The organism is Camelimonas sp. FR25 (genome assembly GCF_059740505.1).
This window is the reverse complement of the sequence record NZ_JCAWFG010000101.1, coordinates 56,764-108,108: the sequence shown is the minus strand read 5'-3', so window position 1 is coordinate 108,108 and position 51,345 is coordinate 56,764. Positions and strand designations below refer to the sequence as shown.

Genomic DNA, 51,345 nt, shown 5'->3' with positions numbered 1-51,345 from the left:
ACGTCAGGAGGCGGCCGGTCGTCGCCTGCAGCGGCTGTGTAAGTGATAGCAATTTGACTGTAGCCGTTTGTCGCCAGAATAATCGGTTTTGCTGATGCTGTGCCCATGATCGGCCCTGACAATGTGGGTTGAATGAACTGAATGGGACGTATTGCTGGTGTCGTTCCCATATTGAGATTGATTGCCATCGGTCGCGCGATATGGTGGTGAGCGCCTGCTCATTGCGTTGTCGACGATGCCCAGCGGAGGCTGATGCCCGGACCCGATGAGTATGACTCATCGGGTTTTGGTCAGGCCCGTGCGGCGACCGAGCATTTCAGGTCGCGGATGGGGCAGCGTCTTCGCGGCCTGGTTTGAGGGGCGTCGTCAGCTCTGATCGGACTCCGACGTCGCAGTAATCTCAGGCAGGTGCGGCGCGACAGTATCTATCCGATAAGAGCGCGGCAGGCTGTAGGGTGCGTCCGCAGCGTTCGGTTGCACAAAATACTGTACCTGCAGCGTTCCTGGCGCGCCGTATCTGTCAGAATCGTATCCCTGCAGCAATCTTGTATCAAATGTTGGGTTCACATCCGTGTCCGGGGCCTGCCCCGCGAAATCGAACGGAATGTTAAGCACCTCATTGACTGGCGCATTATTCTGCGTCGCTGAAATATACATTGTCGTCGTCACGCCAGTGGCGTTGGGGGTGAGTGCGCGAAGGCTGGCGATTGTCTGTCCTGTGATCACCGGGCTCGTGTCGCCGACATTCGCCAGATTGATCGTGCCTTGCAGTCCGTTCAGGGTGGGCGCTGGCAAGGTGCCGCCGTCAGTTGGTTGTATCGGACGCGAGGAGTCAAAGCTGACGACAACAAGGCTTGGGAAAGATAGCGCGATGTTGCCACGTAAATCAATGAGAAGGCTATAGACGTTAATTGAGTATTTTTGGTGCGTTTTGGTAAAATCGATAGGCAGCAGGGAAGTGCGCACTGCAATGGTTTGTTTCTTGGAGACGTCGTCGACCTGCCCGGCGTAGGTGTACATCGGCAGTTCGTCAATCACAGGCGATGACGTTCTGGGTTTTTCGAGTAATATCAGCGACGTGGCCGTGTCCTTCAACAGGGCCGGGGCAATGGTGACCGGGAGCGATGCTGCTGGCAACACAAGGGACGACGGGATGATCGGGGATGTAACGGCAGCATCTGATTTGTTGGAGTTGATAAGGAGAATTGTTCCTGGCGACGTCCTTGTTGTGAAGGTGTCTTCATAGAACAGCTGAATGGTTCCGACGCGCGTGCCTTTCGGTGAATTTTTTAAATCGCTTGACGCCGCTGCTGGTAGCGTAATGTAAAGGTGGACTGCATTGCCTCCGGAATCTAAAGGTTCGGCCATCGCATGGGCAATGGCTCCAGCGCCGTCCTCCACGTTCAGGTTGATCAGGAATGTTGACGGTTGCTCTCCATAAATATGAAGGATGCCGCCTCCCTGATTGCTGGTATGGTTGACGGAGAACATCACGCCTTGCGACGGATTCATTGAGTCAAGCACCAGTACATCACCCGAATCCGGCGGGGGTTCGAACGTTCCAGGTAAGGATTGCGGCACATTATTGGTCACGGCGCCTGTAAGATCTTCGTATCTCGTGTAGAGCTCGCTATTGCTGAAGATCAGCGTCAAGTTCGGTTCTCCTGCGTATTTACAGAAGATGGTGAATGTAACGGCTGTCGCAGACTGGCCGGTCGAGCTGAACGACACTTGGGATCGGGCGCCGCCGATGTTGGCTGCGGACAAGGCGATGGTATCGGGTAACTTAATGTCGGGGTCTGTCAATGTATACGTGACGTCGAGTTGGCTGTATCCAGCCGTAAAATGCGTAACAACGGTTGCAGTAAATGTGCCCATGGCATAAAATCCTTGTAGTGTTCGGCAAAATGGATTGACGCGTGCTGCACGGGGTCACGTGACGCGCGTGGCGATACCCGAACCGGCTTCGGATATTTTATGATAATGTCGATGACGGGTAGCGTTGGCCCGTCAAACGCGTACTACGGCAATGTCTTTTTGTGATTGACACCGGTTATGCGCCACAATTTTCTGCGCTGATGTGATGGCGGAATCGGGGGCGATCTGGCGCATCGTGTTCTTGGGCTGCAGAGTGCGCCGTACCATGATGCGCCATTTAGCTTGGATGCGCCATTTAGCTTGCGCTGAACGACCTCGCTGGAGATCATCGCGCAGTATGTGTGCAGCAAATTACTTTTGCCCAGCAGCCCGGGTGCGCCCAGTAAACCAGGTGAGCCTGACCAACTGGCGATACGCAGCAAGCCGTTTACTTGCGCCGTCTGCGCAGCCCACCCGTGGGATATGGCCCGTGATCGATGCGCAACCGGCCTTGAGACCATATTGACGTCATCGCGAGGACGGAGGCAGCAATGACGGCAGGTGCGCCGGTTGGCATCCTGCCGAGGTGTGCGTTCGCCCCTTGACTGCGTGAGAGCGCTTGCCGGGGCGATCAACCTCAGACACGCGCTGACATGGCCTCTGATCAGTTCTTTTCAGGAACATTGCTGTACAGCGTCACAACTGCTCTGGCGTCGTGCAGGAGCGCAACCTGGTGCGGTCAGGCGCGCGGCATTCTGCCCGTGGCGCCCTATGGCGCGGAACAATATGACGGCGCAGCGCAGTCCTGCCGTCGTGCGTGCTGCTTTATGCCTGGTCGTGGCGACCGACGCCAGGTCGCGAAGGTCGCCAGAATCCGATGAGCATGACACATCGGGTTCTGGTCAAGCCCGTGCGGCGACTGGGCATTTTCGGTCGCGGATCCGTTAGCATCTGCGCGGCCTGGTAATACTGACCCAACCGCGCCCTGCGAAGCACATGCGTCGCTCGGGCTTGACCAGCACCCGCTGCGTGTTGCGCGTCGGGTGCTGGTCTGACATGGGCCGATGTGGTGCGTGCAGGCCGCACTGGGCGATGCACGGGCTTCGTGCCGTCCCGCACGGGTGACGCGTGGGCGGTGGCGTGCTAAGCGCGTGAGGAGCGGTGGCGCAGCCGGTTTTCCCATTCTGCACCCGACTTGTGCGGGTGGGGCGGTGGCCACGGTGATTGCGGCGTAATTTGTGAGGCGGCGACCATTGGACAGCGAGCAGGCGATCGGCATCTTGCCAGCCCAGACCATCCGGGAGTTGTCCGAAATCGGCGTGCTGCAGGCCGACAGGCCGCTCGCCGAGGGGCAGATCCAGCCGGCCAGCCTTGATTTACGGCTGGGCGCCACGGTTTGGCGGGTGCGCGCCAGTTTTCTGCCAGGCCGGCGGCCGGTGCGTGAGCGGCTTGAGCAACTGGCGCTACACCGGTTCTCGCTGGAGCAGGGGGCGGTGCTCGAGACCGGTTGCGTCTATATCGCCGAGATACAGGAAAGCCTGGCGTTGCCGCCTTCCATGTCGGCGTCAGCCAATCCCAAGAGCTCGACCGGCCGCCTTGATGTCTTCACCCGGCTGATCACCGACCAGGGCGAGGAATTTGACATCATTCCCGCCGGTTACACCGGTCCGCTCTATGCGGAGATTTCGCCGCGCACCTTTCCCATTCTGGCGCGGCAGGGCTCGCGCCTGAGTCAGATCCGCTTCCGCGTCGGCGCCACCCGCCTCGGCGACGCCGAGCTGGCTGCGCTGCATGTGCGCGAGCCGGTGGTCAGCGGCGGCGTCACCTCGTTCCAGGGCGGCGTCGCCGTCAGCGTCGATCTCTCAGGCTTTGGCGCAGAGCGGCTGTTGGGCTATCGCGCCAAACGCTTCACTGGTCTCGTCGATATCGACCGTGTGGGCGGTTGCCCGCTCGCGGATTACTGGGAGCCGCTGCATGCCGATGGCTCCGGGGCGCTGATCCTCGATCCGGGGCAGTTTTACATCCTCGCCTCGCGTGAGGCGGTGACGGTGCCGCCGGATTACGCCGCCGAAATGGTGCCGTTTGATCCGCTGGTCGGCGAGTTCCGCGTGCATTACGCCGGTTTCTTCGATCCAGGCTTTGGCCATTCGATCGCTGGCGGGGCCGGGGCCCGCGCGGTGCTTGAGGTGCGCTCGCACGATGTGCCGTTCATTATCGAAGATGGGCAGATCGTCGGACGCCTGGTCTATGAACACATGCAACAGCGCCCTGCGATGCTGTATGGCCAGAATGGCTCGAACTACCAGGGCCAGGGCCTCAAGCTCTCCAAGCATTTTTTCTGAGCGACGACAGACCCGGCGGGCCGATGCTGAGGGCAGGGCTGCAACGCAGGCTCTGCGCCAGTAGCGGCCCGGCGCCCAGGCGCGCGTCACTGGCCGGATCGGCCAGGGATCAATGGCGCCTAACGGATGCGGCCAGGGCCAGCCGGGCGCCGGCCTGGGGCGGGGGAGCTTTCGGCCGCGCGGGATTTGCGCGGCGGCGCGGCGCGGGCGGCGCGCGGGCCGACCCATTGCACGTGGCGGGCGAGAATGGCGGCGGCCAGTTCGACATGATCGGCGCGCAGGGCGGCGAGGATGGCGCGATGGTCGCGATCGGTCGGCGCCTCCCATTCGGCGCGCCAGCCTGAGAACAGGAAGCGGGCGCTGGCCAGATGCAGATCATTGATCGCCGTCAGCAGGCGCGGCATGCGGCACGGCGTCAGGATCAGCGTGTGAAACCGCCGGTTGGCCTCTTCCCAGGCGTGCATATCCGGCGCCCGGTCGCCAGCGCTGGTCGCCTCCTCGGCGGCGTCGAGAATGGCGGGCGTGAGATGCGGCGCGGCGTGGCGCAGCGCCAGCACCTCCAGCGCCGCGCGCATTTCGGCGACCTCACGCACCTCTTCCATGGTGAAGCCGGCGACGCGCACGCCGCGCCGCGGCTCGCTGACCGCCAGCCCCTGGGCCTCAAGCCGGCGGAAGGCCTCGCGCACCGGCACATGGCTGGCGCTGAATTCGGCGGCCACATGGTCCTGGCGCAGGCGCACCCCAGGCGCAAGCTCGCCCGAAATAATGCGGTCGGCCAGCGCCTTGCAGATGCGCGCCGCTATGGTGTCGCGTGGCCCGTCCGTCATCACCCCATCCCCCTGCCGTGCTGAGCCGCGTCTGGCCCATGCGCCGGGCCTGCCTGCAGGGATAACCCGGCGTCACGCGCCCCACAATTGCTACACGCGTGAGGCCAGAGCACGAGGGGGGCGCCGGGCTGCGGCCTGATCTCGTTCAACTGTGGGGAAATTGTAGCAGCGCGACGCCAGGCGACAGGGCGTGGCGCTGCGGGCGGCGCGCTGACGTTCCGGCAAATGTCCCGGCAAACGTCCTGGCGCGCCATTTCGCGAGGGGGGCAGCCAGGGGGAGAAGGGTTTTTTATGGTGTTTTGAGCGGAGGTTGCGCGGCATGCTGCATCGGTCGCGCCTGGTGGCGCGGAAATTGTCGCGGACAGGCGAGCGCTGCGCGACGGGTCAAGGTTCTGGCCTGGTGATGCGAATACAGCTCGTTGGAATCATTCGAATTATTCTTTGGAATGGCTGTAAAACATAGCGTTTGCCAGTCGTTGCGCCTTTGGATACCTGCGCTGTGACAGGCGCATCTGGCGTCATGTCTGCGCGCGGCCGCCCGGCCTGCGTCGCCCGTCGCCAGATGTGTGGATCATCGCCCAGGGAGCCAGCATGTCCGCCGACCGTTTTGAGAGCGCCAGTCCATTTCCCGCCGGCGGCTGCCGGGCGCAATTGCGCTTTGCGGCGCAAGATGCGGCGGCGATGCTGGAGGCGCTCAAGGCGATTTATCGCGGGCGCGGCGTGACGCTGAGCGACGTGGCAGATGGTTTTGACGCCGCGCCTTTCTTCGGCCAGGCGCGGTTCCGCCGCGATGGCGATGAGATCAGCGTCGTCGCCTGGGCGGCTGACGCCGGCTATCTCTCCACCCTCAAGGCCCAGGTGGCGGAGCGGGTGCTGATGCTGTCGGCGCCGCAGCGGCCGGCGCTGGCGTGGACCGGAGAGGGGGCAGGGGCCGGCGCCTTCCCGAATTTCCGTGAGATGACGGTGCATGCGGTGCGCGACGTCACCCCGCGCATGCGGCGGGTGACGCTGGCCGGCGCCGATCTCATGCCTTTCGCCGTGGGCGGCCTGCATGTGCATGTGCTGTTTCCGCCCGAGGGCCTGGCGCGGCCGGAATGGCCCGTGCCGGGACCCGATGGCCTGGCGGTGTGGCCGCCAGCGGAGCGGCGCCCGGTGCAGCGCACCTATACGGTGCGCCATGTCGACGTTGAGGGCGGCCTGCTCGACATTGATTTTGTCATGCATGGGATCTGCGGCCACGACGCCGCAGGGACCGGGGGCGCTGAAGCGCTGACGCAGGACGGCGCGGCTGAAGAGCGGGCGGCGCATGAGCAGCCAGGCGTCGGCGCCGCCTGGGCGGCGCGCGCGCGCCCTGGCGACATCGTCGGCCTGCGCGGGCCGCTTGGTCGCGTCTCCCAGGTCGCGGACTGGATGCTGCTGGCCGGCGATGAATCGGCGCTGCCAGCCCTGTCGCGCATGATTGAGCGGCTGCCGGCTGCGACGCGCGGCCTGGCGCTGCTCGAGGTCGAAGGGCCTGAGGACGAGCAGCCCATCGCCAATAACACCTGCATCGATATTCGCTGGCTGCACCGTAATGGCGGGCCAGGCCTGCTGGCGGCGGCGGTGCGCGCCGTGGTGATCCCCGACGACGCAGGCTCCACCTATGTGATGGCGGCAGGCGAGCATGAGGCGGCGCGCGATATTCGTCAGCACTGGCGCGACGACCTGCGTCGCGAGCGCAAGCAGACGCTGTCGGTGGCCTATTGGCGCGCTGGCCAGAGCGATGAGGCGCGGCGCGCGGCAGGTGATTGAGCCGCGACGCTGGCTGAAACGCCGCCAGTTGCAGCGAGGGGCATGGGACAGAGCGTCCGGCGCCCCTTTTCACGGCCAATTGGCCTGTGCTAGTTTCCAACCTATCTGACACAGACACGGGGACGTTCGGTTTCATGCCTGACGAAGGCGACAGTACAGGCGACAGTCGATACCGAACATGGCTGGCTCATGCAGTAGCCGGCATTTTCATCTGTGATTCCGCTCATTCAGCCCTGGCAGGCGCGCGCCCTGGATCCCATGATCCGGGGATTTTTGCGTTGTCCGATAACCACCTAAGGTAATTTCCATGGAGTTCCTCGCAGATCCAAATATCTGGATCGGCCTCGCAACCCTTATCGTTCTCGAGATTGTGCTCGGCATCGATAACCTGGTGTTTATCGCCATTCTCGCCGACAAGCTGCCGCCGCATCAGCGCAACCGCGCCCGCGTCACCGGCCTGTCGCTGGCGCTGCTCATGCGGCTTGCGCTGCTGTTTTCGATTTCGTGGATCGTCACGCTGACGCAGCCGCTGTTCTCGCTCGGCGGGCTCAGTTTCTCCGGGCGTGACATTATTCTGATCCTCGGCGGCGTGTTCCTGATCGCCAAGGGCACCATGGAATTGCACGAGCGGCTCGAGGGCGACCAGAAGCCCAAGGGCGGCAAGGTTATCCATGCCGTGTTCTGGCAGGTGATCGTGCAGATCATCGTGCTCGACGCCGTGTTCTCGCTCGACAGCGTGATCACCGCTGTCGGCATGGTGGACCAGCTGTGGGTGATGGTCACGGCCATGATCGTCGCCATGGCGGTGATGATCGTCGCCTCGAAGCCGCTGATGGCCTTCGTCTCCAAGCACCCGACCGTGGTGATCCTCTGCCTCGGCTTCCTGCTGATGATCGGCTTCAGCCTGGTTGTTGAGGGCTTTGGCTTCCATATTCCGAAGGGCTATCTCTACGCCGCCATCGGCTTCTCGGTGCTGATCGAGGCCGCCAACCAGCTTGGCCGCCACAATCGCGAGAAGCTGATCTCCACCGGCGACATGCGCGAGCGCACCTCCGAGGCTGTGCTGCGCTTGCTCGGCGGCAAGGTCGGCGAGCAGCCGCTGGGTGAGACTGTGGATGTCATCGCCGAGCAGGCGGCCAATGGGGCCCTGTTCCGCGACGAGGAGAAGGACATGATCCGTGGCGTGCTCGACCTTGGCGAGCGGCCGGTGAGCTCGATCATGACGCCTGGCAATGAGGTGGAGTGGCTCGACCTGAACGAGAGCCCCGAACAGTTGCGGGCGGCGATCGCCGAATTGCGCCACAGCCGTGTGGTGCTGGCGCGCGATAGCGTCGACGATTTCCTTGGCGTGGCCATTACCCGCGAACTGCTCAATCTGCTGGTCGCCGGCAAGCAGATCGACTGGACGCGGGTGGCGCGCCAGCCCGTGGTGGTGCCGGAAACCACGGACGTGCTCAAGGTGATGGAGCAGATGCGCCGCTCGCAGGTGCAGATGGTGATGGTGGTGGATGAATATGGCTCGCTGGAGGGCATCGCCACGCCCACCGACGTGCTTGAGGCCATTGCCGGCGAGTTCCCGGATATGGATGAGGAGGCGGCGGGCCTCGAACGTCAGGAAGACGGTTCGCTGGTGTGCGACGGCTTCATGGATATCCGTCAGCTGAGCGCCACATTGGGGCGTGACCTGGTGGACGACGCCAACCGTTATTCCACGCTGGCCGGCTATATCCTGACCCAGCTCGGCCATCTGCCACGTCCCGGCGAAGCCGTGGAAGTGGACGGGCTGCGGCTTGAAGTGATGAATCTTGAGAAGCGCAGCATCGGCAAGGTGCGGATTACGCTGCTCGACCCGCCGCTGCTCTGACGCCATCGCCAGGATGTGGGCGAGCCGGAGTTCGTCACGCCCTCTCTAGCAGGCTGCGAAGATGCTGCCGCATCCGCGACCTGAGATGCTCAGTCGCCGCACGGGCCTAACCGGCGCCCGGGCGACATCCTGGCACGGGAAAGCTTGGGCGACATGACCTTGAACGGCAGTCGCCTGAACGGCCCGCCTCTGGGCTACATAGGGGGACATGTCCTGGAGGAACCCATCCCGCGAGAGGGCGCCGCGCGCTCGTCGCGTGCGGACATGACCCCGGGAGCCATCTGGGTCTGCGCCTGGGATAATAGGTGCGACGGGCCCTGTCCGTGAGCATCGATGCATTTGGGACGCGGTTAGCCTGCAGAGGCGAGATGTATGTAACGGCGCTTCCGTGGCGCAATCAGCCTATGGGAGTTGGCTATGGCGTCGGGCTCAGGCGCGGGGGCGCAGGACGGGGTATCGCTTGCGACGGCGCGCGGCCCTTCCGGGCTGCGGCTCTATGCGATCGGCGACGTGCACGGCTGCGCCGGGCTGCTGGCGCAATTACATGAGCTCATCGCCGCCGATCTGGCGGCTGATCCGCCCGACGACTGGCGCATCATCTATCTCGGTGATTTTGTCGACCGCGGCCCGGATACCCGGGGCGTGCTTGCGCAACTGGTGGCGCGCCAGGGTGACCCACGGCACATCTTTCTGCGCGGCAACCATGATGAGGCGCTGTTGCGGCTGCTGCGCCACGGCGAACTGGACCATGTGTTCGTCTTGCACGGCGGCGCGCAGACCGCCAACTCCTATGGCGTGGCGGCAGATGTGCTGCTGGCGATGCAGGATGCTGACGCACGCCGGGCGCTGCAGGCTGATTTGCTGGCGGCGATGCCCGAAACGCATGTAACGCTGCTCGACCAGTTGCAACTCACAACGCAATTCGGCGACTATTTCTTCTGCCATGCTGGCGTGCGACCGCAGACGCCTCTCGACCGCCAGGATCCGCACGATCTGATCTGGATTCGCGAGCCGTTTCTCTCCTGGCAGAACCTGCTGGAAAAAGTGGTGGTGCATGGCCACACCCCACGTCGCGAACCCGTGCTACTCCCCCACCGCATCGGCGTCGACACCGCCGCCACCAACACCGGTCGCCTGACGGCGCTGGTGATTGATGGGCCAGGACGGAGGTTCCTGTTCGCAACGGAGTGAGCCGCCTTGGGGTGGCGCTCCTGGCGCTATCCGGAAGGCGGCGATTTCGCCCAGTAATCGGCAAAGAACTCTGTCAATCCGCCAAGGTTGGCGCGCGCCGCCTGCAAGCCGACGATGCCCTGGCGTCCTCCACGTTAGTGAAGCCGGCTGGCGACAGCCTCAAACCGCCACGTCCACGCTGACAAAGCGCCCGCAACGCGCCTAACGCTCGAAGACCTTTGCGCCACGGCCCGACCACGCAACAGGGATGCGAGCAACATTGGCGCGGTGGATACCGCGCGCCACAGGGATTGCTGGCCTGCGGCGAAGCGGATAACAATGCTCACGCGAGCCTTGGCGTCTCATACGGTGAGATCAGACCAGCGGCTGTTCGCGCGGAGCAACACATCCGCCGCGACGATGCGGGCGTAGTTCAGTGGTAGACTGCGCATATCATTAGATATCAAAGGGTTACAGTCAGGTGGGGCGCGCTGCGAGCGCACTGACTTGCAAGGCTTTTTTCCCAAATTGTCCCACGCACTTTCGCTGCTAGCGCGACACGGCAACAGTCATTGATGATGGTCGCGTCTGGCGCGGCAGGGATGCACTCGGACACATGGTCTGACAGCGCGACATAGCCAGGCCTCCGAACCTCGATCAGCATGCCGCCGCGCTGTCGTATGGCCGCTGCCTCATCAGGAAACCGCACGCTCTCTTGGATGACACGGCCGCCTATCGCGAGGATCGCGTCAGCCCGTGCAAGCCACAACGACAGCCACAAATCCCCGCGCACGGCGGTGCGTCCCCAGTCACCGATTGTCTGCTGCGCTTCCAAGCATGGCCTTGATCGGCGTGGCAAGGTGAGGGGCATCGAAGCCAAATTCGTCGCAGAAGATGCTCGCCACCGTGCTCTTGCCTACGCCTGCATAGCCCATAAGGCCAATCAGCATATGGTTTAAACCTCTGGGTGTTGTGAAGGGTCGGGCGGGTCGTTGCTTTGCCTTGGTAACCCGCAGCACCGAATGGACGGAGCGCAAGAAAAAACCCGCCACGCTGGGGGAGCATGGCGGGCAGGTTCACATTCAGCCCACATTACGAGGGTGGCCCTGATGGTATCGGGAGCTTGGCTATTTGGCCAGCGTTCTCACGCGCCCCGGCCATCAAGCCGCCACATCCTCCGGAGTAGCGACCATGTCCTCGGCATCACGGGCCAGTTGCAGGACGTCGTGCCCCGAGCCTATCTCACGGCTGTTCAGGTAGAGGACAGCAGAGCCGTCAGGGGCGACGTGGATCTCAAACATGTCCGGATAGCGTTCAGCCCAGACAATGCGAACGGGTCGACCGTGGCGGTCGTGGCGAACGAAGCTATTCCACCATAAGCGCATTTTGGCCTCCATAGTCCACGCAACTGTGACGTTGGAGTTGAAAATTTGCGCAACGAAGCCCGATCGATCAAGACGGCTCGCATTTTTTTGACGATGGGCAAGGCCGCGGCAAAAGTGCTCGCGTCAGGCGCCAGCACGGTCGCTGCGCCAGCGCGCCCTTTGTTCTACGCGTCTTTCAATCTCTTCCTCCGTCATCCATTCCTGCGCCATTTCGCGCAGGGCCTTGTGCTCGCGGTGTACGGCTTCCTGCGCGGTCGCAAGCCGCTCAGTTGCGGCGACGAGTTTCCGGACCTCATCGACCATTTGTCGGACAGGGTTCATGTCGGCGATCTGGACGAATGGAACCGCGATGTCATCTGATGGCGGCGGGGCGGGCGGCCGCGCCTTGCGCGCTTGATTGATGTAGGCCCAAAGCCCGCCGATGAGCGTCACCGCGAAGATAGCGGCGTTGATCGCCCACTGGATGGCCGTTGGCATTGTCGTCATCCAGGCTTGATCAGGTCCCCCCATTTCGGCGCATCCTGTCCATACCGGCCGCGTCACGACTGGCGCTCAGCACGTTGAAAAAATCTAGCGCGAGCAGCAGGGGATAGATTGCCAGGCCGGTCGAGGTGACGCCGCCGAGGAATAAGCCCATGCTGATCTGGAGCCAGACAAAGCACGAAAGGCCGGCCATCACCGCCCGTACATGGGGCGAGAGGCGCCCGTACCATGTGGTCCAGAACGTTCCATTCATGACTAGGGCGATCAGGCGCACAGACCCAATACCCAAGGCGAAAAGCCCCCATGTGTGCTCAGCCATGAACAGTTGCATCACCGCCCATGCGGGCGTGCTGAAGGTGTCGCCGGGGGCGTAGACGATGGCGCCCCAGATGACGAGCATCACCGACAGGGCCCATTCCGGGGCGCGCGCACGGAAGTGCTCCGTCACGCCCCGGACAATCCGCAGATACATCATGGCCCGCCCTCACGGGCTATTGCTGGCGGCGCTGCCTTGGGCAGCGGCCTGAGCAAGTCTGGGGTCTGAGGCGAGCACCTCAACCACGCCTGGGAGCGCGGCGACCTGGGCGACCTTCGCTGCAGCCCGGCTCACCCACCATTGCCAGACGACACCGCCAGCGGTGGACAGGATGCCGAGCACGACCGCGATCTGGTTCGCCAGCGGCAACCATGCCGCTTCATCCATCCAGCCCAGCGCCGCAATGAGAGGCCCGAGGCCAATCAGAGCCTGTCTGATGGGCAGGGTCAGGTTGGTGTTCATGCGCCGCCTCCCTTCGCTGCTTCAATCGCTGCATAAGCTGCCGCGAGGCTGGTGATGGCCGTGGACACCGACGACGGCGGCGCGGCGCAGAAGGTCTGGACGGTGATGCGGGCGTGCTCCGCCGCCGTCTGGGCTTTGGCCGGAGCAAAAAGGGAGACGCCCAGCGCCGCCGTCTGCACCTCCGCGCAATAGCGCGCCAGCTTGGAGCTCACGCGCTCGATGTCCGGGTCGATGCTCGTCTTGCCGACGATCTGGCCCACGCCGGCGGCGATCTGCCCCCAGGCGGTCGGGTTGTTCAGGGTGGGGCTGACGCTCTGGCAGGCGGCAAGCGTCATCGCTCCGATGGCGAGCGCCATCAGCTTAAAGGCCTTCATGGTGTACTCCGGGAGGTTAGAGGGCTGCGCTGGCCCGTGCCCGCATATCGTCCCCGACAGCGGTAGCGCCGACCTTTTTCAGGTCAAAAGGCAGGCGGGCGATGTCCCACTTGCCCCGTTGAGTGATGCCAAGCGTGCCTTGCACCTCGGCATGGGTGAGAACGGTGCTGCGGCTGATCGAGATGCCGTATTGGCGGCAAAGCGCAGCAATGACGCGAGGTAGCGCGTCCCACTGAGCACTGGTCAGCGGGTATTTCCCAGCCGAGAACGGAGCTTCGACAGCGCCGGCCATCCCACATAGGGAAACACCGATGGAGCCGCTGTTGCAGTTGAGCGTGTGCGCGGCGTAGCCAGCCTTGACCCCGCCGCGACCATTTTTGTCGATCGTTGGGATGCCTCGCACCAGTTTGCCGTTACCCTCAATCAGCAGGTGATAGTGCGCCCGATCCGTGTCGGACGCCCTGTGCGTGCCGGCAGTCCAGTGAACGATGATCCGGTCAATGACAGCGGATGGCATCCAGTCAGCTGGCACGATGGGCGGGGGTGTCGAGGCTGGTGTCGACACGTCAGCGGCGAAAAGCGCCGCGAGCGTTTCGGGGCCGGGCCAGATGCCGTCTGTCAGGCTATTTGCGCGCTGGAACGCCTTGATGGCCTTCAGGGTGTCGGCGCCGAAGTCCCCGTCAGCCCCGAATTTGCCCACGTCAAAGCCGTGCGCCAGCAAGGCACGCTGCAGGTCTTCTGTTTTCATGGATCACCCATAAAAATACCCGCCAGAGGCGGGTGCGGGACGGTCAGAATTAAAGGGGCGTCAGGCGAGCAGTTCGCCCGCCCGGTCAGGCCCAAATGCGGCTATCAGTGCAGCCTCAATGGTCGTGAAAAGCTCATCATCTGACTGAAGATGCACCGCATCCGACCACATGCGGCGCAGGCGAACGGACTGGTTGTTGAGCATAGTGTCCATGATCACCGCCTCAGCTTCGCTCGATCGACGCCAGATATCGGCTTTGTAAACGACGCGCGGAGGAGCGGGGATCTCGGGCGGGGGTGGCTCAAACGGCAGATCGTCCCCTAACAGGGCTGCGGCCTCAACCGCGTCGCTCCAATAGACCTCATCCGTCGGTATGACGTGATACGGCAGGCCGTCGAAGTTAGCTACAAATGTTCCGTCAGGTCGCCGGTAAGTCAATGTGATCATGTGATATTCCAGCAGAAGCCGTACCAAACACACCCTGCTACGCCAGAAGTAACGCTTGTGCCACCAGCGGCGACGCCTGCGACAACACCGTTGCGCAAGTAGCCCGTCGCGTTTTCAACCCCGAAGACAAAATATGCGTAAGTGCCCCCAGAGGGTAGGGTAGCCGGTTGTCCGACGCCGATTGTGAAAGCTGACCAGATACCCCGACCGACTGCAACTTGAGGGCGTGGCGCAGCAAGAATGGCGGCAAGTGCTGCATCCTGGTTTGCCGCAGCGAGCAGTGGACGCGCAAAAGGAGCCAGGTCCGTAAGCGCGGCTGCTCCCGCTCCAGTGAAGTAGGCCAGTTTATTGGCTGCGCTAGTCAGACCTGCGATCGCCGTGAGATCCGGGTCAAGCGGTTGGTATAGAAGATCGTTGTCCCCCTTGCTCCTCAACTCCACTACGCCGGCACCCTTGCGGACAAACAAACGACCGTCAGCGGTGTTGACGCCGATCTCACCCGGAGAGAGGTTGGCCGCTGTGGGAGCGACCCCGGCGGAGGTTGAAACCTTGTGCTTGAGGGTCACTGCCATCAGAACGTACCGCCGTCCAGAACCACGCCGTCAATCGTTCCGCCTGTGATGGCGACGCTATTGGCGGCCTGCGTTGCCATAGAGCCGAGACCCAAGTTGGTGCGTGCCGTCGCGGCATTTGTCAGGTCAGACAGGTTGCTCGCCTTCGCCAACTTTCCGGCAATCGAAGCGGTGACGGTCGCCGCGAAATTTGGGTCGTTTCCGAGCGCGTCCGCCAACTCCTTCAGGGTGTCGAAGGACGTGCCTACGCCATTGAGCAGGCCGTCAATCACGGCCTTAACGAACGCCGTCGTCGCGATCTGCGTGTTGTTGGTCGCTGTCGCGGCGGTCGGCGCGGTCGGCGTGCCTGTAAGCGCAGGGCTGGCGAGCGGGGCTTTCGCGTTGAGCGCCGTTTGCGTGGCGCTGCTGATAGGCTTGTTGGCGTCGGACGTGTTGTCCGCGTTACCAAGGCCAACGTCTGATTTTGTGACCACGCCCCACGCTGGCGCAGCGCCGGCGCTGGACCCGGATTTCAGGTACTTGTTGACATCGCCCGCCGCCGTCGCCGGAACGTGCCGGTCCCCGTCCGTCGTCGGGTGAACGTAATTGTTCGCGCCCCCGGCAATGCCATCCAGCTTCGTCTTGTCGGCGGCAGACATAAAGCCGGCGGCGGCGGTGGTCGCGTTGTCGTGGCCGTGCGGGGATGGCGGGAAGGTCGAAGGCTTGCCCTGAACTCCGCTCCACGGAACCTGATCGGCAGCGTTCGCCGCGTCCACCTTTCCGTCGTTGTTCGTGTCGTAGACTGACTTCATCATGTCGCCGCCACCAGCACTGCCGACAGCGCTGTCGACATAGGTCTTGGTGGCGAACGTGCCGCTGCCTCCAATCGGGATGGCAGACGTTGCGTTCCCGTCCCCGTCGTCGCCAAAGCCGATGTAGAGAGTGCTGTCGGCCTCGTTGAAAGCGGGCTCACCGCTCAGCAGCGAGGACGGCGCACCTACTGCGCCGCCAGACGCCCGCCTGCGAACCTTGATCGCGCCAGTAACCTGAACCGACATCAGAAAAACCCTCCATTGATTACAATCGGGATTTCAGGCGACAGTGCGCCATCCCTGCCAGCTGGCCCCTGCGGCCCTGCGCTCACGAGCTCGATGACTTGTGTGGTTTGTTGGATGATCTCCGGCGGGCCAGCGCTAGGGGATACGTCCAGGATCTCCAGCAGCCCAGTGACGATCTCAACCTCAGTCGCCATTGGGATAGTCCTTGCCGATCAGCGTCCCGGTCATGATGGGATATTGCGCCCCATCTGGTTCACGGCGCTCAATGCTATATGGCGTGAGGCGACCGGCGCGGACGCGGCGGCTGTCGGTCAAGGACGGGGCCCAGACGATGAGGCCGGTGTCGTCCATCGCCAAACCGCCATCTGAGAGCCTGGCCGATAGAACGCCGTCCACGACGGTGGCCGTCAGGATCAGATCGTGACCGGTGAGATCCTGCATCGTCCCGTCAGGGTTCTTCAGGCGCATCTGGATCACCGGGGCGTTGCTGCCCCGGTAAACGGCAAAATCCCGCTTGGCGGGGGATGCTGGGCGCATGGGTGGCTCCAACAAAAATCCCGCCGAAGGGGCGGGTGGAAACGGTCAGGGTTGTTGGCGGTCACGCTGGCCAAGGCCAGTCATCGATCTCTTGCACCGTCGTGACATCGCCCTCGGCAATCATGCTGGCGATCTCCGCCTCGGCCGCAAAACAGGCGTCGACATGAGCCAGCACCGCATCGCTGATGGCGATGATCTGTGCTGCCCCGAGAGACACGAATGATCCATCGGCGCCCTTCCAGCCGACCGAATACTCAGGGTCAGCGTCTGCCTTGATCCGGGCCCCCATGATCATTGTCTTGGAGCGGTCATCGGTCGCTACCGGCACGCCGGCAACAATGATGCCACCGGTTTCAACATTCCAACGCTTGTTGGCCGCGTAGGCGTAAAGGTCCGGCTCATCGGTTGGCATATCACCAGCCGGTGACCATTCATCACCGTCCACCGTCCAGCCCACGCCGGCGTTTCCGGGTCCGAATGCAAACACCGCCCCATCAGGGGCGTCCAGGGCATCGCCGTCCCAGACAATGCGACGCCCATCATGGGCAAGCGACGCGCCGTCCGGGACGACAATCGCGTTGATGGCCTTGCCATCTGACACCACAAGGATCGTATCGGTCATGCGCCGTACTCCAGAATTATCAGGACGCCAGACGTAGCCGCACCGCCAACAGCTGGCCCACCGCCAGCAGCGATGGCCACGCCGCCGCCGCCGCCGCCATATCCAACAGCAGCCGAGCCGTTGTTATTGGCCGACGTTCCTCGGCCAGTGCCATAGGGGGTCGATCCGCCGGGTCCGCAGTAGATGCCGGCGACCGTGACGCTGAGTGCGGTTGCATAGCCGGGGGTGATGCCTTGCAGCTGTGAGATATTAGCGCCCGTTGCTGGCAATGAGACCGATCCATTGCCGTTTGTTGCCGGGGCCGTGGTTCCATTGAACATCAGCCCGCCTTCGCCACCCGGCAGAACGAGCAGCGTCCCGAGCGACGTGGTCCCTCCTGTGCCGCCTGATGCTCCAGCCGCGACGGCCCCCGCTGCCCCGATGGTCACGGGTTTGCTGGCTCCAATATCCGCAGCGGTGAAGCGGGCGCGCCCCGACGTGGCCCCGCCTCCGGGAGATCCCAACGAAACCGTGCCAGCAGCCGGGTTATTGGAGCCAGCGCCCCCTCCGCCGCCCCCGCAGCCCTCAACCAGACAAAAGGTCATGCCGGGGGTCGGGGTATAAGTTCCGGATGCGGTGAAAACCTGAATGTTGATCAGACGCCCGGCGGAACTCGGAGCGACTCCAGCCAACTGCCAAGCCGTACCAGTACAGACAAGTTCAACAATGCGGCCAGCTGGCAGGTCGCCTCCCAATAGTGTTGACCCGTTCTGGCGCACTACCGGCAGGGCAGCGAGGCCGCTCACCGCGAGTGTCGCTGCACCGGTGTTCGATGCCCCCACAAGCAGCCTGAGAGGCATCCCCGCCAAGGTTGCATTGCTGGCCGGTACGGGATCGAGCGTAACCGTAAGGGCGTTAGCGCTGCCGCCGGCTGCACGGTAGTTGAGAGCCTGGGAGCGGACGGCCTGGCTGACCTGCGTGAGGTCGGCATCGCTTGGCGTCAGCCCAGATTTCGCGATCAGCGCGTGCATCTCGCGCAACGGCTGTTCGAATGCCGCGGCGCTAGGGATTGAGCCCTGGGTCCCGGTTGTTGGATTGCCGTTGACCCATGACGCATTTGCGTCGCCGCCGTTGTTGAACGGAGGTTGATATTTCATGCGATTTGTCCGTGAGGTTGCGCGGCCTCAGAGAGGGGCGGCGTCGCTATAGTCGAATACGACTTCAGTGTGGGCCGGCTTATAGCGGCGCAGCACACAATCCAGATCGGTGGCCAGCGCGATGCGGACCATCGGGTCGATGCCAGCCTGACCGCCACCGTTACCAGTGCGGAACCACGTCACGCGAAGGGCGGTGATCCGCACCCGCCAGACGAAGCGGATTTCAGGTGGGCCGACTTCCCACCGCCAGTCGCCGAATGCGTCGCGCGTGTCGCCACAGGCGCTCACGCCCGCCATAAAGGGGGCATGTTCGGTGATGCGGATTTGGTAGCCCAGGGAGGCGGCCAGATCGAGGAAGAACGGGCGCGACTGGCCGCCTTCAGTCGTCATCTTCGACACAAGGGCCCGCTGCCGATCGGCGATGGTAAGTGGCTCGGCAACGCACGGGTCAGGCAAGCCCCACGCGCGCTCCCAATCGGCGAGGATTTCCAACGCTGCGCGCGGGTCGCTCTCGCGCTCCAACAGGTCCGCCGCTCGGCTGTCGAGGATGCCCCACGTCTCCGCCAGCCCGCGAAGAAGCTGCATCAGAACGGTGCCGGGGTCGCGGGGCCAGGCCCGACCGCGCGGCAGGAGTGCCGCAAACGCCTCAGCGTAGTCAGCGCCGCCGCGCCTTACATGCCGGTCTACGTCCATGTGATGGTCCCCATGGTCGCCATGTGGCCGGGTGTCGGCATCGGATGATCGGACATCGTCAGATCAAAACTCACGACGCCGGGTGTCTCCAGGATCGCGGCGCTCACCCATTCCCGGTGGATTGTTCGAGCTGGCTGGCTGACGCCGTTCTCTGCATAAGCCGGCGCCGCACGCTCACGGATCATCGCCGCAACGTTCGCAGTGACCGCTGCCCGTGTGGCCGCATCGTTCGGGACCATGTCCGCGACTGCGAAATCAATCGGCTCCAGTATCGGGGCGAGGACGAACAGGTCTTTAACTGCCATCGGGCGAACCGTGTCCAGGTAGGCTTGAACATCGGCAATATCTCCAGTCAGCGGCAGGCCGGTCGGCGGGCGCAACCCGTCCATCATGAACCGCACAGTGACCGTTCCCATCCCCATTTCGAGGGGCGAGGCCCACGCGCGGGTCACGCCTGGCACCGCCAGGGCCCACTGGACATAGTCGTCAGCGCTGCCGCCCATCGGCGGCTTGCGGATCCGCAGCAAGACCCGCGTCCGCAGGTCATCGTCGCTCTCGGGGTCCGTGCCGCCCTCGATCACAACCACCGTCGCCACACCGTCCACCCCATCGGTCGCGGTGGAGATGGCGAGGCGATCGCCAGCGGAGCGGTTGGCGGCCGCGCCTGCGGTCAGCGCCTGCACAGCCACATTTGTTGCGCCGACGCCGAGCGTCACCGCCGCGAGCGTCTCATACTCGATGTCGCCGCTTGCCCAGCGGGCGCCGGCAGGCAGGACGACGCCAGGGGTTCCAGTGACATTCGCGACACCAGCGGCAAAGGTCGCAGGCTTGCGCCCGCCCAGCCAGATTTGGGCGTGGCGGTCAAGCCATTCGGTCTCCGCCGTGTCGGGCATGAGATTGTTGGCCAGCCAAGCCAGATATTGGAATTGCAGGGCGGCCAAGCCGGCATTGCTGTCAGATAGGACCCGCAGGACTGAGTTTGGAATGGAGGCGTCAGCGCCAGGCAAAAAGGCCGCGATGTGGTCGCGCGCCTGCCGGCGCAGGTCGCCAAGGGAGTGGATGGGGAAGGGCATTCGTCAGACCTTGATCCCGGACCAGAGGTCCGCAAAGCGGAGTTGAATGGCTGGCAAGGGGCCGCGATAAAGCGTCGCGCGAACGTCGATCTGCCCGATGTCAGTGCGTGTGGCTTCCACATCCACATGGGTGGCGATCTGGCGCTCAACGAACGGACGTAGGGCCTCGCGGACGTAGGTTTCTGCTCTGGCGATGGTGGAGCCGTCGCGGGATGCGGAGCCGGTGATCTTGGCCCGCTCCAGAAGCCATAGGCGGGTCCCGATGGGCCAGCCGTCCCATATCACTTCGGCGTCGAGATCCGCCCACCAGCCGCGGCGGTCATCATCGTCAAGACCGGGGAGAGTATCGTCGGGTAGGGCGAGACGGTCGGTGCCGAGAGCGACAACGACCGCCGTGGCTAGTTCCTGGGAGGTGTCCAACGCGCCCGCTGGCGTGAGCAGCAAGTCAAGCGTGACGGCCTCTCCAGAAACCACCTGAACAAGGCGGGCGTCCATCAGTCGGCGAACAGGTTGGTGGAAGCGGCGTCGTTGGCGAGTTTCACTGGCTGGCTCCCGTTTCCGATATTGACGCGGCTTGGCAGCACCGTGAGGGCCATGCCGCCTACGGTCGCCCGTATCTGCCCGTCGGAGACCGTCAGCGTGGCATTGCCCACAGTGACCGTGAGCGGCTTGTTGGATGCGCCGCCGGTGATGACGATGCCGCCGCGGCCGATTTTGATTTGCTGGCCCTGGTCGTCATAGAGGGTTGTCTCGCCCGGCTGGGCGTTCTTTGGCCGGTGGCGCCTGTCGGCTGTCGCGATGGCCACCGGATGATCAGCCGAGCCGCCGATGTTGGCCATCAGCACCTCGGCGTGTTTTCCGTCCTGCGGCGCGAGCGGGACGCTGTAAATCCCATACGGTTGCCAGTGCTCCACGTCGGAGATTTTCTCACCGAAGCGGCCCCGAACCGTCATGGTTTGCATCTTTTTCCCGTCGTCCGCCGAGACGAACGTGCCCCGAAAGACGCCGGTATAGGCGCGGCGCGCGCCGTCTCCATCTCTGGCGCTCATCAGGCATCCGCCTCCGGTTTCGCCGGCTGCGAGCCGGGGTTGTAGGGGTCGGCCTGCCCGATATAGCTGGGGTTTACCAGTTCCATGGCGGCCCGGTTCACCAGTTCAAGGGTGGTGGTGGTGCCAGATCTGGCGTCCTGGGCGAAGGTGACGCCCCAGACATAGAGGTCCATTTCGCCATCCTGGGTGGGGAACAGCGTCGGCGACTTCACCGTGACCTGCTCGCCGAAGTCCCATAGCCCCGAGCCGTCGGGCTTGAGCCAGCCGGCAAGAACGATCTGGACCCGGAGGCTCGCGGCCGCCAGCGCGGCGGCCTCCATGTTCACACGGGCCTGCGTTTCCTTCTGGTCTGCAGCGCCCTCGGCGAGCACGATGCGCTTGCCGCCCTTGATCTCGCTGGACACTTCGGCCTTGGACGAAACCTCGGCGGCTTGCTTGCCGAACAGGCTGTCTGAGCCGGGCTGCTGAGATCGGCCGATGATGCCGTCAACCGCCGGGTCATCGATGAGGCAAGAGCCAGCGACGATGTTGACGCCTTCCTCGATCAGGAACTTGCTCTCCGATCGCCCGGGCTTGCCGGCGACCACCGTTCCGTCGGCTTCGCAGGTCAGCCAGAGGCCGCGGCGCTTGGCCAGGCGGGTGAGATAGTCCCAGACGGTTTCGCCATACTGCGGCATGGCGCGCCGGAATGGCTCTTTCGCGCCTTCAGGGGCCTTCCCCATTTTGAATTGCAGGCCGTATTGGCCGAGCGTCTTGCGAGCGACGGCGTCAAAGGTGACGTTCTTTTGCTCACGAGGCTCAACGGACACGTCCATGAATGGCGCAGCCTTGCTGTAGCCATCGATTTGGATGCCGTGGCGGTTGGCATCAAAAGCCACCTGGCGGCATTTGACATAGCCCTCTTTGATCACAAGCTTTCCCGCGAGCGCCACGTCCACCCTGTCGCCAGGCTTGAGCCGCAGATCAGCGAGGGTCTTGCCCTTGGCGTCGCTGGGCTCCGCCACCGTCAGGCGAAAGGTCCGCATTGCATTCGTCTGGACGTTGAACTGCACCACGACAGCGGTCCAATCCCGATAGACGCCCGAGGACGCGCGGACCTCACAGATGAGTTCGCCGGCGGCGCCGGTCGGCTTCGCTGCCTTCTGGGGAGGGTTAGGAGTTGGGGCCATGGGTCACGCTGATAGGGCCCGGCCAGACGCCGGCATGAATAGGGGGTGGACAACGCGGTTTTCGTGGGCGAGCTCGTCGGCGCGTCCGCCGTCGCCATAGAGGCGGTTGGCCAGCCAAAGCGATGGCTGACGAACGGGCAGTTGGTAGGGGACGATTTGGGGCAGGGGGCGCGCCCTGGCAGACAAGTCACGGATGGCAGCGCCATGTACAGCCAGAAGCGCCCGGTAGGCGACATGATCGCCTAGATCCGACGCGGCCAGCTCGGCGGCCTCGAAGCCAGCGTTCAGTTGTGCCCGGTAGTTGTCGACCTGCTCGCGGCTCACAAACTCGGTGCTGGCGACGAGATAGGCCTGCCAGATCAGCGTCAACTGGATGAAGCTGGTCAACACCACAACAGCGGGCCAGCCGGTGGGGGTCATGCCGAGCGCCACGGCTCTCATGCGACCGAAGCCCGCGACGTCCACACCTGCATTGAGGGCATAGACCATGCAATCTCCCAGTTCGGTGATTGCAGTTGCCTGGCTGATGGCGGCTTCCGCCCGCGCAGCCAATGAGCCAACAGCCTGTCGCAGCGATGCGCCCGGCTCCCCCGACTGGTCTGCGGCGGCAGCGGTGAGGGCGGGCAAGAGTGATCGCAGAATGGCTGCGGCTTCCTTGAGTTCAGAGCTCTTCATCCGACCCCCGTCCCGCCGCCAGAGAGGCGCGCATCGCCGTTTTTCTTGATGGTGTCCGCCGCACCTTCCGCGCTGCCTTCAAGAGCGCGCTGAGTGCTCTCAGTTGCGCGACTGGCCATGGGGGAGCCGGCCTCAACGAAGGTGATGTCGAACATCGCCATGCCGCCGACCTCGCGGCGTTCGGTGCGGTTGCTCGTCTCGCAAACAACCTCGATCTCTCCCATCGTCGGGTGGACCAGGAGGCCGGCGCCCTCCGAGTTGAGCGCTTCCTCCAAGGCGTCCGCCTGCGCCAAATAGTCGGCGCCGATCACATAGCAGGTGATGCCGAAGCGCTTGGCGCGGCGGCCCATGTCCTCGGTGTACGGCTTGTCTCGCTTGGGGAACTCGAACACCGCCGCCCGGCGCCCGCCGAGCCTGCCGCCCGTTTCCACCTTGAACTCGACGCCCCGGAAGGAACCGGGGCGCAAACGGTTGCGCCATTCCATTGGTGGCTCCTCGAAAAATCGGTCGACTTACCGCATGGACAGTAGCTTGGAAGGGGTGCAATCTCGGAGGCAATAACTTTCTGATAACGAACTATGTATAGTTTCTGAATTAATCCGAGCTTACGTTGAAAACTGTCTCTTATAAGGATGGGGGGTGGCATTCCTGTGATGGTATGCATCAATCGGTTTAGTATAATTGCCAAGTGTTTTATTGTCTCATTCGCTTTTGTAGCGACAGTATGGCCTGCCGAAGCGCTCGCACGTGAGCAATCTAAAGAGGCTGCAGCAAAATCTAAGGGTGGTCGCGTTCTTGGTGTTTTTGGAGATTGGTCTGTCCACGTCGTGGGCCGGAACAAGAATCGAACGTGCTACGCGGTTTCGCAGCCCCAGGCGCGGCTCCCACCGGGCTTGGTCCGCGACCCGGCATTCCTCTTTGTGACTTTGCGATCATCGCAGCATTCGAGTGGCGAAATAAGCTGGCGCCTGGGATATCCCGCAAAACGTGGAGTAGGCCCTTATATGGCAGTCGGCCGGTTCAAAGCCGCAGTCGCCGCCCGTGGTGAGAATGCGTGGCTCCGATACCTCGCACAACACGACGATGCAGTTGCGGCGATGAAGAAAGGTTCCACGCTCGTCCTTAGAACACGGTCACAGCGGGGAAATGATCTCAGGGACGAGTATTCATTGCGCGGTTTTACGAAAGCTCTCCGGCTCGCGAGAAAACACTGCAGTTGAAATTGCCTACGTCGCTCGGGCGCTCATATATCAAACCCTTCACTTGTCATTTGCGTCTTGCCCGCGTGTAGCTTCACGTCCTTGAACATGCCGTCCATGGACGTGCGGGCCCGGTAATTAGGGGAAGGCAGGCCGTTGATGTCGATCGTAAGCCGCGCTGAACCTTCCACCTTGGCCGGGTTCTGAAGCCCACCGGCCGCGCGGGCCGCCCGCTGCATCATTTCATCGCCGGCCCTGAACCTCTGATCCCACGGGAACGGATAGTTTTGGTTCTTCTCCTTGGCGTACACGTCACCAGAGAAGCCGTTGCCGGCGACCACCGTTTGGTCTGGCCCGATCCGCAGCGCATTGGCAACGGCATGGGATCTGCGGTTGACGATCTTCGGGCGCTCAAAGTCGCTGGTGAGGGTGTTGGTGTCGATTTCCAGATTGCCGGTGCCCTTCCCAAACAGGATGTTCCTGGTTGGCCCCCATCGTCCCGAGGCGGCACGGTGCGCCATCTCGCGCATCTGTCCTTCGGCAGAGTTCCGCGCGTAGCCGTTGGCGTCCAGCCAGCGGAACATATCCGTCCGGCGACCCTTGCCCGGCGTAGGATCGCGGGCCCCGTAGATCCCGAAGCCGGTTCCACCATCGTGGCTCTTGTTCGGATCAAGGCCGCTTTCCATCTGGGCTTGACCCACCAAGTGCGCGGCCGCAGTCCGCAAGTGCTCCTCGGGGATGCCTTCACGCCGCAACTGGTCCATGGCCCAGGCCATCATCTGTCCGGTCCGCGCCGCACCGCGTGTACCGCGCCCTTCGCCGCGCGGGGTATTCACTGCTCCGGACTGGATCGCCGCGCTGTTGGCCGCGTCTACGTTTTGGCGTGCGCTGCGCCGGAAGTCGGCCCACGCTTTCATCCCGCCGAACGCGCCGCCGCCGCCCATGCCGCTATCGTACCCACCGAAGGCGGCTGTATGGATCAGGCCACCGCCGCCGAAGCCACTGCCACCAAATGACTGCTTTTGGATGGTCGCGCCTTGCTCTCGCAGCTTCACCAGTTCGTCGGTGAGGCGCTTGATCTCGTCCTGCAGCTTGTCGCGCTGGGCAATCGCTCCCTCTCTGGCTCCAGCCGAGAACCGCCCGCCGTCGATGCTCTCGTTCAGCTTGTCCAGTTGCTGTTTGAGGGCGGACAGACGATCGGATGCCGCGGCGTCGGCCTTCCCCTGAGATCCGGCGAGAGGCGCGCCGTAGGCGTTGGGCGCGAGGCTCACGATGGGCTTGCCACCGTTCAACGCCTTCCCGAAGCCGAGGTAGTCGCCGCTCTGCCAGGCCTTGCCGGCCGCGTTGAGGCCGTCGAGCAGGTCTTTTGCGTCGCGAAGAAAGGTCAGCAGCGCGCCGCCGACCGGCTTCTCCCATGTCTCGATCAGCTTGGCCGACGTTTCCAGAAGCGGGCCCATGGAATTGACCCGGACCTTTTCCATGGCGTCGGCCATGCGGTCCATCGCTTCATTGAACTTTGCCGCCGCTCGCTCCGCGCCAGCCGGCATGGTCCCGATGCGTTGCTGAACAGCATCAAACTGGGCGCGCCACTTGGGGCCGAGATCCGCAATTATCTTGCTAAAGTCGTCGGTCCCTAAGGCATTGCGCAAAAAGTCCTGGCGGCGCTTTGGATTGCTGATCCGGGAAGCGCCGTCCAGAACCTTATCGATGTATTCGTCGACATCCTTCGACCCGACAAGGCTCTCGGCGAGGTTGAACTCGCCGCGTGACCGCAGGTCCTGGTAGAGCCCGCCGATGCGTCGGCGTATCTGGTCGAAGTTGTCAGCCGCCCCCTGGGCGTTGCTGCGCACCTGGTCAGCGGTGACGCCGTAGCGCCGACCGATGGCCTCCAAGGTGCGCAGCTTTTCCACCGTTACGCCAGTTTCACGACCGAAAAGGCTCATGTCGCGGGCGCCCAGGGCGAAGTTGCGGACGCCGATCGCCGCGGTAGCGATAGCCGTCCCGACGCTCAGGGACGCAATGCCCAGCCCCTGAAAGATGGGTGTGAGCGACGCTACCTCTTTGGACACGTTGACGACGCTGCCCTCGACGCGCTTCCAGTCGGCGTTGAGGGTCTTGATGCCCGAGGTCTTGGACACCTGTTGCATTTGGTTGCGCAGCTTCGCCAGCGGCGCCGTGAAACCGTCGGTTACGGAGACCGGGATGCTGAGGTTATTCGCCATCGTCAGAACTGGCTTTCATGCGGCCCATAATCTCACTTGTCCGCATGATGATCTGCATGCGGATGTGCGAGGGCATGGCGTCGGGCGGTAACGAAAATGGCCAGCATTTAAAGACGAGGCCGAGTTGGATGGCCTCGTCCAGCGCCTGGTCTAGCTGGCCACGCTCGCGAAAAAACGGGAGAGTTTCCCGCTCAGTCTGATCCCCTCAACGCCGGGGAGTTTCTTGACCTTCGGCGGTGGCCAACCAGACAGTTCGGCAACGAGGCTGAACAGCTGCTCGGCGTTCATGGTGCCGTCGAGCACGCCATGCTGGATGAGGTCGCCGGTCGTAGGCTCCCGCAAAGTGATGGATCGCTCGCGGTCCCCCAACACGTCCACCTCCTGGGCGAACGTATGGGTGTAGGGGAATACGATTTCGTCAGAACTCATAGCATTCCGCCCCTTCCCAACGGACGCGGACGCTGCCTTCCGCCGTGTTGATCTCGCGCACGCCGGCGGTGAAGGCCTCGCGCAAGACATAGGTTTTGCCGTTGGCCAGTTCCGCCGTCACGGTTTCGTTCGTCATGCCCTGAAGTTCCTCGATCGAGACTTCAGGCAAGGTGGTGACATCGCCCTCGATGGAGGGAACGCGCGGCATCTCCGAATAGCCGTGGAACCCATCCTGCCCGGCGATGCCCGTCCGCTCGACGTTGGTCGGCGTAACGGTGAAGTTTCCCCGCAGAGGGAACTGCCGCCCGTTGACCTTGATGAATGCAATGCCTGCAACTCGCGCCATTGCCCGTCCTCCTTATGCCGCGAACTGCAAGCGGAACTGCGCCTGGACGTTGAACCGGCGAAGCTGGTTGATGAGATCCGGCGGGTAGAGACACTCAAGCGTGTTCGGCTCCGTCGAAGATCGCTGGACGATGAGGGCATCCTTGAAGGCGGTCACGTTCTCAACGAGCCCGTCGTATTCCATGCGCCCGTACTCGGCGATCAGTTCGGCCTTGACGATCTTTGGCGTCACAATGGCCTGCCCGGCGCCGAAGCGGGTGCCGTCGTTGGCCAGTTTGTGCCGGGGATACTTGTTGCTGATGCTCTGACGGAGCCGGGTGAAAATCTCGTCCAGCGTGGCGAGCGTGGTCGCGACCTCAAAGGCGTTGTCCGGCTGGCCAAGGCTGTTGCGCTGGTAACTGGACTGCTCGCGGAGGATCTGCGGGACCCCGCCGGTGTTGCCATCGATATTCGTGCCCTGGATGGACAGGCCGACCTTTGCCAGAGCATTCAGCTGGGTCTTGCTGAAGCGGCCGGCGATCGCGGCCGGCAGGACGCCGTCAAGGGTCAGGGTCTGCAGCGGGCGCGCCGGATCGATGGTGAAGGCGCGCGCGGCCTGCGCTGCGTATGCCGCTGCCCATTCCCACACAGGGGAGGGTGATCCGACCTCTACCGCCATCGGGTGGATAAACGGCGAGTTGTTCGTGCCGCCCCATGTCACGAGGTTGGCGTAGGTGTCGCGCTTGGCCGTGAAAATCTGGCCATAGCTCTGCCGCATCCAGCCCCAACGCCCGTTGTCGCCGAAACCGTACTCAGTCGCCCAGGCCCCAAGGGAACCGGTGTCGGTGTCAGGGAGGGCCACGAATTTATACGGCGCGTCGCCGAGGTTGGCGATGGCCGACGACCAGTCAGGAACGCCTGTGCCAGAGGCGAGGTTGCCCGAGCCGGAATAGGTGAGCACCAGCCCCGTGGGGCGTGTCTCGCCGCCGTACATGCCGAGGTAACTGTCCGACATGGTGATGTCGTTGCCGGACAGCCCCTTCCACTTGGCTGTCAGCGTGACCACGTTCGTGGCCGCTGCCGCCGTCACCGGCAGGTTGGTCGCGGCGCTGATTGCTGCGGCGATCTTGGTCGCGGCGGTTGCCGTCGTCTCCGAGCTCGTCAGGCCGACCGCTACGCGCTGACCAGCGATGTACAGATAGAGGGTGCCCGCCGCCGTCGGCGCCGAAGTCACGGTGATGGTACCGCTGGCCGCGACGCCGCCCGACGGCTCCGCGACAGGAAGGGCAAACAGCGGTGACGAGCGGTTGATCCGGAACCACACGGCGAACATACGGGCCAGCATCGAGCCCGCGCCGAACAGCGCGTCAGCATCAGCTTGGGTTCCAACGGCGATCGGAACATTAGCCGGCGCCGAGCCGGTGGAGAGCTTGATGCCCGGAAGCAAGCCAAACTTCAGATTGACGGGGGCGCCGGCCTGACTGGGGTCGACCTCGATCGAGGTCCCCGGCAGCTTGTAATCCGGCGGGATCTGGTTGAACGAAACCATGGGTCAGCGATCCTTCCGTAGGGGCTTGGTGTCGTCCGCCGGCGGCTGCTCCTGGCTTTTGGGCAGATCGGCGATGATGCGGATCGCGCCTTCATCGCGGAGCCGCCAGGTGAAAGCGTCGGCCGGCCATTTCTCAGTGATCGGCAGGCCGGACGGCTGGTGAGTGAGCGCGCGATAGCGCTCGTCCGTCGCCTCGACGGCGACGAGCGTTGTGCTGTCCATGGATTGCTCCGTTGAGGGTCAGGCCTGGTCGATGACCGTCGTGATGGCCGGGGTGTTCTCGTCGTGGCCATATGGCCGCGTCGTCAGGGTGGTGCGGCTATAGTCATCCGGCACCACAGGCTCCCATCGCGTGCGATACTGGACGACCAGCTCCGTGATGGATCGGCCAAACCACCTTTCGCCCTCGCGGGGCAGGGACTGTGTCGTGTCGGAGGACAGGACGCCTTCAATAAGGCTCAGCCAGTCGGGCGATGTGAGCAGTGCGCTCAGAACCGCCTGCTCTCGCGCCGCAAGGGCGTTTTGCAACTGCTCGCGCTTGTTGCGCTGCAGCTTGATGTCGAGCACCAGCGTCAGCTCATTGATGAAATGCGGCTCGCCAGACCAGGCGTCGCCGTCGGCGCGCATCGTCTCCCGCGCCGCCCATATCATGAGCGATGGCAGTTGGTCGTCCGGCTCGATGTCCTCTGGGTTGATGTGGACGAACCGGAACAGATCAATGGGCGCAAGGATGTCGCGCGCGGCGTCACGGACCTGGATAGCCGTCGGGGTCATCAACGTGTTCCTTCAGTATCCAGACCTGCAGGCCCATGCCGTCGGCGTCACCCGTGTCTTCGATCTCGAATGTCCGACCATCGAGGAAGCCCGAGGGGAGTTGCACATTGCTGAGCAGATCTCCCCTTGCCGCCTGAAGGTCGCCGATCTCCGACACGCGAACGCCGAACGTGTAGCCGTCGGCACGGAGCATATCGCCATGGTCGCCCATGATGTCCTCGCCGACCATTTTGAACACGCCCCGAACTACGCGGGGTGGTGAGCCAGGAGCGGAAACGAGGGGCATCAGAAGCGCGGGATAGGCGAATGCATCCATGCACGGCCCCAGCACTAGCGCGTCGAAGTCAACGGCCATGGTCAGTCGTCCCGATCGGCACCCGAATCGGCGTCCGGGTCATCTGCGCCGTCCCCATCTTCGGGGTCATCGCCGCTATCGTCCGATCCGTCGTCACCAATCTCAGACCCCGCGTCGGGGTCCGCACTGGTTCTGCGGCGGCGCTTCCGGCGCTCGGGCTGCGATGTAAGATCATCTTCAATGACCTCTCGCGTTTTGCGGCGCGCCGCGCCGACCGCGATAAGCTCCGCCCCCTCGCTGTCGGGCACCTCGAGCTCTTCGCCCGGCAGATACTGGGTCCGTCGGGATACCTTGAGGGCCGAGCTGTAAACGCCACGACGGATTGTGTTGATGGCAATCAGCTTCATGGTCAGAGCACCTTCGCGGACAGGCTGGCGTTGACCCGATAAGGCACGACCAGCGGCGCGGACTGCATCAGCAGGTAGCGGACAGACGGGTCAGGCTGGACCCAGCTTTTCTGGTAGTAATCCAGCGCCTGGAAGCCTGCGCCCTCATCCTTGATCGCTCCGAAGTGACGGACGCCCTCAAGCCCGGTTCGCGAAGCCATCACCAGGTGACCGTCCGGGATGAACTTCTGGGTGGCGCCGGCGTCGTCGGTATAGGTCTCCGTGTAGACCCACAGATTGAAGTCGCCGAGGCTGCCCTTGTAGGTAGCGCCGTCACGGCTCACGTCCGGGCCGAGGTTCAGGTTGGTGCGGCTGTCCAGCCCCGCGCTCCTGTCGAGGAGGTCACGCACAGCCTGCTTACCCCGCAAGGCGCGCCAGACGTTCTCCGCCATGACAACGTCTACGGCGTTTGCGCCGCTCTTGTCGCGGATGAGCCCGGAAAAGTCTTCGAGGTCGCCGAGCGGGTCACTGGCGTTGTCGCTCCACAGGTCGGTGCTGGTGAGCGTGACCTTCAGTGCAGCGTCGCGCCCGAAGTTCACGACGCTGGTCGGATACTTCTCGCCGGAGACCGTCACGGACCCGTTGAGCATGATCTGCGCGGCCATCCATTCAAGGCGGCGGTTGATCATTTCAACCTGGTCAACCGTATCCTGGGCGAGCAGGCGCGCCCGGCGCGCCATGGCGTCGAGCGGCGCGCCGATGGGTTCGCCTGGCGCACGGCGTACCGGGCGGCCGTCTTCATAGACGCGCTTGTCCTTGATGTAAGCCGGCTTGAACGATTTGGTCACATAGCCCTGGTGGTGAACCACCTGGCCTTCAACCAGAGGGCTGACGAACGGGGCCAGGCGCGGCTTGCCTGTCAGAACGTCAAAGAAGATTTCTTCCTGGTTGGAGACGCTGGTCTCAGGAAAAAAGGTGTTGAGCAGGAACAGGCTCGGCGCCGACGCCTTGAGGTCCTGCACGACGCGGTTCAGAACCGCAGGCGAAAAGATGTCCATGGATGAACCTCAGAGGGTGGCGTTCTGGAGTTTGATGCCCACGTCCCACAGGGCTTCGCGGACGCTCGCGGCGGTGTGGCCTGCGCCGAGTGTCAACAGCGTCTCGTCAAAGACACCGCCGAAGTAGGCGACCGTGACCTTGTCGGCGGCGCTCGCATCGGTGTCCTCGGCCAAAATCACAGACGGGGTTTGGGAACCGTCAGAGGAAGCGGAAGCGCTCAACGTGTACTTTCCGCCCGACGTGATCTTGCCGAGCACCGCGCCGCGCTTCAGGTTCTGGCCGGAAACGAGCGTAATGGATCGGCTCTGGAGGTTGTCCTCGCCGACGATGAGGGCGTCCTGTGCGAGCTCCGTGCCCGCAGTGCTGAAGCTGGCTGCCATGATCAGGCGCTCCTCTGATTGGGTTTGAAGCTGGCGACGACGCTTGCCGCGAGCGCCTCCGGGCTGTTGGGGTCGATGCCGCTGGCGTCGGGGCCGACTTGCGGATTCGCGACAGCGCCCATGGCGGCTTCAAAGCGGTTGCCAGCTGCGGTGGCCTTGGGTGACTTGCCCAGCACCGCGACAGCCGCCTCGGCGGTCATGTCGGTGTCGAATGCCAGATGATGGGCCAGTTCCTCGCGGCCCTTGGCGTCGTCGCTGCCGAGGATCGCCTTGCAGCGAGCCTGCATCTCTGTGGCGCCAGACTTCATGCCTTCGGCGTGGCCTTTGGTGTGTCCTTCGGCTGCGCCCTCCGCCCGGCCTTCGGCGCGCGCGGCATCGATGGCGGCCGCGCTGGCGGCCGTCTTGTCCAGGTTGGACATTTCGTCGTCTCCATGTGTTGGGGATACTTCGGCGGCGAAGGCCGCAATGGCGTCGTCCAGCGAGCCGACGTTGTCGGCCAGCCGGGCGGGCAGTGCTTCCTGGGCGGAATAGGTCAGCGCTTCGGTGGCGCGCACCGCGCTTTCGTCCAGCCCCCGGTTTCTCGCCACCGTGGCGACGAAAAGGTCATACATGCCGTCGATCCGGCTCTGTATTCTGGCCTTCACATCGTCCGGAAGCGGGGCGAAGGCGTTGCCATCAACCTTGTGTTTGCCGGCGTGAATGAAGGTGATTTTTACGCCGCCATCTTCCAGCGCCCGCGACACATCCATGTGCATCGTCACGACGCCGATCGAGCCAACGCCGCCGGTTCTGGTGACAGTGATCTGGTCCGCCGCCGACGCAATGGAATAGGCTGCGGAATAGGCGCTCTCAGCTGCGAGCGCCCGGGTGGGTTTCTGCCCGCGCGCTGCAAATATCCGGTCCACCAGGTCGAAGTTTCCGGCGACCTCGCCGCCGGGGCTGTCAACGACAAAGGCAATGGCACGGACATTCCCGTCATCCATGCCGCGCTGGAAGGCGCGCCAGATATAGTCGTAGCCCGTGGCCCAGGAGCCGAAAGCATAGGGGAAGTCGTTGAGCAGCACGCCCTTGACCGGAATGTGGAGGATGCCGTTCCGCACCACGTAGGGCCGGAACTGGGCGCGCCAGTCGCCCGCCTCATACCAGAAGTCGTCTTCCATCTGGGTGACGGCTTGGGCATCGCGCTGCTGGAACTGCGCCCATTCAGCTGAGGCGCGCTCAAGGCACGCCTGGAAGCGGTCCAGCATCAGCGGGGCGAGCATTGCCGGCGCCGATGCGAACCGGGCGAGGAAGTGGTTACGCATCCGCTCCGTCCTGTTGGTTGGCGCTCTCGGCCTTGTCCTCGGCCTCAATTTCTGCGTCGATTTGTGCGCGGTCTGTCGCGACAGCGTTCGGCGGCCACGGCAGGCCGTTGGCCTCGTACTGATCGCGCCGGTAGGCCTGCTCCCTGGCTTCCTGTTCAATCTGCTCGCGCCAGTCGCGCCCCTGCTCGCCGCATTCGTCAGCAAGAGTTGAGACGCCGGTATTGAGACGGATTTCTGCGGCGCGCGCTTCCTTGAATGGATCGATCCAGCCGCGGCCGGCGAAGATCCATTTGCAGCGGGTCCATGCCACCTGGTTGCCGTAGTAGTCGGCGGGGGTGCAGTCCGGGATCAGCCCGCGTTGGACTGCTTCTTCAAACCAGAGGTCGAAGATCGCGGTGCACCAGTGGTCGACGATGAACTGACGGACAGAGGCGAAATAACGCCACGCCTCCAACAGGGCCGCGCGCGCACTGGAGTAGTTGGTCTTCGAGAAGTCCCGGAAGACCAGCTCATAGGGCATGTTCAGACCGGCGCCGATTGAACGCAGGACAGTTGTCGTGAACGCCTCCAGCCCAGTTAGCTGCTGAGTAGGGGCGAACGGTTTCATGGATGTTCCCGGCGGCAGTGGAACAATAGCGCCGCCACGCATGGTGACGCGCCACTCATTGATGGCCGCCTGGTAATTTGCCATCGGCTTGTCGCCGCCACTGTCGAAGATCTCGTTGATCTGTTCGCTGTCGAGCGGCGTCTCCAATGCTGCGAATATCAGCGAGTTCAGGACGGCCAGCCTGAGCTGCTCCGTCATCATCTTGTCCTGCATGTTGAACAGGCGGGCGACGGACGTGATCACCGCCTTGCCGCGCGTCTGGCCGACACGCTCGCTTTCGAAAATGTGGAGCACCCGTCGGCGACCCCAGGGCATGTAGGCCGGTATGCGCTCCCACTGGCCGGCTGCTGCGCCTGGCATTGCGAAGCTGAACGTGTCGCCGGGGTGTGTCTTGCGGATGTGATAGGCGACGGCTTCAGTGGTCACCGGGTCCAGCTCGATCCCGCCTCGAAACAGCGGCGTATCGATCTTCCCCATCGGGTTCGACAGGCGTGCCGGGTCCACCAACTGGATGCAGGTGCGCCACCTCGATCCAGTGCGTCCCGTCCATAGGGGCAGGGCGAGGGCCTCGCCGGTCGCCGCGATCATCCGGGCTTGCAAGCGGGTCGAGACGTGGAAGTTGTAGCGCAAACCGCTGTCAAACCAGTCCGTGTCGGTGAAAGAGGCGAACAGGCTTTCCACCTGGGCAGACCAGCCCGCGACCCAATCCGCATCCTTGCCCAGCGCCACGCGGTCCGGACTGGGCTTGCAGGCGATGCGGGGCCCCACGACGTTGTCCACGAACGTGCGCTCCGCGCCTGCGGCTACGCCGTTGTTCCGCACCAGCCCATCAATGCGCCCGGAGATCGCGTCGATCTCCGGTAAAAGCGCGGCGTCTGGCGACAGGCGGAACGTCGGGGTGGTCGCCATATCGCGAGCCAGGATCGAGGCCGCCGCATGGGAGGTCTCGATGTCAGGCATGGACGCGACTTCGCGCCCGCGCCCGTTAATGCCGGGGCGGCCACGTTCCATCCATGATTTTTGCATTTCAGAACCCCAGCAGCATGGGCCCGCGTCGCCGGGGCTGGCCGGTTAGCGTGGCAATCTGCTTTTCCAGATCGGTGATGTAGGTCTGCAACTTCGCCATGTCGGCCTGGGTGTAGGAGACCGACTTGCCGTCATAGGAAACCGAGGCTTCCATCCGGCCGATTTTCAGCTTGTGCAGCGCCGTTTTGGCTTCAAGAAGCCACAGTTGCAGCGTCGCCAGATCCGCCATTGGTGAACCTCACAGATAGGGGTCAGAGGCGACGGCCAGTGGCTGCACGCGTGGTGGCGCGACTGGGGCGGGCGCCGGAGACGCGTCTGTGGGGGCGTCCGTCGCATACTCCAGCGTTTTCTCGATGCGCCGGGGCAGGGAGCGCCTGACGGCAAGCGAGCCCACGAAGGTGTCCAGCGCCTCGTTTCTGCGGCCTGAGGGCAGGGTCCACACGGCAACATTCTGCCCCATCTTCCGCTTGAGTTCGCGGCGTTCCGCCGTAAGCTGCGCGAAATAGCCGGGGCCGAAATCGTCATCGAGCGGGAAGTGGATAAAGCCCGGCTTACGCTCGCCAGGCTCTGGCATCTCAATCTTCAGGCGACCGTAGATCGCCTCCTTGGCCGCATCGACGCCCACGAGCCAGAGCTTCTCGTTCTTTTTCGATTTCGTGTGCAGCAGCGGCCAGATCGGTCGCCTGCCGGCCACGCCTTTACAGGGGTAGACCTTCAGGCCGCGATTGCGCCGTGCGAATGCATAGACCTGATCACCATGATGGCCGCCCGTGTCTATGCCAGAGGCAGATACGCGGAGGAGCCGCCCGTCACGGGTGCGGAACTTCTGGGCCAGCAATTGGCGCAAGGCCAGCCACGCTTCCGGCTGAGCCGGGTCGAGATGTGTGACCTCGTACTGAATGGCCCAGGATTCCTCGTCGGCGCCCCAGCCAACAAACTGGGTTTCCAGACGGTCGCCTTGCACGTCCGTGAATGCCGTGATGACTAGCACCCCTTCTGGAAGATCATCCGGGCCATAGGCCTCCCGGCGTTCCACGAGGTGGGTTCCATCGAAGGATTCCCGACCAACAGGCTTCCAGAGCTCGGCAAATCCGGTGTTCGTAACCTTCTTGAGCAGCTCAGGATTGCCCTGGGCGTCAACGAACTCCCTGACCAGGTCTCGCAGGCGATGTCTTGAAGACAGCCATTTGGGAATCTGAAAACTGGCGTGGCCGTCATACGGTGATAGCGCATCGCAGTGCATGCAAAGTGACCGGCCAGTTTCACTCCACTTCGCTGGCGCCTGTCTCTCGCCGCAGCAGTTGAAGGTCTTTGTCTGTCGCCAGCCATGGTCCGACAGGTCCGCCAGTGTGGCCAGGGCGGCGAGCCGGTCGGACTCGCTCCATACCGTGCCGCACCCTTCGGCCGCGCACATGATGCCGGCGGTATCCGCAAGGTGCTCGTCCTCTGAGCTTTTGCTCCAGGTGACTTGCGCCCACGTGATGACCTGACGGTGCCCGCAATGGGGGCAGGGGACGAAGCATTGCCGTTGATCGCCTGCCTTGTACTCGCGCCCGATGCGGGAGGTGTCCTCGTCGGTAGGTGAACAAACGCGAATGGACTTGGAGCGCCCAATGGCGCGATAGGTCGAAGCCCGTTCTTCAGCAAGCGCGAGCGGGTCGCCTTCATCTCCGGCGCTGGCAGGCCACTTGTCGATCTCGTCCCCGATGATGATACGCTTGGGTCTCGAAGCCAGGTCGGTTGGGGAGTTGGCGCCCACGAAGTCCAGGGACCCGCCAGGGAAGTCCTTGTGAATGATCGTGTTGCCGCTATCGCGTTTCGTCGATGGTGCGATCAGCTCGCGCAGCGCCGCCGAGGCTTCGACGGTTGGCTCAAAGCGTTCTTTCGAGAACGCTGCGGCTGCCCCCTGTGTTGGCTGCACGAAAAGGATCGAGGACGGGTCCTGATGGGTGTAATAGCCGGCGGCGTTCAGGCAGAGTTCGGTCTTCACGACCTGCGTCGCCGCCATGACCGTGACGGTGTGGGTGGCGCCGTCCGTGACCGCACGCATCGGCCCAAAGGCGATGGGCTGGGAGCGGGTCTTCCATTTTCCGGGTGTCGCGCTGTTTTTGACTGCAATCTGGCGATAGGTGTCAGCCCATTCGACCAGATCCATCAACGGCAATGGGCGCAGGACCGGAAGCGCGTTACGCAGCCTCTTCCGCAGCCAGAGCGCGCCCGGCGATACCGTCGGGGTCATGCAGTTCATGGAGTGCCTCGACGATGGCGGATCTAAGCTCCGCCTCAATTGTCGGCCCGTCCTTGCCGACGAGCGACGTGGCCACGGTTCCGGGTATGGACAGCAGCGTCTCTTTGAGAACCGAGAATATGCGCTCGACCTCTACGCCGACGGCTTCAACCAGAACCACTTCCCTGTTCTTGACCTGAAGCTCATGCCTGCGCAGCTCGCCGAGGTAATATTCCTTGGCGCGCTGGGATTGTGCGAGCGAGGGAATGAGCTTCCCGGAAGCATCGTAGACCGGTGTCGCCGGGTCAGCGGGTGCAAATTCGGCTTCCTGATACTCGTCTGCCTGAACGGAAGGGTCCGCATCGCTTGCAGCTGGAGGGGCAGGCGCTGCCGCAGCTGTTCCGCCCCGGTAAGTTGTGGGGCGCTGGCTCAGCAGGCGCTCGGTGGCGGCGACATCCACGCGGCCCGTTTCATCAAGGACGAGCCAGCCTTTCTGCTTCCAGAGCGTGACCGTCTTGCGTGAAACATTTCTGATCCGCGCAAACTCCGCCTGTGAAACATTTGCTCCGGCGTTACCCGTTACCATGACCAAGTTACCCCGTTACTGCGTTACCGGGTTTTGGTTACCTGCACGTAACAAAACATCGGGGTCCGAACCACCCGTGACCCCGACCCCCTAGGGTAAGGACCCATTTTTCGCTGTGAAACACCGCAAAATCGTTGATTCACAATCATTTTCTCCAAAGGTAACTCTACGTTTCACGAAATGGCTGGACGACGAAGGTGTGAAACATTCGCGAGATGGTGGGCGAGATAGTGAGCTCGAGATGGTAGCCCTCCGGCCCGCCCTTTGGCTGTCCTGTGCCCGGAACATCCCGCGTCGGCCTCACGTTGACACAGACACCCACCACTGAATTTCAGGAGGAAGGCATGTCCCTCAATGGACGCAAAATCGCAATTCTGCTCGCACCCAAGGGGACGGAGGAGCGAGAGTTCGCAGAACCACGGGCGGCTGTGACCGCGGCGGGCGCCCAGCTGACCGTGGTCGGACTGGAAGCGGGCGAGGGCTCAACAGTCAACAATGATTTGGAGCCAGGTGGGCGATATAAGGTTGACCAGCTTGTCAGCCAGGTAAGCGCCTCGGATTTCGATGGCCTCATCATCCCCGGCGGCTCGGTGGGCTCTGACAAGCTGCGCGGCAGCAAAGACGCCGTCTCGTTCGTCCATGCATTCTTTGAGCAGGGCAAGCCGGTGGGAGTTATTTGCCACGGCCCGTGGCTCCTGGTTGAGGCTGACGTGGTCAAGGGGCGGACACTGACCTCCTATCCCACTGTGGCCACTGATATCCGCAACGCTGGCGGCAACTGGGTGGACAAAGAGGTTGTCGTTGACCAAGGCTTGGTCACCAGCCGAAACCCGGACGATCTGCCGGCCTTCTGCCAGAAGATCGTAGAGGAGTTTGAAGAGGGGCGGCATCCCGCGCAAGCGCGAAGCGCCTGACATGGCGATAGCGGGGGCGGCTTGGGCATTTGAGGCACGCGACCGGTGAACATCTGCCCGCGGCAGCGGTTGACCTCTGACATGGAGGAGGCAATGCCATGACCGAACAGACCGAACGCAAGCCAAATGCCAAGCCAGCCGATAAGAAGCCCGCCGCGGCCTCGCACGTGAAGCCGTCCGGTGATCGGGACGAGCAACATGCTCGCAAGTCAGGTAGCGGCGCCGACAAGCCCAAGCGGGTCGACAAGAAGTGAAGGTATGGCTGGGGCCGCGCTCGTAGGGCGCGGCTTCGACAGCTGGTTGGGTGAGCTCCGTATAGTGCGCTCGCGATTACCGGCCTTTTGGCCTGCCATTGTCGTTCACGATGAAGCGGCTCCATGCCTCGATGAAGCGGCGATGGAAGCTTATCGGGATTACCCGCTGTGCCACCTGGTAATAAGGCAAGCGCGCCTTGTAGTTCGGCCGCTTCACAAATAGCAGCATGGGTACCGCCCACTTCGGCTGGCGAAGGTAAATGCCATCGGGGGCTTTGTTGTGCCCGCGCATGACGAAGTAATCCATATTTCGCTTGGGCTTGCGGGCTTTGGATTTGGCCGTTGTGTTCTGCATGCGGTCTGTCTGCGCGCCAAGGGCTGACAGGATGCGGACGATGTCTCCGCCCCTGACGTTGCCATGGGCATCGAGGGGCATGCGTTTCGACGGCACAACGAACTCGTGGGCTTCGAGGATGCTGGCGCGCTGTAGGACGCGCTCAAAGCCTTTGTGCCGGCGAGCGCCACCCTCGACTTGCGGGCCGAGGAACTTCCATGCGGGGACGCCCCCGAAGCCTTCTTTGAACTCCAGTGCGCCATTGAGTGGATCGGCCTTGCCGGATGGCCGGACCTGCAACGCGTTCAGTGCGTAGCGGGTAGGGCGGTCGAATACCTGCCGCATGGTGTCCTGCTCAGCGGCGCGGCCATCCTTCAGAGCCTGGTTGAGCGCCCACGAGACGGCGAACTGCACATTGCGGTCGGTCTTCCCGAATGCTTCTGCCTGCCGGCTGAACTCCCGGAAGTCGAACTTCAGTTCGATCATACTCACCCCAGACCGAGCTCGCGGGCTCTACATCCAAAAGGTGGCCCAGTCCGCGCTTTAAGCGGCCACGGCTATCCGAATTGAGTAAGCTCGGCAGTGGAAAATCTGGTTGCCGATGCCATTGGAATTAAATCAAATTCTCGTGTTGCCACAAGGCGGTCAGATCCGTCCGTCCGGCGACCCAGAGGAGGCCAGAATGGTGAAAACTGCCAAACCCCGCGCACGCGGCTTTGCCGCGATGTCCCCGGACAAGGTCAAAGAGATTGCAAGCATGGGCGGCCGATCCGTTCCTGCAGAGAAGCGCAGCTTCTCGCAGAACCGGCTACTGGCGTCAGAGGCCGGCACCCTCGGAGGGTCTTCCGTGCACTGGACCAAGCGGTCGTTCGCCCGGGACCGTGAACTTGCGCGAGAAGCGGGACGGCGGAATGGTAAGTTGCCTCCAGAAACGAAGGGGTTCGCTGAGTAATCGTGCGAACCGGCCGGCCCAGGCGCTCTGAGCCGGCCCCAATGGAAAGCGCCATCACCGCAGCCAACAAAAAACCCCGCCCGGATTGCTCCAGCGGGGCTTTGTTCAAGACGCACTTGTGTGTGGTGAATATGGGTCAATAGGGTTGGTGTGTCAAACGATATTTTTCCTTCGCGATTACAGTAGGTTACGAGCGATTATTTTTTGTGCATTAAGCGGTGTTTTCGCCCTTCGACCGATCACCGTCCACGGTGATACGGGTGCTGAGGGGGGTGTTGGGGCGTGAAATTCGAGCCTTTGGGAGAGGTTTTCTGCCAGCACGGCTAGGGCAGAGCGCCAGACGTGGTACTCAGCGCGGCCCGCAATCACGCTATCCCACGACGGACCAGCGACCCGCGCTCGTTTGCGACCGTGGGCGTCAACGCCACCCTGCGCCACCCTCCCACGTGTGCGCTGCACATCCGCATAGCACTCCGGCCTGTCACCATTGCGCGCATGCTGGATCACCAGCACCGATGTCACCATGCGCGACACCGGGCGTGCGCCGGTCCATTCGACGCGTCCGGAGAGGTTGGACACCCTGACCAGAGACAGGCCGCTGGCCATCTCCCTGACAGCCATTCCTGCCTCAGCAATCTCATGCGGCAGCCAGATGCGGACATCGCCGCGCGCTCCGGTCTCGCAGAACATGTCATCGAGCTGCAGAACCGCATCGTGGACGGTGAGGGCGTCGTCGGCAATCTTCGCGCCCATGCTGGCGAGCCAGCGACCGCTGGACTGCACCCTGACGCCCAAAGCCGCCACGCTGGTCATGTCGCAGGCAGAAAGGGCCGGGCCAGCCATATCCCGTGCCATCTGCGCCGCAAACCGGTCAACCCGCTGGACGCCGTAGGCCCAATGGAGCAGCGCCTCAATGTCGATCGTGGTCTTTGCCATGGTCCGTGCTCCGCCGCGATAGTTGCGAGGGACGCGCGATAGACAAATTCGTCCCTCGCGCCATCCAAGTTTTTGATATGTTTTCGTTATTTCGTTTGTTGCGAGGGTTGCGATAGACGATCTCTATAGTGCGTAAGAAAAAAGCCTTTAAAGCTACCCGCAGCCCCGTTTTGCATACACACGTAGCGCGCGACCCTCGCAACCCTCGCAGAAACTACGTAAGCCACTGTTTAAGCGTCAAAAAACGGGTGCGAGGGTTGTTGATCGTCTATCGCGCGACCCTCGCAACCCTCGCGCGCAAAATCTGGGCGCGAGGGTGCATCAACCATCCAGCGACCCAAAGGAGCTGCGAGGTAGGGGCACGTCGACCAGTTCGACGCCGAGCCATTTGCGGATGCGTTTGTCTTCGCGCTCAAAACCCTTCTTTTTGAGCGCGAGGCTGAAAGACTTTTCCTTCCACGGTCTTATGGCGTTGGCGTCGCAAAACCGCGTGAAGCCCTCGTACATGTCGCGCGCCTGGACGCTCCAGTCCCGCCGCTCGCGGACGCAGGCCGTGACGAACGCGCCGACAGGGTCCAGATCCTCGCGGTGTGCCTCTGTCAGGGCCGATACGGCGGGCGGTTCGTGCAGGCCCTCCCTCAGAAAGATCAGCGCCCCCTCGATGGCCCAGTTCAGGATGCCCGGAGCCTCGGCCATCATTTCGCTCACCACGTCCTTGAGCGGCCGCTGCTCGTCTGCAGGCACCTTCACTGGCCAGAGGACAAACTTCAGGCGCCGCCAGATGCCGTGGTCGAGGCCGCTGATGTCCGGCAGCTCATTGCCGGACATGAAGGGAATGAACTCGGGCAGGAGGTCGAAGAACCCCTTGTTCAAATGGCGAACGGGCATGGGCTCACCGCCTGTCATCGCCTTGACCAACCCCTCGCGCAGGGGCGTGTTGCGGGGCAGTTCGGCAATGGCGACGAAGCGTTTGCCGGCGAGGCGTGCGAAATCCGGCGTCGCCTGGTCTCCACGGCCTTCGAGCGCGCCTGCGATTGATTCCGGCTTCAGTCGCCCGCCATACCCGCCCAGCAGTTCAGAGATGATCTCCATGAACACCGATTTGCCGTTCGCGCCGTCGCCATACAGGAAGATCAGCACCTGTGTGGTTGCGCCGCCCAGTAGCGCGCGCCCAACGGCAATCTGGATGAACCGCCGCACGTCGGGGTCTGGCTGAAACCGCTCCAGCCACGTCAGGAACAGGTTCGCCACGGCATCCGGCTCATAAGAGCAGGGGGCAATCTTTGCGATGAGGTGTGCCGGGTCGTGCGCCAGCAGCTCCACGCTGGAGCGGGGCTTCCGGATCATGCGCCGTGCGTCCGGGTCCGGGCATTCCAGATCCTCGACCTCTTCGATCCACTTCCGGAAGCGCAGCGTGCCGTTGGCGACGTTGAACAGCATATGGTCGGCGTCGAGGTCCGCCGGCGCATGCGAGCGGTGCGGCAGGGCTTGCGAAATCATCGCTACGGTCCGGGCGCGGTTGCCGCATGACACAGCGAACTTGATCCGATCGCCGCGGCGCTTCCGCAGACGTGCCTCCGCTTCAAGCCCGTCTTTCAACACGGCCTTGTCTGCGTCGGACAGGTCTTCCGCGGGCATTGATTTCAGCGGCTCGGCGGCCTGAATCGCGGCTAGGTCGCGAGCAGAGACCGTGACATGCGCAGCCTCCAGTTTGATGCGACGGGCTGTCTCCTGGGCGAGACGCTGTACATGCTCATCACCGCCCTCAGGGTCCCAGTGCGTGCCACTCCAGACGTGGGCGCCGATCTCGCGCACATTTATCCAGTCGCCGCCGAAATGGTTGATCAGCCGCTGACCGTTGTCAGTGTCATTCTGATCAAGCAGGGCGCAGGCGGCGACCACAGCGGGGTCCGGTCTGCCATATGGCGAGGGTTCGCCATTGTCGCCACCGCCGTCATCAGGAGGCTGCGGAGGATCACCCGCATCCTGATAGTCGCTCTCATAGGTCTCGGCATTGTCGATGATGTCGACGATACCCCTCATGACGTCATCGCTCATTGGCGATCCCCCTGTGCGCCATTGGCGTCAAACTTGTTGGCTTCATTGCCCCAGGCGTCCCATCCGGGCCGGCTCTGGCGGGCGAAAATGTCGGCTCGGCGCAAGCCGGGCGTCACGGCTTCGATGAGCGCATAAGCCTCGTCTGGCTTGCGCGAATGCTCGCGCGCCAGCCCATCGACCAGCGCGTCATCGATCGTTTCAATGAGGTTGGCGACCCCGCGCCCACGCGCCTGATGACCGTCCAGCGTGCCGATCAGGAACGGCTCGCATACGCTGCGGATGACGTAGCCCGTGCCCCAGCGCAGCTTGCCGCTGCTGGTGCGCTTGGCCCATGCCCCGCCGGTCACCGGCTTGACGCCCCAAGCGCGCATCACCGCATCCTGACGGCCGATCAGAGGCCAGGTGCACCACAGCATCATCACGCCGCCGGGGGCCAACAGGTCGCCCACGCGCAGAGCCTCGATGTCGGCCAGTGACATGGTGCCGTACTGGGCCTCTGGCGACTTTGCCTTGCCGGCATCGGAATAGGTTTTCCATTCCCACGGCGGATCGACCATCACCACGTCATAGGAGAACAAAGGCAGATTGATCATGCCGCCGCCTCCATGATCAGATTGTTGAAATCCTTGCCACTCGGCGCGAACGCCCGCCGGATATCGCGGCCGGATCGCGCATAGCGTCGCGCGGCGCGCTGCAGCGTTGTCTCGGTCAGGAAGCGGTCACTGTCGCCGTCGCCCAGCAACAGCAGGTACGACACGCTGTATGGAATCGGGATGGCGCGCGCGCCCATGTCGGGCACGGGGCCGGGGATGCGCAGCGGGCTACCGTCCCGCCTCTTTGCTGTCGGGTGCGGCGTCGTGCCGGCGTGAGGCCCGCCGAGATTGCCGAGCGCAACCGAGGTCCAGAACGCCCACCCGGTGAGATCACGCCCCACTGCGGCGAGAGCTGTCCACACGGACAACACCGTTTCAATCCCTTCACCAATCACCAGTGCGCGCGGCGATGCGCAGCGGATCAATTCGATGCGCCCACCGGCCATCACGCCACGGACCTTTTTGGCGGGCAGAACCTCGCCAGTGTCCGGGTCAAGGATCACTGCCTTGCCCTTGGGCTGGTCCAGATCGATCCATGTGATGTGCAGGCCAGAGAATGCGCCGTCCGGGCCGATGATCGGCGCCAGCATGGCAGGGCCTCGGTGGATCACGCGGGCGCGGTCTTTATCCGGTCTGCCCGGGCGCGGCTCACGGCCATGGAAGTAGGGCATGTCTTCGACCGCGCGCAGGTGATTGCTGGCCAGCTGCCAAAGCCCCCGGCGCGCCAGATAACCCGCGACCGCTGCGGTATTGGGCGGCGCGGCGCGCTGCCATTCCTGATACAGCCGCAGACGTTCTGTCTCGGCGCGGCGCGCCGTGATCTGGGCGCGCTCCAGCTCGTGTGCTCGCCGTTGTTCGGCGCGCTGACGCTCGGCCTCCGGGTCCACCGCCTCAGCCGCACCTCCCAACCGATCAACGGCCGCGCGGAAATCGCAGCCGTCCCGCTGCATCACGAAGCTGATGACATCTCCGCCCGCCTGGCAGACCGCGCAAACGAAGGTGTTGGTGTCGAGGCGGATTTCGAAGCGCTGGCCACGGTCGCTGCCGCCGCACATGGGGCAGGGGCCAACAAGGCCCCGCCCCATGCGGCTGCTGCGCAAGGGCACGCCAGCGAGGTCCGCGATCTGCCTCTCTGCGCGAATACGATCGAGTTCGGCTTGGGCAATGCGGGCCATCTCAAGCCTCCCGCATGGCGTTGCGGATCATGTCGGAAAGGTCGCCACCCCACAGGTCCGAGCCGCGCAGGGCGCGGGACACGCTGGACCGGCTGAGGCGGAGCGCGCTGGCAATGGCATGCTGGGGCCAACCCAGTTCATGCAGGCGGCGCGCTGATCGCTGCAGGCGTTTGACGTTGCGCCGAACGACCACCACGCGCCTCCGGTTGCGGGAGCGGGACAAGACGATCACCGGAAATGCGAAACATTCGATGGCGCGACGCCGCGTGCGCGGGCGCGCCAGTTGTATGGCAGCAGATCACGAGGATCCTCGCGCGCCTCAGGATAGGGGCCGGGGCAGTTGGCCTTCAGCTCAGCCATGACAATGTCGTCGACAGCAATTGCCCGGCGGCGCGCCGCAGCCAGTTCTGCGCGCTCCTTCGGCGGAAGATCTGAAACGTCGATATCTCGATAGCGCATGTCGATACCTCAGCTATTCGCCACATTGGCGAGCTTGCGGGTGATGCGGGTCAGATTGTCCTGATGCTCTGCAGCGCGGGCCTGGACGCGGCGCGCTTCAGCTGGCGTGAGTTCACCGTCGGAAAGCGCATCCGACATTTCCACGGCCATGCGGGCGCCGGAGCCTGTGACGCCAATCAGGTCCGCAACGAAGCTCTCCTGCCGCGCCTGCTCATCGGCCATGGGTACAAGGCGATGGCCGCTCAGTTGGGCTAGAGCGCGGGACACGATGGGCTTCTGCGAGACGTGTTCGAGGTGGAAGATCACTTCGAGCGGCGGTAAGTCGCCGTAACCGTCGCCGCGCCACCGGCTTACCGTTCCCGGCGAAGCGCCGGTGATCTCCGCAACGCGCTGGGCGCCCGTCGAGCCAGGCACGGCCATGGCGGCAACGAGGTCGCGAACGGCCGACTTGATCAGCGTGAACAGGCCATCAGGCAAAAGGGTAGCGCTCACGAAAATCGCCCCTGCGTTATTTCGTTCGGAAACTGGAATGTGCGTGGGAGAGTCAGCGCATCAGATCAGCGCAGCAGCGCTCAGGGAGGGTCGCGAGAATGCCGGAGGAGCCGGACACCACTGCTGATCAGCAGCTCCGCGCCCAAGGCGAGCCAGCCGGCGGCGCGCACAATCGCGGCGTAGAGCGTCCAGCCGCAGGCCAACAGCGAAACGCCCACAAACCTCCGAGCCCGGAGATGCTGGCTCTGCGCGATGCGGTGCAGAGGCTGGAGGCCATCAGGCGGCGTCATGATGCCCTCCGTTCGAGCTCAGGCTTCATGAAATCCGACGGGGCCACCTGACCGTTGGTGACTTGTTGGATCTTGAGCAGTTCGCCAAGTCGGGGGGCCCGCTCGCCATAGCGCCACTTCCGTACCGCCGACGCAGTCACGGTCCCAATGAGTGCCGCAAAGGCTGCGTTGGTGAGCCTATTGGCTCGCATGTAGTCGGAGAGCTTCATGACCCAATAGTTCCCAATAAGGGAACTTTAGTCAAGGGGTATGTGACCCTTATCGGGAACTGACAAATAGATGGTTTGTGGGGCATGTTCCTGGCATGGAAAACCCGTTGAGAACTCTGCGAAAAAAGAGCGGCCTGACGATTGAGCAGGTCGCTGAGGCTATCGGCATGTCGCGGGGCGGCTACATCAAAGTCGAGCGCGGCGACCGCAACATGACGCTCGATTTCATTGAGCGTGCGGCGCGCCTTTTCAACGTGCAGAAGTCCGCTCTCCTGGACGGTAAGATCGCAGGCTCCGATGTTGAGGTGAGTGTTCCAAAAAGTGCGCTCCTGCCCATCCGCGTCGTCGGCACCGTCGAAGCCGGCGCGTTCCGCGAGGTGGACGAGTTTGACCAGAGCGAATTCGAGGAAATTTACGACGTCCCGGATCCGCGCTTCCCCAAGGCTCGCCGCGCCGCCTGGAACGTAGCTGGCGACTCGATGAACGCCCTCCAGCCTCAGCCCATTTTCCCGGGTTCACAGGTGATCTGCGTCGATTTTGATGACTTGGAGGGCCGAGTTCCCCTGCGCGACGGGATGGTGGTCGTGGTCGAGCGTACGCGGGATGGTGGCCAGACGCGGGAATGGTCAGTGAAGCAGGTTGAGGTCTACGAGGACCGGACGGAGTTCCATCCACGCTCGACCAACCCGAAGCACAAACCGATTGTGGTTGCGCACGACCTTCACGCCGATGATGGGCAGCAGGTCGCTGTGCGCGCCATCGTTAGGCGGGTGGTGAACGATATACCGATGTGAGTTTAATCATCGTCATCCAGCATTTTCAGGAAGGTCATCTGTCGCGACTTCGGGAAGCTCCCCGGAAATGCTCGTTCATACTTCTCTAGGAATTCTTCTTTCGTATCACAGACCTTCATTAAATTTGTCGCTATGGCTATTTGCTTTTCCAGAACGGGCTGCCCGAGCCCAGGTGACAGCCAGCTATGATTTTTATTCTTGCGCTGCCACTTCTCATCTGGCGGATTGCGAGCCTCAAGCTCCTCCATGACCTGTGGCGGCAGGTGGTCGTAGATAAGGACTTTGGTCAGCTTGCCAGCGTATCTAGGCCCCTTGATCCCCGATTTTGGGGGCCATGACCACTTCCATAGCCGGAACATCTCCTTGTAGTAGACAAGTGGAAATTTTGCTGCCCACGGAATGAGCTCTTCCGACAAGTACGCGGAAAGCAGCATCTGTAGTTCGTTCTTCGCTCTGAATTCTTGATAGCAAGGGGTGGATTTTGGCTGTGGCCGGTTCAATCGCTACCATTGGGACGGCCTTGGTCGCGGCAGCAATCGCCGCCGCGCCGCTAGTTCAGGCGTGGTTGGGGATTGCGCGATAACCAGTTACACGCTCCTCAGAGGCCTCTTTCATTTGGAACAGAACCTGAGGCTAGAGTGTTTCCCATATGCCCCGCCTCCCCCGACGGGGCAAAGCCCCCGACCGGAGAGGCCCCATCCGTTCCAGTCCGGATGGGGCTTCTCTTTTTCGGTTCCTTGGTTAATCTGATGTGCGCGCGCTTCCCCCGGCGCGCCAGAAAGCGAAATCCCGCCCGGCCCCCACCCCTTTTCTAGGGCGGGGTTTCCTTTCGAAAGGATGTAGGCCAAGCTGAAGTTGCGCTGGATTCCTCCCGCGTAGCACTTCGGCCCCGCCTGCTTTGACTGGTGGGGCTTTTTCTGCCTCAGGCAGTGCCGTCCCGGATCGCATCCAGTGCTTCATCCGGGATCACGCCGTAAATGCCGAGGATCACGGCGTCATCAAATTCGCCTGTTTTGATGTCCCCTGTGCGTGAGAACGCGACAGCCCCAACGACCTTGTCGCTGAGCCTCTGCGCCTTCCGAACAGCCATGCCGCCATCTGGCGCCTGATACGCCTGACCGGGTCCAACGCGATTCTTGCCCCGGTGCTCGAACGGCTGCACGACGTAGAGCGTCTTGATGCTGGTGTTTTCGGCCTTTGACATCATTCCCTCCTGCTCTTCGACTGGCTCACGCTGACGATCATCCCAATTGCGCTGTCGCAGCCCGCGCAGCGGTAGCGAACGCGGCTGATTGCGGCGCTCTCCATGAGCTCGTCCACGTCGGCCGGCGCGTCTTCATCGTCCCCAAAATCAATGAGCTTTGCGCTCTCCCGCATGCAGTTGTGGCACCGCATCATCAGCCTGAACCGGCGTGACGGCGGCGCAAAATTGTGAACGTCTCCTTGCAACATGGCCTCTCCCCCGTGGCATTTGTTCCATTTTTGTTCTCGTGATGAATGGAGAGTCAATAGGCCGACGCACACTGCAGCCAGATTGAACCAATCTGCCAAAAGTTCCCAAATAGGGGTTTACAAAAGTTCCCAAATAGGGAACGATAATCTCCATCGCCACCCGGCATGGAGGCCACCCCGTGCAAGCCCCCCACGAACAAGCCACGCTCAATCACCTCTGCGGTGACCGGGCCATCGGTCAGTTGACCGATGACGCCCGTCAGCTGCTCGCGCGCTTCGGCGGCGATCAGGACGTTTACTTCATGCGCCTTGGCGGGAAGTTTTACTCAGTCCGCCTTGCGGCTCTCGTGGCCAGACTTGGGCCGGTCGAGGTTTCGCAGTGCCTTGCGGAGCGTCGCGGCGAGGCGCTGCGCTTCATCCTCGCTCAGGACGATTTTGATTTCTTCGCTGGACCCGAGGGTGAGCCGAATGGTTGCTCCCCCCTGCAGGGGGCGCCGGTTGCGTTTGGCCCGGCTGACGCTGGCGCTCTGATTGGCAAGGTGCATGTTGCTCTCCCTGGCTGCCGCGCGACTGAGGTTACGCCCAAGCCAATGCTTGGCAACGAAACTAAAGTCGCCACCCATGACGGCTACATCTGGCCCGTCTCCCGCGCCCGCATGACGGACGCGGACGCCATCCACGCCCGCATGACGGACGATCTGGTGGCCGCAGCGGCTCAGAAAATCCCAGCCACTGGCGTCTTCAGCTACCTGCAGCAGCAAGGCTGGACCAACAGCCAGATCGTCGACCACAGCCGGACCGCGATTGATCTCGCCGTCTCCGCCAAGCGCGGAGCTGCAGCATGATCGCAGCATTCTCCCGCGGCGCGCTTGAACTCGCCCTTCTCAGTCTCTGCATCGGAACCGTCGCCCTCTGGCTCGACCTTCTGGCAGGTGTGCTGTGAACGTCTTCGCCCGCCTCGCCATCATCAGCCTCGCCATCGTCTGCTGTCTCGCCGCTTACATCTTGAGCGGCATGCGCGGCGATCTGGATCACGGCGCCATCATCATCGGCATCGTCGCTGGCGCTTCCATCCCTGCCGTCTTCGCGGTGGCCGCAGCCTGCCACGCCCGCATCACCGGTCATCGCTCCGAAGACGATTTCCATGGTGACCAGATTTCCGGAGATGTCCCATGACGTGGATTCAGACCAGCACGGGCAGGGCGTTCGACCTTCTCCATCCGACGCCGGACATGGTCGACCTGAAGGTTGATGTGCCTGAAGCGCTGGCGCGCATCCCCCGTTTCAACGGCCACGTCATGAGCGGGCCATACTCGGTCGCGCAGCACAGCGTCCTTGGCGCCGACATCATAATGTCCCGCACCCGCGACAAGGGGCTTGCAGCGGCGTTCCTGCTGCATGACGCCCACGAGGCATATCTCGGCGATCTGACCACGCCGGTGCAGCAGGCGTTGGGGCAGTTGCTGGCGGAAGTGACGCCAGCCGCAGGAAGTCTGTTCGGGCTCGTCCTCAACCACGCCAAGGCAAGGATCGATGAGGCCATCCATGCGGCAGCTGGGCTGAAGTGGCCTCTGCCGGAGCGCGCCCGCGCTCTCGTCAAAGAGATTGACCTCGGCCTGTTGCGAACCGAACGCGACGCGCTCCTGGGCGCGCCGCCTGCACCTTGGCTCCCTCACATCGAAGCCGCGCCCCGCCTGCGCCTCGGCAACAAGCTGAAGCCCCAACCGTGGCCGGACGCTGCTGCGGATTTCGTCGACCGTCTCAACCGCTACTGCCCGTCAGCTCACGCGCGGGCGGCCTGACATGAAAGGCAAGGAGCATGCGCAAAATTGATGCCAGCGGCCTACAAGTCGATCCTGCCGCGCCGTTCGCGCCCGGCCCCGCACCCATGCAGCAGTGGCTTCCAATCGCCGAACTTGACGTCGATCCGGAATACCAGCGGCCAGTGTCTGCGCTGGGCAAGCGCAACATCCGCAAAATCGCAGAAGAGTTTACGTGGGGCAGCTTCATGCCCGTCGTGGTGTCGCCGGTGGCCGGCGGACGTTACGCCATCATCGATGGGCAGCATCGGGCCACGGCCGCGCTGTTGCGCGAAGTCGAACAGGTGCCGTGCATGGTCGTTATCGCCGACCGGGCCGCGCAGGCGGCGGCGTTCCAGCGCATCAATGGTTCAACGACCAAGATCAGCCGCCTTGCACTGCATGCGGCGGCGGTCACCGCGGGTGATCCCGAGGCGCTCGAGCTGGAAGATGTGTGCGCCCGCGCCGAAGTGAAGGTGCTGCGCTACCCGATTCCGATAGCGGACCAGAAGCCCGGTCAGACGATGGCGTTGGGCGCACTCGCGAAAGCACTTCGTGATCATGGTCGCGACACCCTGGTTACTGCGCTCAACTGCATCACCCAGACCAGCAATGTACCCGGTGAGATCAACGCCACGACAATTGGCGCGCTTTGCTCGGTTCTCGACGGAAACCGCCACTGGCGGGATGCCGGTGGGAAGCTGCTGGACGCCATGGATAGCTTCGACTTCCTCGCAGAAACGGAGCGGGCGAGGGCTGGCGCCAGAAAAATAGGGGGCAATGTGAGCGAACGTCTGGCCGCCAGTCTTCGCAATCACCTGCAGGTGAGCCTGGGCATGGAGGCCGCGTGATGACCGATCAGAACATAGGCATGGCCGACGTGTCCGACACCGACGTTGCGGCCGACGAACTGAAGCAGTTCATCGAACGCCTTGAGCGCCTTGAGGACGAAAAAACCGGCATCGCTGGAGACATCAAGGAAGTTTTCGCCGAACTGAAGGGTCGCGGGTTCGATGCAAAGGCCGTCCGGCAGATTTTGCGGATCCGCAAGAAAGATCGCGCAGAGCGGCAGGAAGAAGAAGCGATCCTTGAGCTCTACCTGCAAGCCTTGGGGATGGAGTGAGTGACATGGCCCGTTACAGACGCATCACCAAGCTCGTTGAAGTCGAGGTGGAGATCGATGAAAGCGATCTGCGCGAGCTGGCTCCCCATGAAAACGACGGCGACCACCTACTGGACCTTGCGGCAAGCGAAATCAGGCGCGGCAGGCTTCAGGAAGCCGCGATTTATATCGCACGCGCCATCCCGCAGCTGTCTGGGCTCGATGATCTTGCAAGCCGGCAAGCCTTTGCGGGGGCGTGACCATGCACTTGACCGCAGAACGCTCCGACCTGCTGAAGCCCCTGGAGGCTATCGGCCGCATCGTCGAGCGCAAGAGCACCATCCCAATCCTCGGCAACCTGCTGCTGCGCACAGACGGCAACAAGCTGTCCATCACCGCCACAGATCTCGATATGGCTGCAACCGCGACTGTGCCGGCCCAGGTGACCGTGGCTGGCGAAGTGACGGCGCCGGCGCACATGCTGGGCCACATCATTCGCAAGCTTCCTGACGGATGCCAGGTTGAGATGCGCGTGG

64 protein-coding genes (1 of these 64 only partly in view) are annotated in these 51,345 nt (G+C 63.2%); 15 read left to right on the top strand and 49 right to left on the bottom strand.

Features of this window, described 5'->3' with window-relative positions; translation table 11 throughout:
• Positions 1-188, bottom strand: a 188-nt coding sequence (locus AC6A67_RS14925; RefSeq protein ID WP_498037346.1) for a hypothetical protein, incomplete at its 3' end; no start/stop codon positions are given.
• A gap of 178 nt (positions 189-366) precedes the next feature.
• The gene (locus AC6A67_RS14920) at positions 367-1,878 is read right to left on the bottom strand and encodes a hypothetical protein (RefSeq protein ID WP_498037345.1); all 1,512 of its coding nucleotides are present in this window, start codon (positions 1,876-1,878) and stop codon (positions 367-369) included.
• Positions 1,879-3,110: 1,232 nt separating this feature from the next.
• On the opposite strand from AC6A67_RS14920, the gene AC6A67_RS14915 reads away from it, so the two are divergent.
• On the top strand, positions 3,111-4,199 hold the full coding sequence (locus tag AC6A67_RS14915) for a 2'-deoxycytidine 5'-triphosphate deaminase (RefSeq protein ID WP_498037344.1): 1,089 nt from the start codon (positions 3,111-3,113) through the stop codon (positions 4,197-4,199).
• 119 nt (positions 4,200-4,318) lie between these two features.
• On the opposite strand, the gene AC6A67_RS14910 is transcribed toward AC6A67_RS14915, so the two are convergent.
• On the bottom strand, positions 4,319-5,026 hold the full coding sequence (locus tag AC6A67_RS14910; protein WP_498037343.1) for a GntR family transcriptional regulator: 708 nt from the start codon (positions 5,024-5,026) through the stop codon (positions 4,319-4,321).
• 591 nt (positions 5,027-5,617) lie between these two features.
• Between AC6A67_RS14910 and AC6A67_RS14905 the strand changes: the two genes are divergently transcribed.
• The 3 genes from AC6A67_RS14905 (at position 5,618) to AC6A67_RS14895 (ending at position 9,872) form a co-directional block, all read left to right on the top strand.
• Positions 5,618-6,817: a siderophore-interacting protein gene (locus AC6A67_RS14905; protein ID WP_498037342.1), complete on the top strand. Its 1,200-nt coding sequence runs from the start codon at positions 5,618-5,620 to the stop codon at positions 6,815-6,817.
• 307 nt (positions 6,818-7,124) lie between these two features.
• Positions 7,125-8,681, top strand: coding sequence for a TerC family protein (locus AC6A67_RS14900; RefSeq protein ID WP_498037341.1), 1,557 nt, complete (start codon positions 7,125-7,127; stop codon positions 8,679-8,681).
• A gap of 417 nt (positions 8,682-9,098) precedes the next feature.
• Positions 9,099-9,872 carry a metallophosphoesterase family protein gene (locus AC6A67_RS14895; protein ID WP_498037340.1) on the top strand — a complete coding sequence of 258 codons (774 nt, stop codon included), beginning with the start codon at positions 9,099-9,101 and terminating at the stop codon, positions 9,870-9,872.
• Positions 9,873-10,660: 788 nt separating this feature from the next.
• Here the strand turns inward: AC6A67_RS14895 and AC6A67_RS14890 are convergent.
• The 35 genes from AC6A67_RS14890 to AC6A67_RS14720 all read right to left on the bottom strand — a co-directional run bounded on the left by AC6A67_RS14890 (position 10,661) and on the right by AC6A67_RS14720 (position 36,996).
• Entirely contained in the window at positions 10,661-10,801 is a 141-nt protein-coding gene (locus AC6A67_RS14890; RefSeq protein ID WP_498037339.1) for a hypothetical protein, read from the bottom strand.
• Between the two features lie 210 nt (positions 10,802-11,011).
• Positions 11,012-11,236: a hypothetical protein gene (locus AC6A67_RS14885; protein ID WP_498037338.1), complete on the bottom strand. Its 225-nt coding sequence runs from the start codon at positions 11,234-11,236 to the stop codon at positions 11,012-11,014.
• A 123-nt stretch (positions 11,237-11,359) separates the two neighbouring features.
• The gene (locus AC6A67_RS14880) at positions 11,360-11,713 is read right to left on the bottom strand and encodes a hypothetical protein (RefSeq protein WP_498037337.1); all 354 of its coding nucleotides are present in this window, start codon (positions 11,711-11,713) and stop codon (positions 11,360-11,362) included.
• Between the two features lie 19 nt (positions 11,714-11,732).
• A complete protein-coding gene (locus AC6A67_RS14875) occupies positions 11,733-12,194 on the bottom strand; it encodes a hypothetical protein (protein WP_498037336.1) in 462 nt (153 codons plus the stop codon).
• Between the two features lie 9 nt (positions 12,195-12,203).
• Positions 12,204-12,497: a Pam3-gp28 family putative phage holin gene (locus AC6A67_RS14870; RefSeq protein ID WP_498037335.1), complete on the bottom strand. Its 294-nt coding sequence runs from the start codon at positions 12,495-12,497 to the stop codon at positions 12,204-12,206.
• Complete coding sequence (locus AC6A67_RS14865; RefSeq protein WP_498037334.1) at positions 12,494-12,871, bottom strand: hypothetical protein; 378 nt, start codon at positions 12,869-12,871, stop codon at positions 12,494-12,496. The genes AC6A67_RS14870 and AC6A67_RS14865 overlap by 4 nt, the downstream gene beginning before the upstream one ends.
• 16 nt (positions 12,872-12,887) lie before the next feature.
• Positions 12,888-13,619 (bottom strand): peptidoglycan recognition protein family protein, encoded by a 732-nt coding sequence (locus tag AC6A67_RS14860; protein ID WP_498037333.1) that lies wholly within the window; start codon positions 13,617-13,619, stop codon positions 12,888-12,890.
• A 60-nt stretch (positions 13,620-13,679) separates the two neighbouring features.
• Positions 13,680-14,066, bottom strand: a complete 387-nt coding sequence (locus AC6A67_RS14855) for a hypothetical protein (protein WP_498037332.1) — start codon at positions 14,064-14,066, stop codon at positions 13,680-13,682.
• Between the two features lie 571 nt (positions 14,067-14,637).
• Positions 14,638-15,675: a hypothetical protein gene (locus AC6A67_RS14850; protein WP_498037331.1), complete on the bottom strand. Its 1,038-nt coding sequence runs from the start codon at positions 15,673-15,675 to the stop codon at positions 14,638-14,640.
• A complete protein-coding gene (locus tag AC6A67_RS14845) occupies positions 15,675-15,869 on the bottom strand; it encodes a hypothetical protein (RefSeq protein WP_498037330.1) in 195 nt (64 codons plus the stop codon). Before AC6A67_RS14845 ends, AC6A67_RS14850 begins: the two co-directional genes overlap by 1 nt.
• Entirely contained in the window at positions 15,859-16,212 is a 354-nt protein-coding gene (locus tag AC6A67_RS14840; RefSeq protein ID WP_498037329.1) for a hypothetical protein, read from the bottom strand. The genes AC6A67_RS14845 and AC6A67_RS14840 overlap by 11 nt, the downstream gene beginning before the upstream one ends.
• A gap of 61 nt (positions 16,213-16,273) precedes the next feature.
• Positions 16,274-16,834 carry a DUF4376 domain-containing protein gene (locus AC6A67_RS14835; protein ID WP_498037328.1) on the bottom strand — a complete coding sequence of 187 codons (561 nt, stop codon included), beginning with the start codon at positions 16,832-16,834 and terminating at the stop codon, positions 16,274-16,276.
• Positions 16,831-17,970: a hypothetical protein gene (locus AC6A67_RS14830; RefSeq protein WP_498037327.1), complete on the bottom strand. Its 1,140-nt coding sequence runs from the start codon at positions 17,968-17,970 to the stop codon at positions 16,831-16,833. The genes AC6A67_RS14835 and AC6A67_RS14830 overlap by 4 nt, the downstream gene beginning before the upstream one ends.
• A 27-nt stretch (positions 17,971-17,997) precedes the next feature.
• Positions 17,998-18,663: a YmfQ family protein gene (locus AC6A67_RS14825; protein WP_498037326.1), complete on the bottom strand. Its 666-nt coding sequence runs from the start codon at positions 18,661-18,663 to the stop codon at positions 17,998-18,000.
• Positions 18,654-19,736, bottom strand: coding sequence for a baseplate J/gp47 family protein (locus AC6A67_RS14820; RefSeq protein ID WP_498037325.1), 1,083 nt, complete (start codon positions 19,734-19,736; stop codon positions 18,654-18,656). Before AC6A67_RS14820 ends, AC6A67_RS14825 begins: the two co-directional genes overlap by 10 nt.
• Before the next feature lie 3 nt (positions 19,737-19,739).
• Positions 19,740-20,231, bottom strand: coding sequence for a phage GP46 family protein (locus AC6A67_RS14815; RefSeq protein ID WP_498037324.1), 492 nt, complete (start codon positions 20,229-20,231; stop codon positions 19,740-19,742).
• Positions 20,231-20,785 carry a phage baseplate assembly protein domain-containing protein gene (locus AC6A67_RS14810; protein WP_498037323.1) on the bottom strand — a complete coding sequence of 185 codons (555 nt, stop codon included), beginning with the start codon at positions 20,783-20,785 and terminating at the stop codon, positions 20,231-20,233. Before AC6A67_RS14810 ends, AC6A67_RS14815 begins: the two co-directional genes overlap by 1 nt.
• Positions 20,785-21,840 carry a hypothetical protein gene (locus AC6A67_RS14805; protein WP_498037322.1) on the bottom strand — a complete coding sequence of 352 codons (1,056 nt, stop codon included), beginning with the start codon at positions 21,838-21,840 and terminating at the stop codon, positions 20,785-20,787. Before AC6A67_RS14805 ends, AC6A67_RS14810 begins: the two co-directional genes overlap by 1 nt.
• Before the next feature lie 117 nt (positions 21,841-21,957).
• Positions 21,958-22,629 carry a hypothetical protein gene (locus AC6A67_RS14800; RefSeq protein ID WP_498037321.1) on the bottom strand — a complete coding sequence of 224 codons (672 nt, stop codon included), beginning with the start codon at positions 22,627-22,629 and terminating at the stop codon, positions 21,958-21,960.
• Positions 22,626-23,114 (bottom strand): DNA circularization N-terminal domain-containing protein, encoded by a 489-nt coding sequence (locus AC6A67_RS14795; protein WP_498037320.1) that lies wholly within the window; start codon positions 23,112-23,114, stop codon positions 22,626-22,628. The genes AC6A67_RS14800 and AC6A67_RS14795 overlap by 4 nt, the downstream gene beginning before the upstream one ends.
• 758 nt (positions 23,115-23,872) lie before the next feature.
• On the bottom strand, positions 23,873-26,050 hold the full coding sequence (locus tag AC6A67_RS14790; protein ID WP_498037319.1) for a hypothetical protein: 2,178 nt from the start codon (positions 26,048-26,050) through the stop codon (positions 23,873-23,875).
• A 150-nt stretch (positions 26,051-26,200) separates the two neighbouring features.
• Positions 26,201-26,479 carry a phage tail assembly protein gene (locus AC6A67_RS14785; RefSeq protein ID WP_498037318.1) on the bottom strand — a complete coding sequence of 93 codons (279 nt, stop codon included), beginning with the start codon at positions 26,477-26,479 and terminating at the stop codon, positions 26,201-26,203.
• Positions 26,469-26,825 (bottom strand): phage tail tube protein, encoded by a 357-nt coding sequence (locus AC6A67_RS14780; RefSeq protein WP_498037317.1) that lies wholly within the window; start codon positions 26,823-26,825, stop codon positions 26,469-26,471. Before AC6A67_RS14780 ends, AC6A67_RS14785 begins: the two co-directional genes overlap by 11 nt.
• 12 nt (positions 26,826-26,837) lie before the next feature.
• Complete coding sequence (locus AC6A67_RS14775; protein ID WP_498037316.1) at positions 26,838-28,352, bottom strand: phage tail sheath C-terminal domain-containing protein; 1,515 nt, start codon at positions 28,350-28,352, stop codon at positions 26,838-26,840.
• Between the two features lie 3 nt (positions 28,353-28,355).
• Entirely contained in the window at positions 28,356-28,574 is a 219-nt protein-coding gene (locus tag AC6A67_RS14770) for a hypothetical protein (protein ID WP_498037315.1), read from the bottom strand.
• An 18-nt stretch (positions 28,575-28,592) separates the two neighbouring features.
• A complete protein-coding gene (locus AC6A67_RS14765; RefSeq protein WP_498037314.1) occupies positions 28,593-29,126 on the bottom strand; it encodes a hypothetical protein in 534 nt (177 codons plus the stop codon).
• The gene (locus tag AC6A67_RS14760; RefSeq protein ID WP_498037313.1) at positions 29,098-29,481 is read right to left on the bottom strand and encodes a head-tail joining protein; all 384 of its coding nucleotides are present in this window, start codon (positions 29,479-29,481) and stop codon (positions 29,098-29,100) included. Before AC6A67_RS14760 ends, AC6A67_RS14765 begins: the two co-directional genes overlap by 29 nt.
• A 2-nt stretch (positions 29,482-29,483) precedes the next feature.
• Positions 29,484-29,828, bottom strand: coding sequence for a hypothetical protein (locus AC6A67_RS14755; RefSeq protein ID WP_498037312.1), 345 nt, complete (start codon positions 29,826-29,828; stop codon positions 29,484-29,486).
• 2 nt (positions 29,829-29,830) lie between these two features.
• Positions 29,831-30,865 carry a major capsid protein gene (locus tag AC6A67_RS14750; RefSeq protein ID WP_498037311.1) on the bottom strand — a complete coding sequence of 345 codons (1,035 nt, stop codon included), beginning with the start codon at positions 30,863-30,865 and terminating at the stop codon, positions 29,831-29,833.
• A gap of 9 nt (positions 30,866-30,874) precedes the next feature.
• Positions 30,875-31,246 carry a head decoration protein gene (locus tag AC6A67_RS14745; RefSeq protein WP_498037310.1) on the bottom strand — a complete coding sequence of 124 codons (372 nt, stop codon included), beginning with the start codon at positions 31,244-31,246 and terminating at the stop codon, positions 30,875-30,877.
• 2 nt (positions 31,247-31,248) lie between these two features.
• The gene (locus tag AC6A67_RS14740; protein ID WP_498037309.1) at positions 31,249-32,550 is read right to left on the bottom strand and encodes a S49 family peptidase; all 1,302 of its coding nucleotides are present in this window, start codon (positions 32,548-32,550) and stop codon (positions 31,249-31,251) included.
• Positions 32,543-34,117 (bottom strand): phage portal protein, encoded by a 1,575-nt coding sequence (locus AC6A67_RS14735; protein ID WP_498037308.1) that lies wholly within the window; start codon positions 34,115-34,117, stop codon positions 32,543-32,545. Before AC6A67_RS14735 ends, AC6A67_RS14740 begins: the two co-directional genes overlap by 8 nt.
• A gap of 67 nt (positions 34,118-34,184) precedes the next feature.
• The gene (locus tag AC6A67_RS14730) at positions 34,185-34,412 is read right to left on the bottom strand and encodes a phage head-tail joining protein (RefSeq protein WP_498037307.1); all 228 of its coding nucleotides are present in this window, start codon (positions 34,410-34,412) and stop codon (positions 34,185-34,187) included.
• 9 nt (positions 34,413-34,421) lie between these two features.
• On the bottom strand, positions 34,422-36,431 hold the full coding sequence (locus tag AC6A67_RS14725; protein ID WP_498037306.1) for a phage terminase large subunit family protein: 2,010 nt from the start codon (positions 36,429-36,431) through the stop codon (positions 34,422-34,424).
• Positions 36,370-36,996, bottom strand: a complete 627-nt coding sequence (locus tag AC6A67_RS14720; protein WP_498037305.1) for a hypothetical protein — start codon at positions 36,994-36,996, stop codon at positions 36,370-36,372. Before AC6A67_RS14720 ends, AC6A67_RS14725 begins: the two co-directional genes overlap by 62 nt.
• 344 nt (positions 36,997-37,340) lie before the next feature.
• On the opposite strand from AC6A67_RS14720, the gene AC6A67_RS14715 reads away from it, so the two are divergent.
• Complete coding sequence (locus tag AC6A67_RS14715; protein WP_498037304.1) at positions 37,341-37,910, top strand: type 1 glutamine amidotransferase domain-containing protein; 570 nt, start codon at positions 37,341-37,343, stop codon at positions 37,908-37,910.
• Between the two features lie 98 nt (positions 37,911-38,008).
• Positions 38,009-38,164, top strand: a complete 156-nt coding sequence (locus AC6A67_RS14710) for a hypothetical protein (RefSeq protein ID WP_498037303.1) — start codon at positions 38,009-38,011, stop codon at positions 38,162-38,164.
• Between the two features lie 76 nt (positions 38,165-38,240).
• Here AC6A67_RS14710 and AC6A67_RS14705 read toward each other — a convergent pair whose 3' ends face one another.
• Positions 38,241-38,984, bottom strand: a complete 744-nt coding sequence (locus AC6A67_RS14705; RefSeq protein ID WP_498037302.1) for a hypothetical protein — start codon at positions 38,982-38,984, stop codon at positions 38,241-38,243.
• Between the two features lie 115 nt (positions 38,985-39,099).
• Here AC6A67_RS14705 and AC6A67_RS14700 point away from each other — a divergent pair, with 115 nt between their 5' ends.
• Positions 39,100-39,450 carry a con-10 family general stress protein gene (locus AC6A67_RS14700; protein ID WP_498037351.1) on the top strand — a complete coding sequence of 117 codons (351 nt, stop codon included), beginning with the start codon at positions 39,100-39,102 and terminating at the stop codon, positions 39,448-39,450.
• Between the two features lie 177 nt (positions 39,451-39,627).
• Here the strand turns inward: AC6A67_RS14700 and AC6A67_RS14695 are convergent, their stop codons facing one another.
• The 7 genes from AC6A67_RS14695 to AC6A67_RS14665 all read right to left on the bottom strand — a co-directional run bounded on the left by AC6A67_RS14695 (position 39,628) and on the right by AC6A67_RS14665 (position 45,644).
• Complete coding sequence (locus tag AC6A67_RS14695; protein ID WP_498037301.1) at positions 39,628-40,386, bottom strand: hypothetical protein; 759 nt, start codon at positions 40,384-40,386, stop codon at positions 39,628-39,630.
• Between the two features lie 321 nt (positions 40,387-40,707).
• The gene (locus tag AC6A67_RS14690; RefSeq protein WP_498037300.1) at positions 40,708-42,444 is read right to left on the bottom strand and encodes a DNA primase family protein; all 1,737 of its coding nucleotides are present in this window, start codon (positions 42,442-42,444) and stop codon (positions 40,708-40,710) included.
• Positions 42,441-43,001, bottom strand: a complete 561-nt coding sequence (locus AC6A67_RS14685; RefSeq protein ID WP_498037299.1) for an MT-A70 family methyltransferase — start codon at positions 42,999-43,001, stop codon at positions 42,441-42,443. Before AC6A67_RS14685 ends, AC6A67_RS14690 begins: the two co-directional genes overlap by 4 nt.
• A 32-nt stretch (positions 43,002-43,033) precedes the next feature.
• A complete protein-coding gene (locus tag AC6A67_RS14680) occupies positions 43,034-44,212 on the bottom strand; it encodes a DUF7146 domain-containing protein (protein ID WP_498037298.1) in 1,179 nt (392 codons plus the stop codon).
• 468 nt (positions 44,213-44,680) lie between these two features.
• Complete coding sequence (locus AC6A67_RS14675; RefSeq protein ID WP_498037297.1) at positions 44,681-45,163, bottom strand: phage regulatory CII family protein; 483 nt, start codon at positions 45,161-45,163, stop codon at positions 44,681-44,683.
• Between the two features lie 80 nt (positions 45,164-45,243).
• Positions 45,244-45,453 (bottom strand): hypothetical protein, encoded by a 210-nt coding sequence (locus tag AC6A67_RS14670; RefSeq protein ID WP_498037296.1) that lies wholly within the window; start codon positions 45,451-45,453, stop codon positions 45,244-45,246.
• Positions 45,450-45,644, bottom strand: a complete 195-nt coding sequence (locus AC6A67_RS14665; protein WP_498037350.1) for a helix-turn-helix domain-containing protein — start codon at positions 45,642-45,644, stop codon at positions 45,450-45,452. The genes AC6A67_RS14670 and AC6A67_RS14665 overlap by 4 nt, the downstream gene beginning before the upstream one ends.
• A gap of 113 nt (positions 45,645-45,757) precedes the next feature.
• Here AC6A67_RS14665 and AC6A67_RS14660 point away from each other — a divergent pair, with 113 nt between their 5' ends.
• The gene (locus AC6A67_RS14660; protein WP_498037295.1) at positions 45,758-46,456 is read left to right on the top strand and encodes a helix-turn-helix domain-containing protein; all 699 of its coding nucleotides are present in this window, start codon (positions 45,758-45,760) and stop codon (positions 46,454-46,456) included.
• 2 nt (positions 46,457-46,458) lie between these two features.
• Here the strand turns inward: AC6A67_RS14660 and AC6A67_RS14655 are convergent, their stop codons facing one another.
• The 3 genes from AC6A67_RS14655 to AC6A67_RS14645 all read right to left on the bottom strand — a co-directional run bounded on the left by AC6A67_RS14655 (position 46,459) and on the right by AC6A67_RS14645 (position 47,908).
• Positions 46,459-46,890: a P63C domain-containing protein gene (locus AC6A67_RS14655; protein WP_498037294.1), complete on the bottom strand. Its 432-nt coding sequence runs from the start codon at positions 46,888-46,890 to the stop codon at positions 46,459-46,461.
• Between the two features lie 488 nt (positions 46,891-47,378).
• Entirely contained in the window at positions 47,379-47,660 is a 282-nt protein-coding gene (locus tag AC6A67_RS14650; RefSeq protein ID WP_498037293.1) for a hypothetical protein, read from the bottom strand.
• Positions 47,660-47,908, bottom strand: a complete 249-nt coding sequence (locus AC6A67_RS14645) for a hypothetical protein (RefSeq protein WP_498037292.1) — start codon at positions 47,906-47,908, stop codon at positions 47,660-47,662. The genes AC6A67_RS14650 and AC6A67_RS14645 overlap by 1 nt, the downstream gene beginning before the upstream one ends.
• Before the next feature lie 179 nt (positions 47,909-48,087).
• Here AC6A67_RS14645 and AC6A67_RS14640 point away from each other — a divergent pair, with 179 nt between their 5' ends.
• The 7 genes from AC6A67_RS14640 to dnaN form a co-directional block, all read left to right on the top strand.
• Positions 48,088-48,753, top strand: coding sequence for a hypothetical protein (locus AC6A67_RS14640; RefSeq protein ID WP_498037291.1), 666 nt, complete (start codon positions 48,088-48,090; stop codon positions 48,751-48,753).
• Between the two features lie 94 nt (positions 48,754-48,847).
• The gene (locus AC6A67_RS14635; protein ID WP_498037290.1) at positions 48,848-49,084 is read left to right on the top strand and encodes a hypothetical protein; all 237 of its coding nucleotides are present in this window, start codon (positions 48,848-48,850) and stop codon (positions 49,082-49,084) included.
• Complete coding sequence (locus AC6A67_RS14630) at positions 49,081-49,710, top strand: hypothetical protein (RefSeq protein WP_498037289.1); 630 nt, start codon at positions 49,081-49,083, stop codon at positions 49,708-49,710. The genes AC6A67_RS14635 and AC6A67_RS14630 overlap by 4 nt, the downstream gene beginning before the upstream one ends.
• A 17-nt stretch (positions 49,711-49,727) precedes the next feature.
• A complete protein-coding gene (locus AC6A67_RS14625; protein ID WP_498037288.1) occupies positions 49,728-50,558 on the top strand; it encodes a ParB/RepB/Spo0J family partition protein in 831 nt (276 codons plus the stop codon).
• 20 nt (positions 50,559-50,578) lie between these two features.
• Positions 50,579-50,830: a DUF2312 domain-containing protein gene (locus AC6A67_RS14620; RefSeq protein WP_498037349.1), complete on the top strand. Its 252-nt coding sequence runs from the start codon at positions 50,579-50,581 to the stop codon at positions 50,828-50,830.
• 5 nt (positions 50,831-50,835) lie between these two features.
• Positions 50,836-51,069, top strand: coding sequence for a hypothetical protein (locus AC6A67_RS14615; protein ID WP_498037287.1), 234 nt, complete (start codon positions 50,836-50,838; stop codon positions 51,067-51,069).
• Positions 51,070-51,077: 8 nt separating this feature from the next.
• A protein-coding gene (gene dnaN / locus AC6A67_RS14610) for a DNA polymerase III subunit beta (protein ID WP_498037286.1) crosses the window boundary here: on the top strand, positions 51,078-51,345 show its 5' portion. The gene runs 848 nt beyond the window's last position; the window shows 268 of its 1,116 coding nt (coding positions 1-268); its start codon is at positions 51,078-51,080; its stop codon lies beyond the right edge, outside the window.

Excerpts from the sequence above, each read along its gene's own strand:
- AC6A67_RS14920 (WP_498037345.1), bottom strand. The coding sequence starts at position 1,878 with ATGGGCACATTTACTGCAACCGTTGTTACGCATTTTACGGCTGGATAC.
- AC6A67_RS14910 (WP_498037343.1), bottom strand. The coding sequence starts at position 5,026 with ATGACGGACGGGCCACGCGACACCATAGCGGCGCGCATCTGCAAGGCG.
- AC6A67_RS14905 (WP_498037342.1), top strand. The coding sequence starts at position 5,618 with ATGTCCGCCGACCGTTTTGAGAGCGCCAGTCCATTTCCCGCCGGCGGC.
- AC6A67_RS14900 (WP_498037341.1), top strand. The coding sequence starts at position 7,125 with ATGGAGTTCCTCGCAGATCCAAATATCTGGATCGGCCTCGCAACCCTT.
- AC6A67_RS14895 (WP_498037340.1), top strand. The coding sequence starts at position 9,099 with ATGGCGTCGGGCTCAGGCGCGGGGGCGCAGGACGGGGTATCGCTTGCG.
- AC6A67_RS14890 (WP_498037339.1), bottom strand. The coding sequence starts at position 10,801 with ATGCTGATTGGCCTTATGGGCTATGCAGGCGTAGGCAAGAGCACGGTG.
- AC6A67_RS14885 (WP_498037338.1), bottom strand. The coding sequence starts at position 11,236 with ATGCGCTTATGGTGGAATAGCTTCGTTCGCCACGACCGCCACGGTCGA.
- AC6A67_RS14880 (WP_498037337.1), bottom strand. The coding sequence starts at position 11,713 with ATGCCAACGGCCATCCAGTGGGCGATCAACGCCGCTATCTTCGCGGTG.
- AC6A67_RS14875 (WP_498037336.1), bottom strand. The coding sequence starts at position 12,194 with ATGATGTATCTGCGGATTGTCCGGGGCGTGACGGAGCACTTCCGTGCG.
- AC6A67_RS14870 (WP_498037335.1), bottom strand. The coding sequence starts at position 12,497 with ATGAACACCAACCTGACCCTGCCCATCAGACAGGCTCTGATTGGCCTC.
- AC6A67_RS14865 (WP_498037334.1), bottom strand. The coding sequence starts at position 12,871 with ATGAAGGCCTTTAAGCTGATGGCGCTCGCCATCGGAGCGATGACGCTT.
- AC6A67_RS14860 (WP_498037333.1), bottom strand. The coding sequence starts at position 13,619 with ATGAAAACAGAAGACCTGCAGCGTGCCTTGCTGGCGCACGGCTTTGAC.
- AC6A67_RS14855 (WP_498037332.1), bottom strand. The coding sequence starts at position 14,066 with ATGATCACATTGACTTACCGGCGACCTGACGGAACATTTGTAGCTAAC.
- AC6A67_RS14850 (WP_498037331.1), bottom strand. The coding sequence starts at position 15,675 with ATGTCGGTTCAGGTTACTGGCGCGATCAAGGTTCGCAGGCGGGCGTCT.
- AC6A67_RS14845 (WP_498037330.1), bottom strand. The coding sequence starts at position 15,869 with ATGGCGACTGAGGTTGAGATCGTCACTGGGCTGCTGGAGATCCTGGAC.
- AC6A67_RS14840 (WP_498037329.1), bottom strand. The coding sequence starts at position 16,212 with ATGCGCCCAGCATCCCCCGCCAAGCGGGATTTTGCCGTTTACCGGGGC.
- AC6A67_RS14835 (WP_498037328.1), bottom strand. The coding sequence starts at position 16,834 with ATGACCGATACGATCCTTGTGGTGTCAGATGGCAAGGCCATCAACGCG.
- AC6A67_RS14830 (WP_498037327.1), bottom strand. The coding sequence starts at position 17,970 with ATGAAATATCAACCTCCGTTCAACAACGGCGGCGACGCAAATGCGTCA.
- AC6A67_RS14825 (WP_498037326.1), bottom strand. The coding sequence starts at position 18,663 with ATGGACGTAGACCGGCATGTAAGGCGCGGCGGCGCTGACTACGCTGAG.
- AC6A67_RS14820 (WP_498037325.1), bottom strand. The coding sequence starts at position 19,736 with ATGCCCTTCCCCATCCACTCCCTTGGCGACCTGCGCCGGCAGGCGCGC.
- AC6A67_RS14815 (WP_498037324.1), bottom strand. The coding sequence starts at position 20,231 with ATGGACGCCCGCCTTGTTCAGGTGGTTTCTGGAGAGGCCGTCACGCTT.
- AC6A67_RS14810 (WP_498037323.1), bottom strand. The coding sequence starts at position 20,785 with ATGAGCGCCAGAGATGGAGACGGCGCGCGCCGCGCCTATACCGGCGTC.
- AC6A67_RS14800 (WP_498037321.1), bottom strand. The coding sequence starts at position 22,629 with ATGAAGAGCTCTGAACTCAAGGAAGCCGCAGCCATTCTGCGATCACTC.
- AC6A67_RS14795 (WP_498037320.1), bottom strand. The coding sequence starts at position 23,114 with ATGGAATGGCGCAACCGTTTGCGCCCCGGTTCCTTCCGGGGCGTCGAG.
- AC6A67_RS14790 (WP_498037319.1), bottom strand. The coding sequence starts at position 26,050 with ATGGCGAATAACCTCAGCATCCCGGTCTCCGTAACCGACGGTTTCACG.
- AC6A67_RS14785 (WP_498037318.1), bottom strand. The coding sequence starts at position 26,479 with ATGAGTTCTGACGAAATCGTATTCCCCTACACCCATACGTTCGCCCAG.
- AC6A67_RS14780 (WP_498037317.1), bottom strand. The coding sequence starts at position 26,825 with ATGGCGCGAGTTGCAGGCATTGCATTCATCAAGGTCAACGGGCGGCAG.
- AC6A67_RS14775 (WP_498037316.1), bottom strand. The coding sequence starts at position 28,352 with ATGGTTTCGTTCAACCAGATCCCGCCGGATTACAAGCTGCCGGGGACC.
- AC6A67_RS14770 (WP_498037315.1), bottom strand. The coding sequence starts at position 28,574 with ATGGACAGCACAACGCTCGTCGCCGTCGAGGCGACGGACGAGCGCTAT.
- AC6A67_RS14765 (WP_498037314.1), bottom strand. The coding sequence starts at position 29,126 with ATGACCCCGACGGCTATCCAGGTCCGTGACGCCGCGCGCGACATCCTT.
- AC6A67_RS14760 (WP_498037313.1), bottom strand. The coding sequence starts at position 29,481 with ATGGCCGTTGACTTCGACGCGCTAGTGCTGGGGCCGTGCATGGATGCA.
- AC6A67_RS14755 (WP_498037312.1), bottom strand. The coding sequence starts at position 29,828 with ATGAAGCTGATTGCCATCAACACAATCCGTCGTGGCGTTTACAGCTCG.
- AC6A67_RS14750 (WP_498037311.1), bottom strand. The coding sequence starts at position 30,865 with ATGGACATCTTTTCGCCTGCGGTTCTGAACCGCGTCGTGCAGGACCTC.
- AC6A67_RS14745 (WP_498037310.1), bottom strand. The coding sequence starts at position 31,246 with ATGGCAGCCAGCTTCAGCACTGCGGGCACGGAGCTCGCACAGGACGCC.
- AC6A67_RS14740 (WP_498037309.1), bottom strand. The coding sequence starts at position 32,550 with ATGCGTAACCACTTCCTCGCCCGGTTCGCATCGGCGCCGGCAATGCTC.
- AC6A67_RS14735 (WP_498037308.1), bottom strand. The coding sequence starts at position 34,117 with ATGCCTGACATCGAGACCTCCCATGCGGCGGCCTCGATCCTGGCTCGC.
- AC6A67_RS14730 (WP_498037307.1), bottom strand. The coding sequence starts at position 34,412 with ATGGCGGATCTGGCGACGCTGCAACTGTGGCTTCTTGAAGCCAAAACG.
- AC6A67_RS14725 (WP_498037306.1), bottom strand. The coding sequence starts at position 36,431 with ATGAACTGCATGACCCCGACGGTATCGCCGGGCGCGCTCTGGCTGCGG.
- AC6A67_RS14720 (WP_498037305.1), bottom strand. The coding sequence starts at position 36,996 with ATGGTAACGGGTAACGCCGGAGCAAATGTTTCACAGGCGGAGTTTGCG.
- AC6A67_RS14715 (WP_498037304.1), top strand. The coding sequence starts at position 37,341 with ATGTCCCTCAATGGACGCAAAATCGCAATTCTGCTCGCACCCAAGGGG.
- AC6A67_RS14710 (WP_498037303.1), top strand. The coding sequence starts at position 38,009 with ATGACCGAACAGACCGAACGCAAGCCAAATGCCAAGCCAGCCGATAAG.
- AC6A67_RS14705 (WP_498037302.1), bottom strand. The coding sequence starts at position 38,984 with ATGATCGAACTGAAGTTCGACTTCCGGGAGTTCAGCCGGCAGGCAGAA.
- AC6A67_RS14700 (WP_498037351.1), top strand. The coding sequence starts at position 39,100 with ATGCCATTGGAATTAAATCAAATTCTCGTGTTGCCACAAGGCGGTCAG.
- AC6A67_RS14695 (WP_498037301.1), bottom strand. The coding sequence starts at position 40,386 with ATGGCAAAGACCACGATCGACATTGAGGCGCTGCTCCATTGGGCCTAC.
- AC6A67_RS14690 (WP_498037300.1), bottom strand. The coding sequence starts at position 42,444 with ATGAGCGATGACGTCATGAGGGGTATCGTCGACATCATCGACAATGCC.
- AC6A67_RS14685 (WP_498037299.1), bottom strand. The coding sequence starts at position 43,001 with ATGGTCGATCCGCCGTGGGAATGGAAAACCTATTCCGATGCCGGCAAG.
- AC6A67_RS14680 (WP_498037298.1), bottom strand. The coding sequence starts at position 44,212 with ATGGCCCGCATTGCCCAAGCCGAACTCGATCGTATTCGCGCAGAGAGG.
- AC6A67_RS14670 (WP_498037296.1), bottom strand. The coding sequence starts at position 45,453 with ATGACGCCGCCTGATGGCCTCCAGCCTCTGCACCGCATCGCGCAGAGC.
- AC6A67_RS14665 (WP_498037350.1), bottom strand. The coding sequence starts at position 45,644 with ATGCGAGCCAATAGGCTCACCAACGCAGCCTTTGCGGCACTCATTGGG.
- AC6A67_RS14660 (WP_498037295.1), top strand. The coding sequence starts at position 45,758 with ATGGAAAACCCGTTGAGAACTCTGCGAAAAAAGAGCGGCCTGACGATT.
- AC6A67_RS14655 (WP_498037294.1), bottom strand. The coding sequence starts at position 46,890 with ATGCTGCTTTCCGCGTACTTGTCGGAAGAGCTCATTCCGTGGGCAGCA.
- AC6A67_RS14650 (WP_498037293.1), bottom strand. The coding sequence starts at position 47,660 with ATGTCAAAGGCCGAAAACACCAGCATCAAGACGCTCTACGTCGTGCAG.
- AC6A67_RS14645 (WP_498037292.1), bottom strand. The coding sequence starts at position 47,908 with ATGTTGCAAGGAGACGTTCACAATTTTGCGCCGCCGTCACGCCGGTTC.
- AC6A67_RS14630 (WP_498037289.1), top strand. The coding sequence starts at position 49,081 with ATGACGTGGATTCAGACCAGCACGGGCAGGGCGTTCGACCTTCTCCAT.
- AC6A67_RS14625 (WP_498037288.1), top strand. The coding sequence starts at position 49,728 with ATGCGCAAAATTGATGCCAGCGGCCTACAAGTCGATCCTGCCGCGCCG.
- AC6A67_RS14620 (WP_498037349.1), top strand. The coding sequence starts at position 50,579 with ATGGCCGACGTGTCCGACACCGACGTTGCGGCCGACGAACTGAAGCAG.
- AC6A67_RS14615 (WP_498037287.1), top strand. The coding sequence starts at position 50,836 with ATGGCCCGTTACAGACGCATCACCAAGCTCGTTGAAGTCGAGGTGGAG.